This window comes from Sphingobacterium arenae (genome assembly GCF_014692505.1).
Taxonomy (GTDB): domain Bacteria; phylum Bacteroidota; class Bacteroidia; order Sphingobacteriales; family Sphingobacteriaceae; genus Sphingobacterium; species Sphingobacterium arenae.
Genome location: NZ_JACNYK010000008.1, coordinates 1 through 57,671, shown reverse-complemented (window position 1 = coordinate 57,671; position 57,671 = coordinate 1). Strand labels below are relative to the sequence as shown.

Annotated in this window: 51 protein-coding genes (1 of these 51 running past the window's edge); 48 read left to right on the top strand and 3 right to left on the bottom strand. The window is 40.5% G+C overall.

Features of this window, described 5'->3' with window-relative positions:
• From H8B17_RS19565 to H8B17_RS19450, 24 genes are all read left to right on the top strand, one after another.
• On the top strand, positions 1-1,784 hold the 3' portion of the coding sequence (locus tag H8B17_RS19565) for a GumC family protein (protein ID WP_190310929.1). 604 nt of this gene lie to the left of the window's left edge; only the last 1,784 of its 2,388 coding nucleotides appear in the window; its start codon lies off the left edge, out of view; it ends in the stop codon at positions 1,782-1,784.
• Between the two features lie 11 nt (positions 1,785-1,795).
• Positions 1,796-3,325 carry an MATE family efflux transporter gene (locus H8B17_RS19560; protein ID WP_190310928.1) on the top strand — a complete coding sequence of 510 codons (1,530 nt, stop codon included), beginning with the start codon at positions 1,796-1,798 and terminating at the stop codon, positions 3,323-3,325.
• Positions 3,322-4,446, top strand: coding sequence for a polysaccharide pyruvyl transferase family protein (locus H8B17_RS19555; protein ID WP_190310927.1), 1,125 nt, complete (start codon positions 3,322-3,324; stop codon positions 4,444-4,446). Before H8B17_RS19560 ends, H8B17_RS19555 begins: the two co-directional genes overlap by 4 nt.
• 12 nt (positions 4,447-4,458) lie before the next feature.
• Positions 4,459-5,688 carry an O-antigen ligase family protein gene (locus tag H8B17_RS19550; RefSeq protein WP_190310926.1) on the top strand — a complete coding sequence of 410 codons (1,230 nt, stop codon included), beginning with the start codon at positions 4,459-4,461 and terminating at the stop codon, positions 5,686-5,688.
• Positions 5,685-6,497: a glycosyltransferase family 2 protein gene (locus tag H8B17_RS19545; protein ID WP_190310925.1), complete on the top strand. Its 813-nt coding sequence runs from the start codon at positions 5,685-5,687 to the stop codon at positions 6,495-6,497. The genes H8B17_RS19550 and H8B17_RS19545 overlap by 4 nt, the downstream gene beginning before the upstream one ends.
• 2 nt (positions 6,498-6,499) lie before the next feature.
• Positions 6,500-7,354 carry a beta-1,6-N-acetylglucosaminyltransferase gene (locus H8B17_RS19540; protein WP_190310924.1) on the top strand — a complete coding sequence of 285 codons (855 nt, stop codon included), beginning with the start codon at positions 6,500-6,502 and terminating at the stop codon, positions 7,352-7,354.
• A gap of 169 nt (positions 7,355-7,523) precedes the next feature.
• A complete protein-coding gene (locus H8B17_RS19535) occupies positions 7,524-8,474 on the top strand; it encodes an LVIVD repeat-containing protein (protein WP_190310923.1) in 951 nt (316 codons plus the stop codon).
• 19 nt (positions 8,475-8,493) lie between these two features.
• Complete coding sequence (locus H8B17_RS19530; protein ID WP_223816692.1) at positions 8,494-9,663, top strand: polysaccharide pyruvyl transferase family protein; 1,170 nt, start codon at positions 8,494-8,496, stop codon at positions 9,661-9,663.
• A gap of 20 nt (positions 9,664-9,683) precedes the next feature.
• Complete coding sequence (locus H8B17_RS19525) at positions 9,684-10,772, top strand: glycosyltransferase family 4 protein (RefSeq protein WP_190310922.1); 1,089 nt, start codon at positions 9,684-9,686, stop codon at positions 10,770-10,772.
• Positions 10,769-11,545, top strand: coding sequence for a WecB/TagA/CpsF family glycosyltransferase (locus H8B17_RS19520; RefSeq protein WP_190310921.1), 777 nt, complete (start codon positions 10,769-10,771; stop codon positions 11,543-11,545). Before H8B17_RS19525 ends, H8B17_RS19520 begins: the two co-directional genes overlap by 4 nt.
• Positions 11,542-12,540, top strand: coding sequence for a mannose-1-phosphate guanylyltransferase (locus H8B17_RS19515; protein WP_190310920.1), 999 nt, complete (start codon positions 11,542-11,544; stop codon positions 12,538-12,540). Before H8B17_RS19520 ends, H8B17_RS19515 begins: the two co-directional genes overlap by 4 nt.
• Positions 12,541-12,575: 35 nt before the next feature.
• Positions 12,576-14,135: a capsule assembly Wzi family protein gene (locus H8B17_RS19510; protein ID WP_190310919.1), complete on the top strand. Its 1,560-nt coding sequence runs from the start codon at positions 12,576-12,578 to the stop codon at positions 14,133-14,135.
• Positions 14,136-14,239: 104 nt separating this feature from the next.
• On the top strand, positions 14,240-14,728 hold the full coding sequence (locus H8B17_RS19505) for an adenylyltransferase/cytidyltransferase family protein (RefSeq protein ID WP_190310918.1): 489 nt from the start codon (positions 14,240-14,242) through the stop codon (positions 14,726-14,728).
• On the top strand, positions 14,725-17,661 hold the full coding sequence (locus H8B17_RS20850; RefSeq protein WP_190310917.1) for a sensor histidine kinase: 2,937 nt from the start codon (positions 14,725-14,727) through the stop codon (positions 17,659-17,661). Before H8B17_RS19505 ends, H8B17_RS20850 begins: the two co-directional genes overlap by 4 nt.
• The gene (locus tag H8B17_RS19495) at positions 17,658-18,464 is read left to right on the top strand and encodes a hypothetical protein (RefSeq protein ID WP_190310916.1); all 807 of its coding nucleotides are present in this window, start codon (positions 17,658-17,660) and stop codon (positions 18,462-18,464) included. Before H8B17_RS20850 ends, H8B17_RS19495 begins: the two co-directional genes overlap by 4 nt.
• The gene (locus tag H8B17_RS19490; RefSeq protein WP_190310915.1) at positions 18,454-19,113 is read left to right on the top strand and encodes a response regulator; all 660 of its coding nucleotides are present in this window, start codon (positions 18,454-18,456) and stop codon (positions 19,111-19,113) included. The genes H8B17_RS19495 and H8B17_RS19490 overlap by 11 nt, the downstream gene beginning before the upstream one ends.
• A 29-nt stretch (positions 19,114-19,142) precedes the next feature.
• Positions 19,143-19,967, top strand: a complete 825-nt coding sequence (locus H8B17_RS19485; RefSeq protein WP_190310914.1) for a tyrosine-protein phosphatase — start codon at positions 19,143-19,145, stop codon at positions 19,965-19,967.
• An 11-nt stretch (positions 19,968-19,978) separates the two neighbouring features.
• Positions 19,979-20,404: a hypothetical protein gene (locus H8B17_RS19480; RefSeq protein WP_190310913.1), complete on the top strand. Its 426-nt coding sequence runs from the start codon at positions 19,979-19,981 to the stop codon at positions 20,402-20,404.
• 1,211 nt (positions 20,405-21,615) lie between these two features.
• A complete protein-coding gene (locus tag H8B17_RS19475; protein ID WP_190310912.1) occupies positions 21,616-22,239 on the top strand; it encodes a fibronectin type III domain-containing protein in 624 nt (207 codons plus the stop codon).
• Positions 22,240-22,246: 7 nt separating this feature from the next.
• Complete coding sequence (locus tag H8B17_RS19470; protein WP_190310911.1) at positions 22,247-22,450, top strand: hypothetical protein; 204 nt, start codon at positions 22,247-22,249, stop codon at positions 22,448-22,450.
• Positions 22,451-22,753: 303 nt separating this feature from the next.
• Entirely contained in the window at positions 22,754-24,934 is a 2,181-nt protein-coding gene (locus tag H8B17_RS19465) for a TonB-dependent receptor (RefSeq protein ID WP_190310910.1), read from the top strand.
• Positions 24,935-24,969: 35 nt separating this feature from the next.
• Positions 24,970-26,229: a DUF4374 domain-containing protein gene (locus H8B17_RS19460; RefSeq protein ID WP_190310909.1), complete on the top strand. Its 1,260-nt coding sequence runs from the start codon at positions 24,970-24,972 to the stop codon at positions 26,227-26,229.
• A gap of 358 nt (positions 26,230-26,587) precedes the next feature.
• Complete coding sequence (locus tag H8B17_RS19455; RefSeq protein ID WP_190310908.1) at positions 26,588-29,074, top strand: TonB-dependent receptor; 2,487 nt, start codon at positions 26,588-26,590, stop codon at positions 29,072-29,074.
• 34 nt (positions 29,075-29,108) lie between these two features.
• Positions 29,109-30,311: a hypothetical protein gene (locus H8B17_RS19450; protein WP_190310907.1), complete on the top strand. Its 1,203-nt coding sequence runs from the start codon at positions 29,109-29,111 to the stop codon at positions 30,309-30,311.
• Between the two features lie 64 nt (positions 30,312-30,375).
• Here the strand turns inward: H8B17_RS19450 and H8B17_RS19445 are convergent, their stop codons facing one another.
• From H8B17_RS19445 to H8B17_RS19435, 3 genes are read right to left on the bottom strand one after another with little or no spacing between them, the layout of a single operon-like run.
• Positions 30,376-32,070, bottom strand: coding sequence for a PepSY-associated TM helix domain-containing protein (locus H8B17_RS19445; protein WP_190310906.1), 1,695 nt, complete (start codon positions 32,068-32,070; stop codon positions 30,376-30,378).
• A gap of 5 nt (positions 32,071-32,075) precedes the next feature.
• Positions 32,076-32,357, bottom strand: a complete 282-nt coding sequence (locus tag H8B17_RS19440) for a hypothetical protein (RefSeq protein WP_190310905.1) — start codon at positions 32,355-32,357, stop codon at positions 32,076-32,078.
• 11 nt (positions 32,358-32,368) lie between these two features.
• Positions 32,369-32,701, bottom strand: a complete 333-nt coding sequence (locus H8B17_RS19435) for a hypothetical protein (RefSeq protein ID WP_190310904.1) — start codon at positions 32,699-32,701, stop codon at positions 32,369-32,371.
• A gap of 180 nt (positions 32,702-32,881) precedes the next feature.
• Between H8B17_RS19435 and H8B17_RS19430 the strand changes: the two genes are divergently transcribed.
• From H8B17_RS19430 to H8B17_RS19315, 24 genes are all read left to right on the top strand, one after another.
• Positions 32,882-33,379: a hypothetical protein gene (locus H8B17_RS19430; RefSeq protein ID WP_190310903.1), complete on the top strand. Its 498-nt coding sequence runs from the start codon at positions 32,882-32,884 to the stop codon at positions 33,377-33,379.
• Between the two features lie 57 nt (positions 33,380-33,436).
• Complete coding sequence (locus tag H8B17_RS19425; RefSeq protein WP_190310902.1) at positions 33,437-33,952, top strand: winged helix-turn-helix domain-containing protein; 516 nt, start codon at positions 33,437-33,439, stop codon at positions 33,950-33,952.
• A 9-nt stretch (positions 33,953-33,961) separates the two neighbouring features.
• Positions 33,962-35,344 carry a nucleotide sugar dehydrogenase gene (locus H8B17_RS19420; protein ID WP_190310901.1) on the top strand — a complete coding sequence of 461 codons (1,383 nt, stop codon included), beginning with the start codon at positions 33,962-33,964 and terminating at the stop codon, positions 35,342-35,344.
• Between the two features lie 16 nt (positions 35,345-35,360).
• Positions 35,361-36,389, top strand: a complete 1,029-nt coding sequence (locus tag H8B17_RS19415; RefSeq protein ID WP_190310900.1) for an NAD-dependent epimerase/dehydratase family protein — start codon at positions 35,361-35,363, stop codon at positions 36,387-36,389.
• A gap of 76 nt (positions 36,390-36,465) precedes the next feature.
• Entirely contained in the window at positions 36,466-36,969 is a 504-nt protein-coding gene (locus H8B17_RS19410; RefSeq protein WP_190310899.1) for an adenylyltransferase/cytidyltransferase family protein, read from the top strand.
• A 25-nt stretch (positions 36,970-36,994) separates the two neighbouring features.
• Entirely contained in the window at positions 36,995-38,314 is a 1,320-nt protein-coding gene (locus H8B17_RS19405; protein WP_223816691.1) for a nucleotide sugar dehydrogenase, read from the top strand.
• Between the two features lie 12 nt (positions 38,315-38,326).
• A complete protein-coding gene (gene wecB / locus H8B17_RS19400; RefSeq protein ID WP_190310897.1) occupies positions 38,327-39,445 on the top strand; it encodes a non-hydrolyzing UDP-N-acetylglucosamine 2-epimerase in 1,119 nt (372 codons plus the stop codon).
• Positions 39,446-39,454: 9 nt separating this feature from the next.
• On the top strand, positions 39,455-40,666 hold the full coding sequence (gene wecC / locus H8B17_RS19395; protein ID WP_190310896.1) for a UDP-N-acetyl-D-mannosamine dehydrogenase: 1,212 nt from the start codon (positions 39,455-39,457) through the stop codon (positions 40,664-40,666).
• The gene (gene rfbB, locus H8B17_RS19390; RefSeq protein WP_190310895.1) at positions 40,667-41,716 is read left to right on the top strand and encodes a dTDP-glucose 4,6-dehydratase; all 1,050 of its coding nucleotides are present in this window, start codon (positions 40,667-40,669) and stop codon (positions 41,714-41,716) included.
• A 14-nt stretch (positions 41,717-41,730) separates the two neighbouring features.
• Complete coding sequence (gene rfbA, locus H8B17_RS19385; RefSeq protein ID WP_190310894.1) at positions 41,731-42,600, top strand: glucose-1-phosphate thymidylyltransferase RfbA; 870 nt, start codon at positions 41,731-41,733, stop codon at positions 42,598-42,600.
• A 2-nt stretch (positions 42,601-42,602) separates the two neighbouring features.
• On the top strand, positions 42,603-43,310 hold the full coding sequence (locus H8B17_RS19380) for a GNAT family N-acetyltransferase (protein WP_190310893.1): 708 nt from the start codon (positions 42,603-42,605) through the stop codon (positions 43,308-43,310).
• Positions 43,297-44,427: a dTDP-4-amino-4,6-dideoxygalactose transaminase gene (gene rffA, locus H8B17_RS19375; RefSeq protein ID WP_190310892.1), complete on the top strand. Its 1,131-nt coding sequence runs from the start codon at positions 43,297-43,299 to the stop codon at positions 44,425-44,427. Before H8B17_RS19380 ends, rffA begins: the two co-directional genes overlap by 14 nt.
• Positions 44,427-45,869: an MOP flippase family protein gene (locus tag H8B17_RS19370; protein ID WP_190310891.1), complete on the top strand. Its 1,443-nt coding sequence runs from the start codon at positions 44,427-44,429 to the stop codon at positions 45,867-45,869. Before rffA ends, H8B17_RS19370 begins: the two co-directional genes overlap by 1 nt.
• On the top strand, positions 45,866-46,978 hold the full coding sequence (locus tag H8B17_RS19365) for a TDP-N-acetylfucosamine:lipid II N-acetylfucosaminyltransferase (protein ID WP_190310890.1): 1,113 nt from the start codon (positions 45,866-45,868) through the stop codon (positions 46,976-46,978). The genes H8B17_RS19370 and H8B17_RS19365 overlap by 4 nt, the downstream gene beginning before the upstream one ends.
• Entirely contained in the window at positions 46,975-48,240 is a 1,266-nt protein-coding gene (locus H8B17_RS19360; protein WP_190310889.1) for an O-antigen ligase family protein, read from the top strand. Before H8B17_RS19365 ends, H8B17_RS19360 begins: the two co-directional genes overlap by 4 nt.
• Complete coding sequence (locus H8B17_RS19355; RefSeq protein ID WP_190310888.1) at positions 48,218-49,321, top strand: hypothetical protein; 1,104 nt, start codon at positions 48,218-48,220, stop codon at positions 49,319-49,321. Before H8B17_RS19360 ends, H8B17_RS19355 begins: the two co-directional genes overlap by 23 nt.
• Before the next feature lie 2 nt (positions 49,322-49,323).
• Positions 49,324-50,466, top strand: coding sequence for a glycosyltransferase family protein (locus H8B17_RS19350; RefSeq protein WP_190310887.1), 1,143 nt, complete (start codon positions 49,324-49,326; stop codon positions 50,464-50,466).
• Positions 50,467-50,552: 86 nt separating this feature from the next.
• Entirely contained in the window at positions 50,553-51,779 is a 1,227-nt protein-coding gene (locus H8B17_RS19345) for a glycosyltransferase family 4 protein (RefSeq protein WP_190310886.1), read from the top strand.
• Between the two features lie 158 nt (positions 51,780-51,937).
• Positions 51,938-53,212: an ATP-grasp domain-containing protein gene (locus tag H8B17_RS19340; protein ID WP_190310885.1), complete on the top strand. Its 1,275-nt coding sequence runs from the start codon at positions 51,938-51,940 to the stop codon at positions 53,210-53,212.
• A gap of 1 nt (position 53,213) precedes the next feature.
• Positions 53,214-54,338, top strand: coding sequence for a polysaccharide pyruvyl transferase family protein (locus H8B17_RS19335; protein ID WP_190310884.1), 1,125 nt, complete (start codon positions 53,214-53,216; stop codon positions 54,336-54,338).
• The gene (locus H8B17_RS19330; protein ID WP_190310883.1) at positions 54,338-54,988 is read left to right on the top strand and encodes a sugar transferase; all 651 of its coding nucleotides are present in this window, start codon (positions 54,338-54,340) and stop codon (positions 54,986-54,988) included. The genes H8B17_RS19335 and H8B17_RS19330 overlap by 1 nt, the downstream gene beginning before the upstream one ends.
• A complete protein-coding gene (locus tag H8B17_RS19325; RefSeq protein WP_190310882.1) occupies positions 54,978-56,009 on the top strand; it encodes a hypothetical protein in 1,032 nt (343 codons plus the stop codon). The genes H8B17_RS19330 and H8B17_RS19325 overlap by 11 nt, the downstream gene beginning before the upstream one ends.
• Positions 56,002-57,027, top strand: a complete 1,026-nt coding sequence (locus tag H8B17_RS19320) for a lipid II:glycine glycyltransferase FemX (RefSeq protein ID WP_190310881.1) — start codon at positions 56,002-56,004, stop codon at positions 57,025-57,027. The genes H8B17_RS19325 and H8B17_RS19320 overlap by 8 nt, the downstream gene beginning before the upstream one ends.
• Before the next feature lie 31 nt (positions 57,028-57,058).
• The coding region (locus H8B17_RS19315; protein WP_262891646.1) for an alanine--tRNA ligase-related protein at positions 57,059-57,671 on the top strand (613 nt) is incomplete at its 3' end.

Here is a 57,671-nt window from a genome sequence, read left to right as displayed (position 1 = left end):
AGAATAACTACGGCTTCACTCTTGTTCCTGTACGTAAAGCCGTCACGGGCTTACGGAACGCTTTCTCTGCGGATGTTACCAATAAATTAGTTTCTACTATTGATTTAACGTTGGAAAGTAAATTGCCAAAGCGCGGCGAACAGTTATTAAATACCTTTATTGAGAAGTACGTCGAATTAAATCTACATGACAAAAATGTGATAGCCGATTCAACATTGGCATTTATCAATGCCCGACTCAAGACAATTACGGATGAGTTGGCAGGAGTAGAGGATCGGATTTCGGGATACAAGAAACGAAATCAATTAGCAGATATATCGCAACAAGGGAGGGTCCTTATTGAGAGTTCGGCGGATTTCACCCAAAAGTTAGCTGAAGTTGAAACGCAGTTAGCCGCGGTAGATGCCGTGGCGAGTTATTTAAAAGATACGCAGCATCCTCGCGTGGTGCCGTCAGCCGTGATTCCACAGGATGTCGGTTTTAATGCGCTTATCCAACGTTATAATGAATTGGTGTTACAGCGGGAACGTCTGTTGCTAGCCAATACGGAAGACAATCCACTGGTGCAGAATATTACTTCTCAGATCGCCCGCGTGCGGCAAGACATGATCGCCAATGTGGCATCTACTAGGCGTCAATTAGTATTGGCGAAGCAGAGCCAGCAAGAATTGGCAAACTCCGTTTCCTCACAGATTACTCAAGTGCCAACCATAGAGCGCGGTTACATTGACTTGGCACGTTTGCAACAGATCAAACAAGCACAATATATTTTCTTGCAAGAAAAATGGGAAGAAACTGCGATTGGGCGTACTGCGAATGTCTCGAATTCCAAAGTTATTGACTCACCGAAGGCAGAAACCATTCCATTTTCACCTAAGCGCAAGTTAATCTATGCGCTAGGCTTAGTGCTGGGTTTGAGTTTTCCCTTAGCCGTTTTTTATCTACGCGATTTATTAAATGTTCGTATTCAATCTGTAGACGATATCGAGAGTCGAAATAGTCTGCCGATACTGGGTATGATTGCGCATTCCGAGGAGCAAGAGCAGGTGGTCGTTAGTAAGACGTCTCGGTCACCGATAGCAGAACAATTTCGTGCGATGCGGACGAACCTGGAGTTTGTCATAAGCGGAGGCAAGCGTATTCTGTTTACTTCCTCGATGTCTGGTGAAGGAAAGTCGTATGTTGCGTTAAACCTCGCGGTATCTTTGGCATTGCTGGATAAGAAGGTTTTGTTGATGGAATTGGATTTGCGGAAGCCGTCTGTAACGGCTAAACTAGGACTTCCTGCCGGGAAAGGGTTCTCTCATTATATTGTCAAGAATGAGTTACAACCAGACGAAATCATCATGCCTTCGGGCGTGCATGAGCTTGTCGATTTGATTCAAGCAGGTGCGATTCCGCCGAATCCAGCGGAATTACTTATCCACCCGCGGGCTGCAGAGCTGATGGAGGCTTTGTCGGCTCGTTATGACTATATCTTGATGGATGCACCGCCGGTAGGTATGGTGACCGATGCGCAGCTTTTGTCGCGTTATGCTGACTGCTGTTTATACTTGGTGCGTCAGGGATATACCTATAAGGAGCAGTTGCGTATACCAAATGATTTAGTGGCGAGCAATAAGATCAAACCTATTCAGTTAATCATCAATGATATCAAGGCAAAAGGAGGCTACTATAGCAATTATGGTTATGGCTACGGCTATGGCTACGGCTATGGAGGTTATGATGATTCAAAAACTAAACGTAAGTGGTGGCAATTGAGTTCTTCTCGAAATAAATCATAATTTGAAAATTAATGGGAGATCGTACTGCTGCGTCAGAGAGAGTAGCAATAAATACTGTTATTCTATACTTAAAAATGCTTCTAACGATCTGTGTGTCGTTATACTCTACACGGATAGTTTTGAGTTCTTTAGGAGTCTCGGATTATGGTATTTTTAATTTGATCGCAGGGGTTATAACCATGTTGTCGTTTTTGAATGCTGCAATGGCATCAGCGACTCAGCGATTTTTGTCTTTTTATCATGGGAGAGAAAATTTTTCTGTTCGTAAAAAGGTTTTTATCAACAGTTGGATTTTACACCTTGTACTCGGAGTATTCGTGGTCTTTTTCCTTCTTATATTGTCTCAGTTTCTATTTGACGGGTTTTTAAATATACCGTCGGAACGCGTACCAATGGCAAAGACAGTTTATCTTTATATGGCAGTTTCTGTATTTTTTACGATAGTTTCCGTACCATTTACTGCCTTATTAAATGCGCATGAGAATATGTTGTGGATCGCTATAGTTAATATTCTCGAAGCGATAATGAAATTGATAATTGCCCTTTCTCTTAACTATTTTATTGCAAGCGAAAGATTAGCTCACTATGGACTGTTTATGGCAGGTGTTACTTTTATCTCATTTCTGTTATACGCTCTGTACACACTTAAAAAGTATGAAGAGTGTACGATATTAAACTACAAATATGATAAATTGTTAATGAAAAACCTCGGTGGTTTCGCAGGGTGGAATCTCTTTGGATCTGCTTGCGTTGTTGGTAGAAATCAGGGTATCGCAATTGTTTTAAATGTTTTTTTTGGAACGATAGTGAGCGCAGCTTATGGTATTGCAAATCAAGTTGCTGGACAACTTGTTTTTTTTTCAGCGACGCTTCTTAAGGCTATCAATCCCCAAATTATGAAAAGTGAGGGTGTGAGTGACCGAAAACGAATGCTAAAGCTTTCAATGATGGCTAGTAAATTAGGTTTTTTCTTAGTGTCATTCATTGCCATTCCAGCTATTTTTGAAATGCCTTCCATTCTTAGGTTATGGCTTAAAGATGTGCCAGAATACACTGTTGCTTTCTGTTCTTTATATCTAATTACAACGCTGATCAATCAAACTACTATAGGTTTACAATCTGCTATTCAAGCCACTGGAAGAATCCGGGCTTATCAACTGGTTATTGGCGGAGTTGTGCTCATGAATGTCCCGGTTTCGTATATTTTATTGAAGCAGGGATTGCCCCCTCATTCTGTTTTGGTTTGTGCAGTATTTATTGAGTCAATTGCTTGTGCTTTTAGAATTTATTTTTTAAAAGTTCAAGCGAATTTGTCCATAAGATTATATGTAGATCGCGTTTTTTCGAAAGAGATCATTCCGGCAATTGTTATTTTATCAGTTTGTTTGATAATCACAACTTTATTCGACTTTGAACTTAGGTTATTAATTACATTTCCTGTTTCAATTATCGCTTTTTTTATAAGTGTTTATTATACAGGGTTTTGTGACGACGAAAAGCAATTGGTTACTAATATGATACATAAGATACTGAAAAAATGAATAATAAAATGGTAGGAATCATGACTTTTCACGCTTCGCATAATAATGGATCTATGTTGCAAGCGTATGCCTTTCAAAAAGTATTGAAAGATAAATTCAATTTGCCTAATGAAATTATAGATTTTTCAAATCATAATCAGCAAAGGATGTACTCCATACTGTATTTCCCTCGTACCATCAAACAAGTGGCTAGAATAGCTCTAAACTTATTGTATTATCAAAAGCTGAAGAAAAGATACAACGATTATGAAGAGTTTTCAAATAAGTATTTAGTTCTTTCATCAAACCGAATTAAAACCAGTGAGGGTTTATTCGAGTGTGATAATCGGTATGACGTGGTTGTATGCGGTAGTGATCAGATTTGGAATACAAAGGCTCAAGATGCCGACAAAGCTTATTTTCTCCCATTTGTAAAGTCTAGTAAGAAAGTAGCATATGCTGTAAGCTTCGGTGCAACAAATATTAATACGATTAGTGATGTAGATGAGTATGCTAGATTCATTAACAATTTCTCAGCACTTTCTGTTCGTGAATACAATGCTAAAAAATGGCTAGAAGAATTGACTACTATCCCGGTCGAAATTACGGCAGATCCCACACTTCTGTTGAATACAGAGGACTATCTGCCGTTATGTTCAGAAACCGGAATTAAGGAAAAATACATATTTTGGTACACTATAACTTACACAAAAAAGTCAATAGAATATATATTGGAGGTGTCCAAAAAATTACGCTTACCTATTTATATAATTGATGCAAAGGAGTGGTCAAGAAGAAATTTAGCGAAATATGGAATTAAATTAGCTCCAAAGGGCGGTCCAAGCTCTTATCTTTCTTGTATAAAGGATGCTGAATTGGTGTTCACATCATCATTTCACGGTACGATATTCTCGGTTATGTTCAGAAAAAACTTTTGGTATTTGAAGAAGATAAACTTTGATAGCAAAGACGACAGAGCTTCTTTCCTTTTGACACAATTGGGGTTGATGGATAGGTTTGTTAATTTGGTAGACGTTGTGAATCTAAATTTATCAGATGAACCCAATTACGCAGAGGTCAGCAGCAAAATTGATGAGTTGAGAGAACGCTCAATGAAATTCATTAGGAAATTTATTGCATAAAATAAGTTGACTATGACAAGATCAGCAGCGATAAGAAAATTATTAGCTAGACGACCAAATAAAAGTGATATGCTAGGCATATTCTTATTGCTATTTCCGTTTATCGCCTTACTTACACCATTGACGCAAGTGACGACTGACTATCAATCTCCTTTTTATCAATTGCTTTTTTATTATAAAATGATCAGTCTCGTAGTTATCCTTTTCTTGTATGTTAATCAGGGTTCTTTGAGTTCTTTTGATAAAAGTGTCTTAGTATTTCTAGGTGTTTGGGCAATAGCAGTTTTCATAAATTCAAACGATATTTCTTCGGTCGTAAACGAAATGGGTGCAATAATATTTTATTGTTGCATGTTTGGCTATTATGTCAGAAAAAGTCCTGCTGGTTTTCTGTTTGTCTACTTCATTTGCCTAGGATTCATGTTGTTTCTTAATCTGTTTTATCTAATAGTATATCCGGATGGATTGTTCCAAACTGATTCAATTTGGAATTCCTCAAGGATTAATTTTTTGGGATTAGATAACCAAATAAGTCCCTTGTTGTTTATTTGGTTTATCCTGTTTTATCTAGCCAGACGAATCGGTTATTATAGAAAAGTGATCAATGTTTTTGGAGTCTTAGTGATCTGCGGTAACATTATAATGTTAAACGTCGGAACACTATATACCGCTGCTCTATTATTTATGTTGAGTATGTTTCTTTATCGAAGAGTTCCAAAGTTGTTTCAAATGAAAGCAGCTTTACTAATCATTTTTATTGTGTTTCTAAGTATTGTCTTATTGAGATTACAATACTTATTTGAATTTTTCATTGTGGATATTCTCAATAAAGATATCACTTTAACGGGAAGACTAGTAATTTGGGATGAGGCGATTATGCTATTTTCCAATCAACCTTTTTTTGGCTACGGCCTATCTTCCATAGGATGGCTAGTTCAAGGGAATAGACATGCGCACAATACTATATTACAAATATTATTACAATGCGGCTTAATTGGTTTCTTAGCTTTTTTTACAGTTATATGGAGATCGTTAAGAACATTTTTCATTAAGAAGTATCAACATAAACCTTATTATGTTTTTTTCACGATAATGTTTATAGCCTATAATTTTGCCTGTTTAACAGAAGTGTACTTGCTAACTTACTATATAATTATATTACTTTTTTTGTTTTATGCGAGATTCTTTGATTTGGCGGTGGAAAAGCGATATAGAACATTAATTAAAAAAATGAATATATGAAAAGCACACCGTTGATAAGTATTGTTGTTCCAATTTATAATTCAGAAGAATTTCTTGATAGATGTTTGAAAAGCCTTGTTAGTCAATCATTTAAGGCGATAGAAATTATATTGGTTAATGATGGATCTTCTGACTCTTCTGGTAATATTTGTAGTACGTGGTCAAAGAAAGATTCTAGGATAAAGGTTATTCATAAAGAAAATGAAGGGGTGACGATTGCTCGAAAAGTCGGTTTGGAGAATTGTACTGGCGAATGGGTTTCCTTCGTAGACTCGGACGACGAGCTGTTTGAGCGATCGATAGAACTGTTGTTTAATCATGTTGATGAGGATACTGATATGGTGTGTGGTAGTTTGAAATATACAGGTCCGTTTAAGTTTAAAAGAGAATATACTTATGCAAAGTTGAATGGTGTCCAATATTCAAAAAAATTACTCAGAAAATATGTTACGTGGGGGCCATTTGGTCGATTGACTAGAATATCACTATTTGACCTAAACTCGTTTAATATTTCCTCAAAAATCACGCATGGAGAAGATTTTATAATGAACCTCCGTTTAGGATATAATGCGAAACAAATTACACTAATTCCTGATCATGTTTACCATTATATGTGGAGACCGAGTTCAGCTATTTCAAAAAATCCAATGCTTAGTAGATCGTACAGAAAACGATACAAAAATGAAATCAACTCATCTATACCGACGAAGTATAGAAGAGAATTGGCTTTTGAGATCACTAATTTTTGGATATCAAGATATTGGGAAATTTCAAAAGGTTTAATTAAGAAAGTTTTATCGGCGGAGTAAATATGATAAAAATTGCTATAATAATGTTGATTCACCGAAAAGATGAACAAACCGTTCGGTTAATCCGGTATTTATCTAGAGACTTTCATGTTTTTGTTCATATTGATAAGAAAAGTAGTGTGCGTCCAGAAGACATCATTGCTCAAAATGTTTATGCGTATAAAGAATTAAAAGTATACTGGGGAGGCTATTCGCAGATTTTAGCCGTACAGTTTCTGTTAGAAAAAGCATTTGAGAAGCGGTATGATAGATATTTGCTCATATCCGGGCAAGATCTTCCTATTAAATCTAATGAAGAGATTATTCGTTTCTTTTATGATAACGACAAAGAGTATATTTCTATCGAGGAAAAAGTAAAGAAGGGCACTAGACAGAAAGGTGGCTTAGATCGCGTGACAAAGTATTGGCCAAATTGGTTTCATAGAGGTGGTAGCTTATGGGATAAATATTTGTTTGGTCTCCAATATTTCTTATTTGCGGTTTTTTCAAAAGTATCACCTCGATCTACGAAATATGATTTTTATAAAGGACCCAATTGGCTGAACATAACACATGGATGTGTTGAGAAAATAATGAAATTTTTGGATGATCATCCAGAATATAGTAGTCGATTTAAATGGACCAATTGTGCTGATGAATTTTTTTATCAAACAATTGTCATGCAACTAGAAAACCTACAAATAGAAAATGATAGTCTGCGGTATATTGATTGGAATGATGTTGAGTATCCAAAGGTTTTTAGAGATGAAGATTATCAAAAATTAATCGAAAGTCATTGCCTTTTCGCCCGTAAATTCGATGCTAATATTGATAGAGAAATTATTGATAGAGTATACAGATTTCTAACTACTTCATGATATGATAAGCGCAAGGAAGAAAATATCATTCTGGTTAATATGTGTGCTGTGCGTTTTTGGTGTAGCCATGATCTATACTCGCTTAAATCCTCACTATAAAACGGATATATTTCGATCTTTCGCCAAAGGCAATTGGTATCTTTTTTCTGAACAAGATACACTATACTCTATGGGATATTATGGTGTAAGAAAGTATCTCGCTTCTGATCCTAAGAATTTAATTCTCTTGGCCGAAAATAATGCGTTCACCTCAGCTAGAGTCATCGCTAGAGGAGGCTGTGTTCACGGTCGGTATCTATACATGACGACAAGAAGTTTTACTAATAATTCTTCAGAGATTGGAAGCTTAGTCGTTTTGCAGAAGGACAACCTTGAATCTGTGCGGAAAATTGATTCGGATATGAAGTTGGTAGAGGTTCAACAGTATTTGGACAGATATTTACTTGTTTCCGGGATTGGGGGGTTTATAATTTTCGATGCAATAAATCCTAGCAACCCCAAGGAAATATTTTCTTACAAACACCATAAACATAGAGAGTATCAAGGATTCGATTTCTTTGAAAATGACAATAAACTATATGTCGCATTTGCTCATTTCGCCGAAGGAATCGGGATATGGGAACTAGATCACAGCGGTAAAGCAACTGCCGTAACGGAGATCTCCTTGAATGATTCCTTTTTAGTTAACCAGATGCCCTTTTATCAAACGATGGACGTGATTGTCGATTATCCGCATCTCTATGCGACTTACGCCACACAGACTGAAAAGGTTAGTCTAAAGTCGGATAGAAGGGGGTTGTTAGTCGCGGATTTGTCTGATCTTGACAATATAGCAAATAAAATAGTACTCATTCCAGCTAGTGACTGGTACCATAAAACGACAGGAGATAGGCAACCTAGTTACCTGAAAAAGTTCGAAAATAATGTTTATCTAAATTTTGCCGAAAAGGGGGTTGCGATATTTGACGTTTCTAACCCAGATAATCCTTATTACAGCGGCACTAACGATTTGTCTAATGATAGGGCATTGATTCAACCAATATATGTTACTGATGACGGCAAGTTGTTTACAGGAAGCTACTATTGGAAGACAATATATGGTATGACATTAGGAAAATGAAACTATAAAAGATATATCGATGGAAAAGAAAATAGGATGTGTAATAGCCTATAACGAGGGGCACAACAACTACGGAACAGCGCTGGTTGGATATTCGTTAGTTAAGAAAATAAGCGATCTGGGATACGATTGCGAGATAATTAATTACAAGAAAAAGTTATCTATTAAGCAGAAAATAGCGTTTGTGATTAATGCTATTCGGGTAGGTGAAGCTAAAGAGATCTACCATAGATTTACTGCCAAAAAGATTGAACAAAAGTATCCGCATTATGCTAAAGGCATTGCCGAGCGGACAAAAGCCGTTAACGAATATAAGTCAAAAAAATTGATTCCGCTTTTTCGCGAACATATCGGATACCAAAATTTGAACGAAGGTTCCAAAAAATATAAAGCTGTTGTAGTCGGTAGCGACCAAGTTTGGACCCCAATGAGTTTGCCAAATAAATTTTTTAATTTGCTCTTTGTCGATGATAATATACCAAAAATAGCTTATGCCGCTAGTTTCGGTGTTTCAGAGATACCTGCCTTTCAACACAAAGCGACGGGAAAATACCTAGATCGTTTTTCGTCTATTGGAGTCCGTGAGCAACAAGGAAAGATTATTGTTGATACATTATCCAACAAGGTTGCTAGAGTGGTTGCTGATCCGACACTGTTGCTCTCTCGCGAAGAATGGGAAACAGAGATAGCCGATGCTCGGCCTAAAGAGAAAGATCCCTATATTTTTTGCTACTTCTTAGGTGATAACCAAGAATCTCGAAGCGCCGTCAATTCGTTAAAACAAAAAACAGGTTACAAAATAATAACAATTCGCCATATGGACGAATATGTGGCAGAAGACGAGTCTTTCGGGAATGAAGCACCATATTTCGTGGATCCTAACGACTTCGTGAAATATATCAGTAACGCAACATATGTTTGTACAGATTCATTTCATTGTACTATATTTTCCATTATTTTCCATCGTCAGTTTATGACTTTTTACCGATTTGCAAATGCGAGTAAAACATCCCGTAACTCACGGATTGATAGTCTTTTCGACGTTTTAAAGATTGAAAGGGAGCGTATTTTTAATGGCGATATATGTAGCGTGATAGATAATAAGATTGACTATTACGCAGTCGAAATCAAATTGAATGAAATAAGGAATGATTCCCTAAACTATTTGTCTAATGCTTTGCGGGTTTAAAGTACTTTAACGAATTGGACATGACGGATCGATTAATTATACCTAAGAAAATTGCAAATAAGATATTAATGATAGGCGTGTCGAAATCCACCTATGGCGGAATGACCGCCGTATTGGTTTCGTACGAAAAATATTTTGAGAAAAGCCGTTTCATACCTACGTGGAGATTGGGCAATAAATTCGTAAAGGCATTTTATGCCCTCCAAGCGGTGATGCGTTGTTTTCTCTTGTTATTAGTCGATCAACGTATCAAGATACTGCATATTCACGGCGCTGCAAATGCTTCCTTCTATCGAAAGAGAATTTTCATAAAAATGGGAAAGTTTTTTAGAAAAAAAGTCATCATGCACCAACATGCTGCTGACTTTAAGGAATTCTTTGAAAACAGCCACGATAAACGGAATATTGTCCGTACACTTAATTTGTGTGATACGTTGATTGTTTTATCTCAATCGTGGAAAAAATATTTTGCGAGCATTGGCGTGAGTGAAGCTAACATCCGTGTGCTAAATAACATGGTCACGCCCCCCACAGCAGCTCCCGAGCAGCGATCCGATGATAAATTACATTTACTGTTTCTTGGAGAAATAAGTAACCGGAAGGGAATTTATGATTTACTAACGATGCTGAAAGATAATAAAGAGTTTTTCCAGAACAAACTTCTTTTACGTATCGGCGGAAACGCAGTTGATGGCGATATCCACACGTTTATCAATGAAAATGGATTGTCTCGATTCGTCAAATATGAGGGGTGGGTTTCAGGAGAAAAGAAAGCGGACTGCTTCGCTTGGGCAGATGTCTATATTCTTCCCTCTTACAACGAGGGGTTGCCCGTTGCTATCCTGGAAGCCATGAGTTATGCGCGACCTGTTATTTCCACAAATGTTGGAGGCATTCCTGAAATTGTCTATTCTTATGAAAACGGGATTTTGATAGAAGCAGGTAATTTGGAACAGATAAAAGAAGCTGTCCAATTTTTTATTGATCATCCCGCTTTACTACCTGAATACGGGAAAAAATGTTTTGAAACGGTACGTCCATTTTTTCCTGAGAGCGTGTGCAAACAATTAACGTCTATTTACGAGGATTTGCTAGAAGATAAAACATGAAAGACGAAAAAATAGCTTCCAAAATATCCTTGTTTAATATTCATTTAAACAATATCAAACAGGACGATTTATTACGCCAGCTTACTGATGGGATCTTTATTACCCCGAATGTGGATCATATTATCAAACTCCAAAAAGACAGGTTATTTTATGATATTTATCAAAACGCAGATTGGATCGTATGTGATAGCAAGATCGTACAATTAGGATTAAAGTTTCTTGGAAAGCCGGTAAAGGAAGTGATACCAGGTTCTTCTTTTTTTTCGGCTTATTGCCGACATCATAAAGATAATGACCAAATACGAATATTTCTGCTAGGTGCTGCAGAAGGGATAGCGCGAAAAGCACAAGAAGAAATTAATAAAAAAGTCGGACGTAGTATGGTAGTTGCTTCACATTCTCCCAGTTTTGGCTTTGAAAAAGATGAACAGGAATGCGAAGAAATTTTGAGTTTAATCAATACCTCTGACGCAACCGTGTTGGTCGTAGGAGTTGGTGCTCCTAAGCAAGAAAAATGGATTTATAAGTATAAAGACAGGCTTTCAAGTATCAAGTTGTTTATGGCACTGGGCGCCACAATCGACTTTGAAGCCGGGACATTAAAACGTGCTCCGGTCTGGATGCAGAAAATGTCATTAGAGTGGGCTTATCGGTTGTTTAAAGAGCCTAAACGTCTTTGGAAACGCTATATGATCGATGATTTACCTTTCCTCGGTCTCATATTAAGGGAAAAGTTGAAGATTTATAGAAACCCTTTCGAAGAAAACAAATGAGCAGCATTATACACGTACTTTTATCAGGAGGCGTAGGAAGCCGGTTGTGGCCCTTATCGCGTAAGAGCAATCCAAAACAATACCTAAACCTATTCAAAGAAGGTTCACTCTTTGGAATGACCGTACTACGGAACAAGACGCTCTGCGACCACGTAATGGTGGTCGGTAATCGGGAGAATTATCAGCTGAGCAAAGAAGTATTGGATAGCCAAGGGATAGCTTATACCGATATTGTAGAGGCAACACCACGTAATACCGCTGCGGCCATTGCTTTTGCCGCGTTTGCAGCAGAACCGGACGACATTTTGGTGGTTACTCCCTCCGATCATGTTATTGTAGGAGAGCAAGCTTATCAAGAGGCTATACAAACGGGCATTGAAAAAGCAAAAGAAGGATATATCGTGACGTTTGGTATTCAACCGACACGACCAGAGACCGGATACGGGTATATCGAATATGATGATGACCGTGTACTATCTTTCCGCGAAAAACCAAACCAAGATACCGCCGAGGATTTTATTGAACAGGGTAATTTTTTGTGGAACTCCGGTATGTTCTGTTTTCGCGCCGATACACTATTGGAAGAATTGCAGCAGTTTGAGCCCAAAGTGTATGCAACGGCCCTCGCGGCGTGGCAACATCAAAAAGATGGGAAACTAGACGAGAACCTTTCTAAAAAAATTCCGTCAATTAGCATTGACTATGCGGTGATGGAACGCTCTAAAAAGATTCGGGTGGTCGCTACACAATTCGAGTGGTCTGACCTCGGATCATTTGAAGCATTATATGATTACCTATTGTCTACCGGTTACGCCGTGGACGAGCAAGGCAATATGGTCATCGGATTAGACCTCTATACGGCCTTTGTCGGCTTAAAAAATACGATTGTCGTATATACAGATGACGCGCTGCTATTTGTACAAAAGGAGAAATCACAGGATGTGAAGAAGATTTATAATACATTGGATAAGCATCAGTCGAAACTAATTGACTAAAATTCGGCGATGCATTCCGCATTAACCTGACCGCTATGAAAAGATTAAACATTCTTTTTTTGAGCCTTACGTTTTACTGTGGTATTTTGCTTTTAAGTACAAAGGTAAAAGCGCAGACAGACACGACCCGACAATATGTAGATGTCAGCCTACTTGCCGGATATACCAGCAATGACATAGTGCCGTTTTGGATGCGTTCCAATCAATATGGTTCTATCCCCCTAGCCGGTGCTTCTGGTGGATTGTTGGTCCGTGCAGCAAAGAATTATGCGATACAAGGGGAGTGGACCGAACGTAGCGATACGACAGCTTCCAAATGGGACTGGGGCTATGGATTGGAAGCGCGTACAAATGTTGGCTCTACAACACAGGTGCAACTAATTGATGCGCATGTAAAAGTTCGTTATGCGATGTTTGAGGCTAAACTCGGCCGGACCAAAGATGTAATGGGCTTAAACGGAGATACGTTGTTAAGCTCGGGAAATTTTGCGGTGTCGGGGAATGCATTGGGTATACCGATGCTCGATATACGTATACCAGAATATTACCGCTTGCCATGGTTGGGTGGCCTGTTCTCGTTTAAAGGAAATTTTGCCAATGGTTTGGTGGGGGAAATACCCATCGCGGCAAATCAGTTTTTGGTGCCTACCGATAAATATGCGCATCCTACACTCCTACACCAAAAATCCTTATATGGGCGTATCGGGAGACCCCATTGGCGGCTGAACCTGTATGGAGGAATTAATCATCAGGCACAGTGGGGCAGTGAAAAGAAAGTATATGGAGACAGTTATACGCTGAATAATGTCGAAACATTATGGTATGTATTTTGGGGAAAAGCTTATGGTGGCGGCAACATACCCATCCCTCGATCAAAGCTAGGGAATCAGTTAGGCTCTATTGATTTAGGTCTTTCCTACGATTGGGATGATGTTCAGCTGATGGCTTATCGACAGAATATCTATGAAGTCGGCGCAATATCCAAATTAGCGAATATAGCCGATGGCCTTAATGGTATCGCCTTAACCAACAAAACATATAATAAAACAGCAAAAAATTGGGACTGGCAAAAGCTTCTTTTCGAATTTTTCTATTCAAAAGATCAGGCCGGATATCCTTGGTCAAAGCCTACAGCGTCTGGTGACGAGGACTATTATAACAATTACTATTATACGGAAGGCTGGTCGTACAAAGCGCAAGGTGTCGGCTCGCCATTAATCGCGCCGGCGCATTCAGTGAGAGCAGGGCAGGCGCATGATCCTATGGATTATTTTATCAGTAACCGCGTGGTAGCGGGACACATAGGAATGCGGGGTCGGCTGTACCAGTGGAATGTAACAGGTAAACTTACCTTTGCCAAACACTATGGAACTTTTACGACAAGCGCTCACGGGAAATCTACGGGTGGACGATGGCATGAACCTCATGAAGAAAAGTTTGTGCCTGTTTCTCAGTTTTCTGGATTCGTTCGGGCCGAGCGTGAATTACCAAATGATTTCTTTTTTGGAATATGTTTAGCCGTAGATCAAGGGTCTTTATTTAACAATAGCGTCGGCGGACAAGTCTCATTGCGGAAGTTCTTTGGGAAAAAGTAAAAATATTATCGCATATCTGTCAAAACGACGCGCACCCTGGAGGGTTTAATAATGCAAAATGAGCTTGCGAGATCAATGAAATATTCACAAAACAACAACATACCATGAAAAACAAAGAAAAAGCCACGAAAAAAAGAGAAGACTACAACCCCGGTCCCCGCGTCGGGATTACTTTCTCCACATTCGACCTTTTGCACGCGGGTCACATCATGATGCTCGCCGAGGCTAAGCGCCAGTGTGATTACCTGATCTGCGGATTGCAGATGGATCCCACACTTGATCGCCCCGAAAAAAATGCACCGACCCAAACCGTCGTGGAGCGCTATATCCAACTGCGCGGATGCGAATATGTGGATGAAATCGTACCCTACTCCACCGAACAAGATTTGGAAGACATTCTCCGTTCCTTTAAACTGGATGTTCGTATTGTGGGTGATGAATATGCTAATAAAGATTTTACAGGACGGAAATACTGTGAAGAGAAGGGCATCGAACTGTATTTCAACAGCCGAGACCACCGCTTCTCGAGCTCTGGACTTCGGAAAATAGTTTACGATAAAGAAGTTGCTAAAAACGGAAAGAAGGTGGGGTGAAATATATCATCTTATATCTCTGCCTTCTGGTGTTTGGCATTGCTGACCTCCATGCAGAGCACCCCTACCGGCATGTGCAGGTACTGAAGGGCATAGACGATCAGCACGTGATGTTCACCGTGGCGGAAAAAGATCGCTTTGGATCGATATGGCTGGTGTCGGGTGGAGAGCTGTACCGCTACGATGGCGTGCATGTCATTCCTTTTTCGAAACTGTATGCGGAAAAGCTACCCTTTGATGAAATACAGACCTTAGCCATTGATCCCTGGGGGCGCCTTTGGTTGAACACCAGAAATAGCCTGCTGATCTTTGATCTGCGTACCTGGCGTTTTTGTTTCAACGAACCTTTCGCAGAGAGGCTTACCGAGCGAAAAGCGCAGGCATTCTGCCAAACGGACAAAGACTTTTTGGTGGCCACAGAGAATGGCGAGGTATGGCAGATCGGTCGGGATCGAAAAACCTTTTTATTCTCCTTTGTTGCAGATAAACACAAAGGGCGCCAGACGGTAGGCAATTTGTTTGCGGCAGATGCTCATCGCATTTGGTTAGCCGTTAGCGGCACCTTATATGCATACGACCGGCGTACGGGGGCTTGTCGCACAGCCGCTATTCCACCTAGAATCGACGATTGTATCGAGGATCTATTACCGCTGAAAGATGGTCTGCTTATCCGTAATTACCGGGATGGCTACTACTTATATGATGGGAACTTCCGGCTGACGGCCATCCGGAGTACACAGGAAAACGACTTCACCAACTGGAACCATTGGGGCTTCGTTGATGGTGATCGCGTGATGCTGTTCAATAATCACGGGGAGTATCTGGAGCTATCTCGAGATACATCACTCACGATACAGAAAAGAGGTTTCCACCGCTTGGCGGAACATGTGCTGTACAAACGAGTGAATGCCTGGAGACGGTTTAGTGACGAGTGGCTATTGGCTACGGATGACGGTTTGTACGCTGTCTTTCCCTCGTCGTTTTCGTTTGAATACGTAGAATGTGGAAGTGCCAGAGGAATGTTTCGACAAAACAATTGCTATTATTTTGGAGGTTACGGCTTCCTGCATCACATGCCGTTACAGGGAAGTGTGATGGAATATAAAAAGGCACCAGAGAAAAACTACTATGCCATGCATATGCAAGATCGGGATACCACCTATATCGCGTTGGAATCTGGTTTTCTGGGGCGGATGGTGGCTGGCCGGTTGACAACGTTTGAACCGACGGTGCCTTCGCGATATGCACATAAGTTTTCCGATTTAGGTTACTGTTTAACGCCCTATAAAGGTTCTACACTGCTGGTCGGTACGTCGAACGGGATATGGCAATATGATATACGGACAAACCAAGCCGTGCCATTGCTGGATACGACGGGGATGTTTTTTACAGATGGGAAACGTATTCTCTCCCTCCGTTATAAAAATGGAAAATTAAGCTTTTCGACAGAAGGGGGATATTTTGTATTCGATGGGCATCGCCATCGCAAACGGTATCCGGAGGGGCAACAACAGTTAATGATTTACGATCATGTTATTGATGGCGGAAAGGAATACCTCGCGACGAAAGGACGGGGTGTTGTCCTGTTGACGGATTCGGGTAGTCGCAGCATCAATGTACAGCAGGGACTGGGCAGTAATGTCGTGTATCAGCTGTTTGCGATCGATGGAACACTATTTGCCGGAACGCACCGGGGACTATCGATCATAACCGACAACCGTGTTTTTAATTACCGGACGAACGACGGACTTCCTTTTGAGGAGTTTAACCATCAGGCAATCTTCTATGATACCGCCGAGCGACGTTTGTTCATGGGGGGGATAGGGGGCTATGTTTTCTTTGATCCCAGCGATCTGCTGAAAGCCGCCAAGCAGGATATTGCGGTTCCGGAACCGCGAATTGCGGCCCTGCACATTGGGTTGACAGGGAACCGGTATAAGCATTATTATGCGGCGGATGCTTTGCGCGATACCATGCGCTTACCGGAAGATGCATTGACGTTTAATATGGATTTCGCTCGGCCGGATGTGTATAGGCAGGGTTATCAGATGCAGTATAAAATTGATCCGGTCATGGACGGATTCCAGGACATGGCTGCCTCCGGCCAGATTACACTGGTAGGTCTACGTCCCGGAGAATATCCTGTACATGTGCGTATTTGGTCTGCGAATGGTGGTTTTGAAAAAACGTGGACGTGGCTGTTAATCAAACAGCCGGCGTTTGTTGAAACGCAGGCATTTTATGCCTTGGTATTACTGAGTATCACGGGACTCGCAACGTATATTATTATCCAGCGCGCGAAAAGAGTAAAAGATGAGAAAGCTTTGCGCAAGCAGATTTCCCGGGATCTTCACGACGAAGTAGGCGGGCTCTTAACGGGCATATCCATGCAGGCCGATCTGCTGTCGATGGGAGCCTCGCGTGACAAACAATCGAGTGCAGCATCGATCGGACAATACAGCCGAGAAGCCGTGCAAATGATGGACGATATTATTTGGGCGATAGACGTGCGTAACAACTATGAAGGGAGCCTGCAGGAACGTATGGAATACTTCGCATTCCAAACGCTGGAACCCAAGGGAATTCGCGTGCTTTTTGACGGAGAAACCAAGACGGACCGTAAGATTCCGCAGATTGTGCGGCAGAACACGTATTTATTATTTAAGGAAGTATTGCATAATATCATCAAGCATGCGCAGGCGGAATGGGTTTCCGTTACGGTACGTGTCGACAGCAAATGGCTACTCATGGAGGTGCAGAATAATGGTGCGCAAAGTCCTGCCCCTGAAAAGACGCTTAGAAAAGGACAAGGAACACGTAATATGGAAACCAGAGCACGGCAAATGAATGCAGCTATAGTGGTTACACAGGATAATGGGTTGTTTACCGTGCTGTTAAAGGTAAACCTACGGAACATTAAATGGACAATATGAGGGATTTTATAACGAAATTCTGGATCCGACAGGAAGCGTGGAACAGCTGGGGCATGTCCTTTGCCCTGCTAGGGTTCTCGATGTCGGTCATTGCCATCATAGGACTTGTCTATTTGACCATTCGCCGGAAAGACCGTCGCTTCCTGTTGATAGCCCTGGTCGCTACGGCATCGTTTTGGCACGCATTCATCTATGCGCTCATTTTTAACGGTTTTATTCGGGCGGTACCGGAGTTTTACAACAAGGGTATTCCCCTCTATTATCTCATCGCCCCCTGTGCCTATTTTTTTGTTTTATTCTCGCTCTTTCCGCGGATTAAATGGCCCCGGCATATGTGGTTGCACCTGTTGCCGGTTGTCTTTGGTTTAATTGATGCTATCCCGTATGCCCTGGCTTCCATAGAAGAAAAAAGGGCATTGCTGGAACAAGTAGTATACGATATGCAGGTGGGCGTACGGCATCCATATGGTTATATCGATCAAAAATGGCATTATATCGTTAAATTTTTCATGGCATTTATCTACCTTATCGCACAGTGGCGGCTGCTTTATCTGCACGATATGGAGTTGTCGCCTATTTCCGTTGCTAGCCGGCGCAATGCGGAATATTTTAGTATAATCTATTCGGGGCAGCTTTTGTTGCAAGGAGGGATGGTGCTGAGTTTATTGTCTAATTCGACGCAAACCAGCTTCTTGATGCAAGATTTGGATCAATTGACCACGATTAGCTTCTTTTATCTGATGCTTAGCTGTTGGCTGTTACAATACCTGTTTCGAAATTTAATGGTAAAAAATGGAACGTAATCCGAATGCAAATAATGGCGATAAAACATATCGCTTAGCCGTAGTGGAAGACCGCGAGCCCGTGCTGGCATCGTTAAAGCTTTTTTTCGAGTCTAGTGCGTCTTTCGATTTACGCATTGCGGCACACTCCTTCGAAGAGTTTATCGAGACCTGGAAGAACGAAACATTGGATATTGTGCTCAGCGATATTGGCCTGCCCGGCAAATCGGGCATCGAAACAACTTGGTATATCAAAAGACGCATGCCGGAAGTACAGGTCGTGATGTTTACCGTATTCGAAAACAAGGATGCGGTATTTCAGGCGCTGCGTGCGGGCGCTTCGGGATACCTATTGAAAAGTACGCCGCTACCGCAAATGGAGGAGCATTTGCTGGAAGTACTCTCAGGCGGATCGGTGATGAGTCCGCAGGTGGCCCGACTGGTGTTTGACCATTTTAATCCCGTGCTGGGCAAAAGCCAGTATGAGAAAACTGCCCAGTTGACCCCACGTGAAATCGAAATTATGGCGATGCTACAGCAAGGAACCTCCTACAAGGAAGTCGCTGCGCAACTTTTTGTCAGTGTAGACACCGTAAAATACCACATCCGGAATATTTATCAAAAATTGCAGGTGTCAAGCCGTGCGGAGCTCATTTTAAAGTATAAATAGCATAAGTTTTCTGAAAACCGCCCTTTTGGGTGGGAAAGAGCGAAGTAGGTTTGCCTATGTTTGTGCCATCTACTTATGAAGAACTTTTTATGCTTTCTATCTTTAGTCGTAAACGAAAATACAACGATCTAAGCTGGCTGCAGGTTGATGTACACAACCACCTGCTGCCACGCGTAGACGATGGTAGTGCGTCGGTATCGCAAAGTTTGGAACTTCTGGCCATGTTGACCAATCAGGGAATACAACAGTTTATTGCCACGCCGCATATCTGGGATGGTATGTATCCCAATAACAAAGCCAGTATACAACGGTCTTGGGAAGAGACGCTACGCGATACGGATCTGCCGAAAAACCAGCTGCGTTATGCGGCCGAATATATGGTAAGCGAGCAGCTATTGGAAGACCTCGACAATCCCTTGGTGCCGTTGCTCTGTTTGGCAGGTGGGTATCTTTTAATTGAAATGCCGCTGACCAACGAAAGCCCGCTCGTCCAAGAAGTTATCCAAAAATTGATTGATCGCGGTATAACGCCGATTTTGGCCCATCCCGAACGGTATATATACTATCAGCATGCACCCAGTATGTTGAAAGCTTATAAAGATAGGGGTTGCCTGCTGCAGATCAACTTACTGTCCTGCTACGGGTATTATGGACCTAGAGAAAAGAATGTGGTGAAATACTTGACCGGAAAAGGCATGATAGACCTCATTGGCACGAATGTGCATGATCAGCGCCATGTAAAAGCTATCGAACATTACGTTCGGAAAGAGGATATTTCGACATTATTCTTGGAGAAATTGCGTAATGCGGAGTTTCTGCTTGAGCAAGGTACAGCACGTAAATACGGTAACTAATGTATAGATCTATGCAAACCCAGATACTGCCCTATGTGAGAACCTCGCTCATGTTGACGGATGCTATATGCTCGAATATGGCTTTCGTCGGGGCATTCTTCTGGGTGAAGTCCTATGGCGTGATGACGGAAGAGGCCATCTGGACAAATTTTTATTCTTTGTGGGCGTTGTTCAATCTGGTGAACACCGTTGCTGCCTTGCATCTACGACTATATGCAAGGAGTACGATAAAACGATTGAAAAAGCTCGTATACACCACCTGGAAATCCGTCGTTATTCTACTCGCCCTTTTTACGGGATGTACCCTGATCGAATACTGGTTTCGGGGAGTGGGCTATTTCTTACTTGTCTTGGCCGCCCTGCTCATCGTATACGTGGTCTTATCTCGTCTTCTCCTTGCTTATCTGTATACGAACCACTTGTGTGTGCAGTCTTAAGGGCGTGCTAAAAAATAAGTTTGCCAATTACCTGTTTTAATCTAATAATCCTTATATTGATACTATCATTTGATAATATCAACATAAGGAAACCACCATATATTATTACCAATGAGATTTTAAATTAGTTTATGGGAACAAGAGAATATTTATTGGACAAGGCGAAGAGGCAGGGCTTCGAGCCATTACCACCAGCTGCTCTAAAGAGACATTTTGCCGTGCGTTACCTTTTTTATTAGGATTGGCTTCTCGCCGTTCCTTGACACTTAATTTTATAGCTATTGAGTCCGGCTTGGCTTTTAATTGCGGCGAATTGCCATAATTAAATCAGGGTTATATACGCTTTACCAGATTCCCAAATACTCCACCGTATTTCGGTTGCGGAGCCAATCCGAAATAAAGAAATCGCCGTCCTTGGCTTTCCGTGGATATAAAAGGAAAGAGATGAAAATTTGAAGGCGTTGATAGAATTAAATATCGCTAAATAACAACAGTCTTATTTTTCCGACAGTTAGGGGGTATAAGTCTTATGCGTGTTTTCATTTCTTCTATATCAAGCGCTGGCGTTTATAAGCCAGTGTCTGATATAAAAGTATGGCACCGAAGGACAGAACTACTGATAGGAAATGATATCCCGAACTGATAGGGAGGAACGCGGTATTATCTAAACGGACACCGTCCTTTACTGTAACGTAAGGTATTATGGGCTTGACCCTTTGTTTTTCTTAAAGAAATGAAAAAGCCTGTTGTCAAAAACCAATAGGGCTTTGCGCATGTTCAAGAATATGTGCGCAAGTAACAAGTAGCCTCTGCGCCTTGTCGAGACCCTGTTGTCCCTTGTGTTGTTCGCTTTGTCACGGTACAAAATGCGCTTGTACCGTGACAAAGCGGACATGTACAGTGTCCTGGCAATGCCTGCACGCGACATATCGGTTTTGCAGCGTGACGGGTCGGTTCTGAAGCTTGCTTAGTACGTTTTGTTACTTGTCGAATTCATTTTGCAGCTTGACTTGTCCATTTTGTACAGTGTCGAAGTCGTCATTTACATGTCCTACGGCACGATGTACATGGACAAAATGGGGCTTTTTTCGGTTAAATTTTATCAAATCTTATCAATTTCTATCAAATCCTATCAAAAGTTCATTTGAGGCGGGGTTGCTTTTTACGTTTGTACTGTTCGATCTCGCGAGGAGAACATAAAACGCAAAAAAATGGCTATAAAATTTAAAGCGCTTATCGGCTTTACACGAATGAAAGACGATGAGCTCATGGTAACCGCTGCAACGATTATCGGTGCCATGACAGACAATGTACATTTCGAACAACCGACGCTTGCATTGGCAACGGTACAGGAACTGTTGGATGATTTCTCGGCGAAGCTGTCCGCCGCAAGGCGTCGCGGCTCACCTGAAGAAACCGCCCTCAAGAATGAAAGCCGCCTGCCGCTGGAGGCTGCCTTACGGCAACTGGCATATTACGTGAACAGTGTGGCAGAGGGGCATTTATCGACCCTTTTGAGTTCGGGTTTTCCAACGAATGGAGCCGGCGGCTCAGTACAGGTGCCGTTGAAAGTGGTAGGCGTAAAGCTAGGTGACGGGAGGCAATCCAGGCAGGTGCGGCTGGACTTTGAGAGTCAGCGAAATGTATTGCTATACGAATATCAATACCGCTTACAGGGCGAAAATGAGTGGAGTGAACGCTTTGCGACGAGCTCATCGCGTGCCAATATCATCGCACCGCTGATGGTAGCCGAACGCTACGAAGTGCGGGTACGTGCGCTAAATACGCAAGGAACTGGGGATTGGAGTGATAACGCAACGATAGTGGTAAGATAGTATGGCATTGAAAAGCACCTCTGCCACACCATCGAGTTGCCGGATCGGAACAACATTCCAAGAATCGGCTGCATCTCCGAAGGACGCTACAAGCTGGAACAGCTTCGACTGGAGCAACCTCTTGGATACCGTTTTGGTGGCCATCGTGGGCGCTGCGGTGAGTTATCTCACCAGCCGCTTACTGGAAGGAAGGCGACGACGTAATTGGTAAGTTTCTTTTTTGGGGTTTATGTTGTTGCGAACTCCCGGGGCGTTGCCTCGGGAGTTTTTTGTAGAGATCTAGAACAAGCATCCGAAGCCATCCTAATCGGTGTTCTTTTTTCGAAAAAGAAGCGCAGAATATTTGGAAATGTGATCTTAATATTTAACTTTGCCTCGTTATTTGTATTTAATCTAAATAACAAACAGGAAATAAAGGATACGAACAACAGTTAAATAAAGAAAGAGGTCTGGTTGCACCCAGACCTCCCGGCGGTAGATACATCTACCATACTTTAATCGTCAAACTAAAGTGATGCAATATAATAAATTTTATACAGCCATACTGTTGGCTATAGGGATTTCTATGGGATCCCCGAAGGCGCAGGTGGTGCAACGCGATACAACCCGTGCCGACTCACTCCAAGACCAGCGGCTGATCGACAGTGTGGTCGTTATGGGCCGCACCCGCGTACATGAAATTAACCGGCAGGCCTACAACGTAACGGCCATCGATGCTACCAAACTCCACAATTCCACATTAGATATCGGGCATGCCATTGACCGCGTGTCAGGGGTTCGTGTCCGTGAATCGGGTGGTGTGGGCTCGGATATGAATATCTCCATCAACGGGTTCACCGGCAAGCAGATCAAAATTTTTATCGATGGTGTTCCGATGGAGGGATTCGGTTCATCGTTTCAGTTGAACAATATTCCCGTTAATCTCGCCGAGCGTGTCGAGATATACCGTGGCGTTGTACCCGTTTGGCTGGGGTCCGATGCGATGGGCGGAGCAATCAATATTGTGACAAAAACCCGAAACCGAAGCTATCTGGACGCGTCCTATTCTTACGGTTCTTTCAATACCCACCGAACGAACATCAACGCAGGCTGGACAGCCAAATCGGGCTTCACCGTGCAGGTCAATGCCTATCAGAACTATTCCGACAACAATTACCGCATGTGGATGGAACCGTCGAATATCAATACTTGGAAGCGGGAACCAGCCCAATACATTCGACGTTTCCACGACACTTATCACAACGAAGTGGTTATGGCCAATGTCGGTGTGGTGGATAAAAAATATGCCGATCGGCTAATGATAGGCGTACAATTAGGAAAGACCTACCAGGAGATACAGACCGGAGCACAGATCGAAAGCGTATTCGGAAGTGCACATCGTCGAGGAAATATCGTTATGCCGACCTTACGCTACTATGAGAAGGATCTTTTTATAAAGGGGCTGACCGCTACGCTGAATGCCAATATCAATGTCGGGAAAGAACAGAATATCGATACGGTGAATGTGCGCTACGATTGGTTACAAAATACCAAATACCAAGATGCGCCAGGGGGCGAACGGAGTTATACGCTCTATAAATACAGCGATAATACCGGGCTTGCTACCGCTACATTGAGTTACGACATCAATAAGCGGCATGCTATTGTTGTCAATAATGTTTTTACCACTTTTGACCGCCGCGGCTCGGACGAACTCTTTCCTGAGAATGAAGCCTATGAGATGCCTTCCCGCACGCGGAAGAACATGACGGGGATTGATTATCGTTACAATCATGATGGAAAATGGGTGGCGAGCGCATTCTTTAAAAATTACAATCAGCGGTTAACTTCTACTTCTTCCTATAATCCATCAGGAAACTGGGGGGATGTGGCCTACGAAACACAGAAAATGAACTACAATAAAGTGGGTTATGGAGTTGCTGCTTCCTATTTTGTGAATCCCGATCTGCAGATTAAAGCTTCTTATGAAAACGCCAAGCGAATGCCAGAAGCCTTTGAGATTTTCGGCGATATGGTAAACCGCGTAAGTAATCTAGAACTGAAACCCGAATCCAGTGATAATGTTAACGTAGGTGTTGGCTATTTTTTCAACGTCACCCCGGATCACCGCTTTGCACTAAATGCGGGTTGGCTTTACCGGGACGCGCATGATTTTATACGTGAGCGGTTACAGACCAATCAGACGCGTTATATCATGGAGAACTTGGCCCGTGCCACCAATATGGGCGTGGATGGTGAGGTCCGTTATTCTTATCACAACCTGATTTCTGCGGGAGCAAGCCTTTCCTACCATAACTTTCGGAACATGACGATGTACGATAATCCAGAAGCAACTGAAATAAGTCTGGTCTACAAAGATCGTATGCCGAATATTCCATATCTCTATGGTAATGCAGATGCATCTGTTTTCCTGACGGATTTGGGTGGAAAAGGCAATAACCTATCCATCGGATATAATTTGCTCTACGTCCATAATATGTATCTGTTTTGGCCAAGCCAAGGATCGGAAGGAAAGCATATCATACCGACACAGTTCGCGCATGATGTCAATATCGTATATGCGCTGTCCAACGGGAAATACAATGTCGGTTTGGAATGCAAGAATCTCACCGATGCGCGGCTGTACGATAATTTCAGTCTGCCGAAACCCAGCCGCGGTTTCTTCTTGAAATTGCGCTATTTCATTTCTCAATAAAGCTTATTTATTCACAAACATAAAATTTAAATATCATGAAGAAAAGAATAAACGTTCTGGCTGCGCTTGGGTTAGCCTGCGCATTTGTTGCCATCTCCTGTTCGGATGATCCGGTTAATCCGCAACCAGGTCCCGGTGAGGATGATGGAGATTTAACCAACACGAAATACATCGTTGCTGCACACCCCAACAGTGCCGAAGCCGGTACGGCAGATTATCTGCTGACTGTGGACGATCTCACCAAGGGGTCGATCAGTACATCGGGAAATGGCTTAGAACAACGGGGTACCTATCGGTATTATATGACCAACCAAAACCGATTTTTCAGTATGCTGTACGGACAAGGTAATCCCGGAGCGGTGACCTCCTACGTGTTAAATGGGGAAGGAAAGCTGACGGAGGCGAGTGATTTTGTGGCCGAAACAGTACAGGTATTCACACCGGTAAATGATGAGGTATTGCTGATCAAAGTCCCGCGTTCAGGCAATGAGAATGCCGGCTTTTTCCGGGTAAATGCAAAAGATCCACAGTTAGTAGGAGAAGCATCGGTGAATGTTGTGAAACTTGCTGGAAATGGTGAACGTGCACACTTTACTTGGGCTACACAAGTGGAGGATAAAGTTTATGCTCCTTATATGAGTATCAAGGGATGTTGTAATGCAACGTTTGATACCGAATATCCGGACAGCACCTGGGTGGCGGTGTTCTCGTATCCAGAGCTGAAACTGGAAAAGGTAATCAAAGACAACCGTACCGGCGTCTTGGGTGAATACTTTAAGAATGGGATTTTTGTGGATGAAAGGGGCGATGCTTATGGTTTCTCTGGAGCTTCCAAAACCAGATCCGTGAATGGTGAAGATGTATTGATCAGCAAAAATCCATCAGCTATTGTCAGAATCAATAAAGGGACAACAGAATTTGATCAGGATTACTTTTTCAGTTTTGAGGAAAAAACAGGTGGTTACAAAATCAATGCTGCCCGTTATTTCGGTAATGGTAAGTTCTTAGTCCAGACCTATGGAGCAGCAAAATCGCTAGCAGGGGTTAAATTTGCTGTTGTAGATGTTTATGAGCAAACTGTTAAGATGGTTTCGGGACTTCCTGATAATATAAAGAGTGCCACCACGACCAACTACGGTGCGATTTCCGAAGATAAAACAAAAGCATATGTAGGACTAACGCTGGAAAGCGGAAGTAGCTATGTATACGAGTTTGATGCGACGACGGCTACCGCCAAGCAAGGCTTAAAAGTGGTGGGCGGTACCATTACAGGTATTCACCAATTGAAGTATTAATGGTATTGCTTTAGTGCAATCTATTGTTTGTTTTATGTAGAAGGGGTTGTACGCGTACAACCCTTTTTCTTTCATTTAGCTTCCGTGTTGCATCAGCTCCGCAAATCCCGTATTAGACCCAGGTGCCTGCTTCGCAGTCGGCCAACATCAATGAAACCCTCCCAAATTCAAAAAATTCTTTTTGGAAATATCCCATTAATATTTACCTTTGCCTCATTATTTGTATTTAATCTAAATAATACAACATGAGATAAAGGTTACTAACAGCAGTTAAATAAAGAAAAGAAAGAGGTCTGGTTGCACCCAGACCTCCCGGCGGTAGATACATCTACCATACTTTAATCGTCAAACTAAAGTGATGCAATATAATAAATTTTATACAGCCATGCTGTTGGCTGTGGGGATTTTTGCCTATAATCCTGCAGGAATCTTGGCTTCGACAGCAAGCCATTCGAGCGAAACTATTTTTCCACAGCAAGGGAGTATGCACGGTATCGTGCAGTCTTTCATCTCGGGGTATGTGAAGGACTCCTTTGGAAAAGCTATCGAAAATGCAACCGTTAGCATCGTGGGTACGAACCTCCAAACAAGCACCGATATAGATGGGTTTTACAAATTGGAAATTGGCCAAAAACAGCAGGTTTCCGTTGAGGTGACTGTCGTTGGCTACATTACGGAACGCGCGCTACTGAAAGAAAGTGAAAGGTATAAAGACTTTCAGCTAAAGATAGATGATCGTGTCATTGAAGCGATTAGCGTGAAAGGCCAAACCGAAAACCAAAGACGCGTTCACGAAATAAAAAGATCCGGGTTCAATGTGAGCGTTATTGATATGAACCAATATGCGAACCAAACCGCGAATGTCAATCAAATCCTCCGTACCGCACCCGGCGTTACTTTTAGGGAAGATGGCGGCTTGGGTTCAAATTTTGTTTTTCGCATCAATGGATTGGCGGCTAAAATCTATATCGATGGCGTTCCGATGGATGATTTTGGCTCGGCTATGTCGTTAAATAATATCCCGGTAAATTTAGTGGACCGAATCGAGATATATAAAGGTGTCGTCCCGGCATTTTTAGGTTCGGATGCGCTTGGGGGAGCCGTCAATATCATTACCAAGAAGAGGAATAGGCACTTTCTCGATTTTAGTTATAGCTACGGATCTTTCAATACACACCAATCGTCTTTGGTAGGAATGTACACGAACCCTAAAAACAACCTCTCGGTTCGGGCAAACGCCTTCTATAATTATTCGGACAACAATTACAAAATGTACACCGAAAAAGAATACGGTGTTGTCTTTGAAAAAGTGGTCAATAATAAATTCGTCCCTATCGACGAAGTCCGACGGTTCAAAGACCGCTACTATTCCGCCATGGGTCAGGTCGAAGTCGGCTTGCGGGATAAAAGTTGGGCAGATCAATTCTTTGTTGGATTGACCTATTCGGCAAACAACAAAGAAAATCAGCTTGGCGCGACAATCAATACGGTTTATGGCGGTAATTGGAGGGAATCAACCTATATCATGCCTACGATTAGTTATAAAAAGCAAAATTTTATCGTTGATCGGTTATTTGCCGATATTTATGCGAACTATGGCTATGATGTGTCGCATGTCCGGGATACGGCGCGATACAACTACGAATGGGGCGGCGCGCCCATACCTAATACGACCGGACAAGCCGAAAATGACCCGATTCACGATAGGTATAATACCAACAGTGTGCTGGGTAGGATGAATTTCAACTATGATTTTGATGAAAGCCGGAACCATAGTCTAAATCTCAACTATAATGTCAATACCAATAGCCGTCAATCTTACGATATTATTTTAAACAATAACACCTCCGGATTACCAAGCAATATGGTCAGGAATATCGTGGGATTGGCGTGGCAAAACCAATGGTTGGACAAGCGACTGGTAAACAACATTGCTGTAAAATACTATGGTTTAGATACGTACAAGCAAGAAGATCAACGCATATTTGGAGATTACAATGAGGTATTGGATGGTTCCATTATTTCGCAGTCAAGATATTTTGGATACCAAGGCTATAGTTTAGCTTCCCGTTATCGGATTTTCAAAGATGGCGGTGTAAAGTTCTCGGCGGAGAGGGCCTATAATATGCCTACGATGAACGCATTATATGGCGATGGACAAAACTATCTTGCCAATTGGGACATCAAGCCAGAACGTAGCGACAACGTCAATGGCGGATTTTATTACAATACATTTTTTAATGACGATCATTTTATAAATTTTGATATCTCTGGTTTCTACCGGTTGGCACAGGATTATATCAACGTCAGGATCGTTGCCGATGACGAGCGGGATAAATATCAATACTATAATATTCCGGGCGTGAAATTGTACGGTGGAGATATCGAGTTGCGTTACGGTTATAAAGATATTTTTACAGCCTCCCTCAACGGCAGCTATGACAACGCCATAGACAATCAAAAATTTACCGACGACACCAACCAGGAAGTGAGCCTTACGTATGGCTATCAGATTCCGAACCGACCTTGGACATATGGTAATCTTGATCTAAGCTTTGCACAAAACGATTGGTTTAGCAAAGGTAGCCGTACGCAGATATCCTGGAATACGCAGTACACCAAATGGTTTTATCTCAGCGATAGCCATCTTGGTTCGCTGGCTTCCAAAAATTATATCCCTACACAATTAGTCCATTCGTTGATCGTAAGCTATTCGTGGAATCGGAACCGGTATAATATTTCCGGAGAGGTCAGAAACTTATCCGATGAACGTGCCTATGACAACTTTCGCCTCCAAAAGCCAGGGCGAGCATTTTACATGAAATTTAGAATATCATTACTATAATTTATACATCATCATCAAAAAAAGCAATATACAGATGAAAAAAAACAGATTAATTGGTTATTGTGCCATTGCAGCAACCTTATTCTCCGCGTGCGAAGATAGCCCGAATGTCCCAGACGTCCCCGGCGCCGAAAACTCCGAATATTCGGTGTGGGTAGCCACCGAAAACGGATCGTATTTACTGACGACCGACGAGATCATGAAAGACACGTTGTTGTCTCCGCAGAATAATAAAGGAATCGATATCTCCGGTTACCTTCCGCAGGCGCGCTACGCGGGATACGCCTATTTCTTTAATGGCTACTATTACATGTCCAACGATGGTACACGTTTCAGTAAGCTTCAAATCAATGAAAAAGGAGACGAACTCGTAGAGGTGGATAATTATGCTTTTCCAGGGGCCTTCTATCTTGGAAAGGTAGCCAGCGAATTGAGCACAACAGACGAGATTGTTTTCACTTCAACGAACGGTAGCGACGCTAACGCGGAAAAGAAAGTATTCGAATATAGCATATTCTTTATGAATACAAAGGACATGACGATTAATAAGACGTTGAAAGCCCAGATTCCAACCTTGGATTACACGGTGTACAAACCAGATGGGACGGTGGATCCAACCATTCTCAATGTTACCAGTGCACGCATTAGCGACGGAAAAGCGTATTTCGGATTGTACTATTATACGTTCGATTACAAGCCGGTGAACCAAAACGCCTATGTATATATATGTGATTATCCGAGTATGGAAAACGGACATATCATGAGCGATGATCGGGCAAGCATTGTAGCCGGACACTGGCAACGCGAAAACTATTCGTTTTTGGACGACGATAATAACCTGTATGTCCTGACAACAGGTAAAACTGAAGATACCTACGCGCTACTCCGTGTCAATAAGGACGAAACGGAATTTGATCAGGATTACCTGTTCGACCTGAAAGAGTATGCTGTAAAAGGTGGTGATCTCTCTTGGTTAGGTGAAGGAAAGGCGTATATAAGACCGTATGTCATTGATGTAGCCAGCAAAAAAATCGTTGCAAACCTAGACGAAATGACCGGAGGCGAAGCCACAACCACAATCAATCTGATACAAGATGGCAACCTATACACGGCTGTTAAAACACCTGAATCGAAATGGTTTATCTATGAATACAACATGGCCACAAACACCGTTAAGAAAGGTGCTGAAATCGACCCTGGTGTGACGCGAGTATACCATATCAACAAATTAAAATAATCTATTTTTGGTTTCATGTGAAAGGGGGCTGTACACGTACAGCCCCCTTTTCTGTTTTACAATTTTATTCCGTAACAGGTTTCTTAATTATTTTCCGGCCACGTACAGGTGGTGCTGAAACCTTACCGACATTTTTTTTGGCGTCGTCCTGTTTCCCGCCATCCCGTTGTATCTTAACAAATGCTATCAGTGCCACAACCGAAATAGCAATCCACAATAGATCAAAAAACAGAATATCAGTTTCGCCGGCAGCAAAGGTCTTCCAAATCCAGTTGCCACCATATAGCCCGTTCACAACGGGGATACAAAAACCCAACAATGCACCCAGTAGAAGCGTCTCTTTATTGGTCGCCCGGAGATTTCTTCGTATGATATAAAAGACGGAGAACACCAGCCAGCTGTAAAAATAAACGTTATAGATAAAGGACTGGTTTACTTCCGGATAAACCTTAACGGCGATAAAGGTCAAGGCGGTCACGGGAAACATCGTCAAACAGATGGCCACGAAGACATTACTTGCCCAAAAGTTGAACACGCGTTTGTGCTTCGGTATATTCTTTTTGTCTCGGGCTACCAGCCAGATCAAGATGCCGGAGATGATGACAATACAGCCCATGATACCTAAGATGAAAAAGGTAATCTTCACCGGATACCCGCCAAAATCACCAAAATGCAGGTGATAAATAATGCTGGATACCTTATCCTTATAAGAAGAGTTGCTGTGTGGATCCTTCTCATAGACTAGACTTTTATCGTGGATTCGGTAGATCGCCTTTCCTTCTCCCGAGAAATTGAGCTTTGGATTTGGCTTGGCATGAACGATAAGGTGCATGCTTTCATCGCCGTAATTTTTGATAAAAATGCGACTGAATTCGGCACCGCTCCATTTTTGATTCAGTTCTGCCAGATAATGCTCCATGTTGAAGTCCTGATCGATAGGCTGGTATAGGTATTCGTAGGTCTGGCTATCCGAAAAGCCTAAATCCTGATAGAGCGCTTCTTGTTTGCCCTCGTATAGATAGTTTGTCAGGGGCTTCACGAGTACCCAATTGACGATCAGGATGATACCGGTCAACGCAAAAATAAATTGAAACGGGAAGCCAATGACACCCAGCGCGGTATGCATATCTGTCCATACCGTTTTCCATTTGCTCCAGGGCCGGAAGATAAAGAAATTGGACACGATTTTATCCCAATGTAGCAATAAACCCGTAATCAATGCGAAGAGAAATAGAAAGGATACGAGTCCAGCCACCGTATAGCCAAACGGCATGCCTATATTTATGGGTACTTGATTCAGTTGGGCTAGGAAATGTAAACGGTAGAGAAATTCGCCCATATCGTAACTTTCTGCATAGGTACTCGCTTTTTCCTGATGGAAATCATAATAAAAGAACGCGTTGTCTCCGCCACCTCGGCGGCCGCGCCTTTGCCCTTCTGGCGCTTGCTGCGGTTTACTGACCGTCGTATCTTTCGATACGCTCATGTTTACCGAAGCCCCGAGGGAATGGGGCTGTAGGTAGAAGGTAATGTCCCTACCTTGTAGATTATGGGTTTGCCGGAGCGAATCCAACAAGAAATCAAAGTCTTTTCCAGTCTCCTTATTCGCCTCGTACGAGGCGCCATGTTGCCAAGCTTGTATTTCGTGCTTGAAAAAGGAAAAGGAGCCGGCAAAAAAGATAACATACAGCAGGGCACAGATAATGATCCCGCTGATGGTGTGCGTATTGAAATAGATATTGTAGTTACGTATGTTCATTTGTTTTAACCGTGTAGGAAGTGAAAGAGAAGATAAAAAACCACGGCCATAACCGTATAGATAAGCCAAACCCACCAGCCGTTCTTCGCGAGAAAAGCATACAGCAGGAGAACCGCCCAAAGCACATAGCCCGATAAATAGGCGGTAATGACGACATCCTTTTCCTGGAAAACGCAGGTCATCATCAAGTGGAAACTGAGCATAACGACATACCCTCCCAAAAAACCACCGGTAATTTTTAGAAAGCGCTGGAAAGGGTTACTCAAGTATTTCTTATTTGCAGGCATAACGGACGGAATTAGAAGATAAAGGTTTCGATGAGCATCGCAAAAACAAATAGACCCAGTAGATGTGTCCATCGGATATACTGCAGGGGATTAAGCAGTACAACGACACTTAATGCGGTCATGATATAACCGCCAAAGGCAAAGGTGCCCGATCCGAACCCCTGATCGATGATAATGACAGCCCAAGATAAAAGAAAAAGCACGGCAGCCGCTATTTTTGCGTTTTTAGTAGATTGTACCAATCGCAGGAATCGCGGCGGCACCTTACCTAGTTTTGCCTTCTTGGAGGTGGTATACAGTAGATAACAGCCACTGAAGAGGATAAGGAAAAGTAAACTATACATTCTTTATTTAGATTTGATTTAAATAAAGGCAAACCTACATAAATTCATTTTTATATGCAATATAATTTCAAATTTGCTGCAATAGGGTTGATGTCCCCCATTTGTCCCCCGTGTTTTTTTGTTGTTTTTCGATCGTTTGTAGTTCTTTGCACCTTTAATCTACAATCTACGAATTACATTATGGAAGCATTAACCTATTCTGTGTTTGCAGGGCTCGCTCTGCTGCCTATTTCTCTGATCGTTATCAACGAAATACGGAAATATCGACGTTTCGAAAGCGTGATGGATATGAACGTCGAAGTCCAGTTTCAAGAACCTGGCGATCCTTACGATCATATGCGCCGGGGAAGTGTGATGCTGCATCTCGACGGGTGCGAAGAGCATATCAAGGCTATCGTGATCAAGCGGTTGTCGTTTAACCACTCGGCCTTTTACGTACCTTCCCTTGATAAGCTTTATTTTAAGGGAAGAGGAGATGGTCCTCAGTTGTTATCGGCCAGTTTCCGGATCCGTCGTCACGCGCTTCGTCGATTGGAAGGAAAAAAACTGTATATCCATTTATCGGGTTGGATAAGTGACAACGAAGGGAATGCAAAGGCGTTTAAAGCCCATGTGCCCTATATTGTACAAGAAACTACGGCTAGTACCTCTATGAATATGCCGAACTTAACAATATAATAACTTGCATTTTTAAAACTCATCGAGTACCTTTGTTGCTCAATAGAGGAAAACAATATGCTAGGTGCATTGATCACTTCCAAAACAAGATTAAAGCTACTGATCAAATTTTTTGTATCGGCGGGTAACACCGGTTACCTCCGTGGTATTGCCGAAGAATTTGATGAATCGACCAATGCCATCCGCAAAGAGCTGAATCAATTAACAGAAGCTGGATTTTTAGAGCGTAAACAAGAGCAGAAGAAGGTGTTGTACCGGGCGAATATTGATCATCCGTTGTTTAATCCTGTACAGCGTTTAGTACATTCTTTTTTGGGCGTAGACAAGGTGGTTGATCAGGTGATGGAGCGTGCCGGCGATGTGCAGGAAGTGATGTTGGTGGGGGCATATGCCAAGGGGCAGGAGTCCGATCAGGTGGAGGTTGTGGTGTCCGGTGAAAACCTCGACAAAGACTATCTACAGCACCTCGCCGAGAAAACCGGCAAATTAATCAACAAGGAAATCAGGATAAACTTCGAAAAACCCAGTAGCGGTGCTTATATTGTGGTTTATCAGAAAGAATTTAGCAACTAATCCAGTAACATGAAGCAAATCAAAAAGATTACGTGTATTGGAGCGGGTTACGTCGGAGGGCCGACGATGTCGGTTATTGCCCAGAAAAACCCGGATATTCAGATTACGGTAGTTGATGTCAATAAGGCGCGTATTGCAGCTTGGAACGATGACGACTTATCGCAGCTTCCGATTTACGAAAAAGGATTGGATGCAGTCGTGGCGGAAACACGTGGACGTAATTTATTCTTTGACACCGATGTAGATAAAGCCATTGATGAAGCAGATATGATTTTCATTTCGGTAAATACCCCGACCAAGACCTACGGAAAAGGAAAGGGGCAAGCAGCCGATTTAAAATTTATCGAACTCTGTGCCCGTCAGATTGCGGCCGTTGCCAAAGATGATAAAATTGTTGTCGAAAAATCGACCCTTCCGGTGCGTACGGCCGACGCGCTAAAAAGTATTTTAGACAATACCAGTAATGGCATTAATTTTCATATTCTTTCCAATCCAGAGTTTTTAGCCGAAGGAACGGCTATTGAAGATTTATACAATCCCGATCGCGTACTGATCGGTGGTGAAAATATAGAGGCCATAGAAGCGTTAGTGCAACTCTATGCCCAGTGGGTTCCCCGGGAGCGGATTATAACCACCAACCTCTGGTCGTCGGAGTTATCGAAGTTGGTGGCCAACGCCTTCTTGGCGCAACGTGTTTCCTCGATCAACGCCGTATCGGAGCTTTGTGAGGTTACCGGTGCCAACGTGGAGGAAGTTGCGAAAGCAGTAGGTATGGATTCCCGCATCGGGTCGAAATTTCTAAAAGCCTCGGTCGGATTCGGAGGCTCCTGTTTCCAGAAGGATATTTTGAACCTTGTTTATATAGCGCGATCCTACAAGTTGGATGCCGTAGCCGATTATTGGGAACAGGTCATTATCATGAACGACCATCAGAAGACACGTTTTGCCGAAAAGATTGTCCAAACGATGTATAATACGGTAAACGGGAAGCATATTGCTTTCCTTGGATGGGCGTTTAAAAAAGACACCAACGATACTCGGGAATCTGCGGCGATCTATGTTGCCGACCATTTGCTTGACGAAGAAGCCCAAATCGTGGTCTACGACCCCAAGGTTTCCCCCGAGCAGGTGTATCGCGATTTAGATTTCCTAGGGACGCGTACGCCAGAGGCAAACCGCCGATTGGTAAAAGTGGTCGATGATCCCTATACAGCATTGGACGGCGCACATGCCGCGGCTGTCCTGACCGAATGGGATGTGTTTAAAACATACGACTGGAAACAAATTAAAGCGGGAATGAAAAAACCTGCATTTGTTTTTGATGGTCGGAAGCTATTAGATCGATCCCAATTAGAAACTTTAGGCTTTAAATATTACGCTATTGGCGAGTAAAGAACAAAAAAGCAGTATGCTATACAAAAAGATATTAGTAACAGGCGCAGCCGGCTTTATCGGTTTCCATCTCTGCAAGACCCTGCTGGAGCAAGGGTTAACGGTGGTGGGCCTGGATAATATCAACGATTATTACGACGTCAACCTGAAATACGCGCGATTGCAGGAGCTGGGTATACAGCGCGCAGAAGCCGAGCAATGGGGTCAGTCGACAGTATCCGAGAAATACCCTGATTTTCGATTTGTCCGTTTATCTGTGGAAGATCGGGGTGCTTTACCGCAACTTTTTGAAAAAGAGGCTTTCGATGCAGTCGTTCATTTAGCGGCACAAGCGGGCGTACGCTATAGTTTGGAAAATCCGATGGCCTATGTTGATAGTAATCTCGTAGGCTTTGCGAATATCCTCGAAAGTTGTAGACAGTATCATATAAAACATCTGGTGTATGCCTCCAGCTCTTCGGTGTATGGAGAAAGCGATCAAGTGCCCTTCGTAGAAGATGCATCTGTCGATTACCCGATCAGTCTGTATGCCGCCACCAAGAAAGCCAACGAACTGATGGCGCATAGCTACAGTCATTTATATCAGATTCCGACTACTGGCCTACGCTTATTTACCGTTTACGGACCTTGGGGACGCCCAGACATGGCACCCGTACTGTTTGCATCCGCTATCTTGGAAGATCGCTCTATTAACGTGTTTAATAACGGCGATTTGAGCCGCGATTTTACGTACATAGACGATATTATAAAGGGAATCATCCTAACCTTGAACCATCCACCTGTACAGGAAAAAGCACAACCTTGGTATCAAGTAATGAATGTTGGGAACGGTGCACCGGTTTTGTTGATGGAATTTATCGAAACATTGGAAACAAATCTTGGCAAAGAGGCAAAGAAAAATAATTTACCGATGCAGCCGGGCGATGTATCATGTACCTGGGCAGACACCACAAAACTCCACCTACTCGGCTATAAAAGTAGGACACCGCTTCAGGCAGGGGTTGGGAAATTTGTAGAATGGTATAAAATGTATTTAAATATATAAATTTAATATGCACTTGGCACTTTTATTGTATATAGCGGAGCAACTTATGTCTCTTGATTAACAAGAAAGTGACAGAATGAATCACAATAAAGAAACTATGGAACAAAAAGTAGTAAAGAAAAGAGAAGACTATAACCCGGGGCCACGTGTCGGGATTACCTTCTCCACTTTCGATTTATTGCATGCGGGGCATATCATGATGCTGGCAGAAGCAAAGCGCCAATGCGACTACTTGATCTGTGGTCTGCAGATGGATCCTACGTTGGATCGTCCGGAGAAAAACAAACCAACCCAAACCGTCGTCGAACGTTATATCCAATTGCGTGGATGTCAATATGTGGACGAGATCGTGCCCTACTCTACCGAACAAGACTTAGAAGACATTCTGCGTTCCTTTAAACTGGACGTACGCATTGTGGGGGATGAATATAAAGATAAAGATTTTACCGGACGTAAATATTGTGAAGAGAAAGGGATAGACCTGTATTTTAACAGTCGGGATCACCGCTTTTCGAGTTCGGGTTTGCGTAGAATCGTAGCGGAGAAGGAAGCGGAGAAAAATGGGAATGGGAAGAAGTAAGTATTTGCAAGAACGGTTATAAAACATGCGGGAAGCAAGTAGAAGAATGAAGCAAATTGCCATCGTCGGTCAAGGTTATGTTGGGTTGCCATTGGCAATTGAATTAGCGCTCCATTTTCCTGTTGTCGGTTTTGATATTGACGAGGAACGTATAGCCGAGTTGGCCCAAGGAATGGACCATACTCAAGAAGCAGACTTGGAGAAGCTTAACAGAGGTATCCAACTGGCAAAGGAAACAAAATTTGAAAAAGGCTACAAGGCTTCCTGCTCGCTTGACGATTTAAATACGGCACAAATATACATCGTTACGGTTCCAACCCCAATCGATCGTTATAATGCTCCAAATCTAAGTCCGTTGATGATGGCTTCCGAAATGCTCGGACGGGTCATTAAAAAAGGCGATATCGTTATTTATGAATCCACCGTTTATCCCGGATGTACAGAAGAGGAATGTGTACCCATATTGGAACGTATTTCGGGGTTATGTTTTAACCGCGATTTCTTTGTTGGTTATTCACCGGAGCGGATTAATCCGGGAGATAAGGTTAATACCCTAACAACGATCAAAAAAGTGACTTCGGGTTCTACCCCGGAAATCGCAGAAGAGATCGATCAGCTGTATAAAACTATCGTTACGGCTGGTACTCATAAAGCCCCCAGTATAAAGGTTGCAGAAGCTTCGAAGGCAATTGAAAATGCGCAGCGTGATGTGAATATTTCGTTTGTAAACGAGCTGGCACTTATTTTTGACCGGATCGGCATTGATACCAATGATGTGCTGGAAGCTGCGGGCACAAAATTTAATTTTTTGAAGTATAAACCTGGTCTTGTTGGAGGGCACTGTATCTCGGTGGATCCCTATTATCTCACCCATAAGGCGACGCAATTAGGCTATCATCCAGATGTGATTTTATCTGGGCGGCGGGTTAACAATTCCATACCGGCATTTATTGCTTCTAAGGTGATCAAATTGATGGTAGCGAAAGATGTTGTCGTTAGAGGAGCGAAGGCACTTATTTTGGGTGTCACGTTTAAGGAAAATTGTCCAGACGTTCGGAACACCAAGGTGGCGGACATATTTAGGGAACTCAAAGAATACGGTGTAGAGGTCAACGTATACGACCCTTGGGCAAATCCGGAGGAAGTGTATAAAGAATATGGAATTGTGCTTCGTACTGGAGCGATATCGAGAGATTGCGATGATGAGAAATATGATGCTATTATTCTAGCGACAGCGCATGATGAATTTTTAACAATAGATATTAATCAAATAAAAAAAGAACGAAGTGTTATTTTCGACACGAAGGGCGTTTTACCCCGAACTTGGGTAGATGCAAGACTTTAAAACAAACAAAAAATGATCAAGAACCTTATCGTATTCGGAACTCGACCCGAGGCCATTAAAATGGCTCCATTAGTCAAGGCTTTTCAGCAGGATGATGCGTTTGACACCAAAGTTTGTGTGACCGCACAACATCGTGAGATGCTGGATCAAGTGTTAGAGTTTTTTGAGATAACGCCCGATTATGACCTCAACCTCATGAAACCAGGGCAAAACCTTTATGGACTAACGGCAGATATCTTGACCGGATTGAAAGACGTTTTAGAAAGCTTTAAGCCCGATTACGTATATGTTCATGGTGACACGACTACCTCGATGGCAGCAGCGATAGCTGGTTTTTATGCAGGAGCAAAAGTCGTACACGTAGAGGCGGGGTTGCGTACGCACAACAAACTATCTCCTTTTCCTGAGGAAGCCAATAGACAGATTACCGGTCGAATTACCGATGTGCATTTAGCTCCAACTCCCGCGTCAAAAGCGAATTTGTTGAAAGAGAATATAGACGAAAGCACCATTACCGTAACGGGTAATACGGTTATTGACGCCCTATTATTTAGCTCGGAAAAAGTAGAAAACTACGAAAACGAAGAAATAGCATCGTTAAAGACTTTAGTTGATTCCAGTAAGAAGTTAATTCTGGTTACGGGTCACCGCAGAGAGAATCACGGTCAAGGCTTTATTAATATCTGTGAAGCACTAAAGGAAATTGCGGTATCGAATCCGGATGTACAAATTATCTACCCGGTACATTTAAACCCCAATGTAAAAGGCCCCGTTTATGAAATACTGAGCGGTATTGATAATATTCACTTAATCGATCCACTTTCATATCCGTCTTTTGTGTGGTTGATGAATCAATCTTATTTAATCATAACAGATTCTGGAGGTGTACAAGAAGAGGCACCTAGCTTAGGAAAGCCCGTTTTGGTGATGCGGGACACAACGGAGAGACCGGAGGCTGTAGATGCCGGTACGGTCATTCTAGTAGGTACCGATAAAAATAAAATTGTTTCCGAAGCACAAGATTTGTTGAATAATACAAACCGCTATCAAGAAATGAGTGCCTTGCACAATCCTTACGGAGACGGTAAAGCCTGTGAACGAATTGTTGAATTTATAAAAAACTTAAAATAAGAAAGACCTATGCAAGCTAAAGTTGTAACCGTTGGTTTAGGATATATTGGATTGCCAACATCGGCATTAATCGCTAATAGTGGTATTCCGGTGCACGGTGTAGATGTGTCTCAGCATGTTGTTGATACGATTAACGCGGGTAAAATACATATCGTAGAACCTGAATTAGATAAGGCTGTTGCAGAAGCCGTTTCAAAGGGTTTCTTAAAAGCAGGAACGAAAGCGGTAGAGGCGGATACCTATTTAGTTGTCGTTCCTACGCCGTTCAAAGGTGATCATCAACCCGACATCTCTTATGTACAGGCTGCTACGGAAGGTATCATCCCGTTATTAAAAGAAGGTGATTTATACATTATTGAATCTACATCTCCTGTTGGGACAACCGAGAAGATGATGGATTTAATTTTTGCGAAGCGTCCTGAATTGGAAGGTAAAATTTATTTAGCCTATTGTCCGGAGCGTGTATTGCCTGGGAATGTAATGCATGAGTTGGTACATAATGACCGGGTGATTGGTGGTGTTAACGAGGCTTCTACAGAAAAAGCGTTAGCATTTTATGGCCAATTCGTAAAAGGAGAATTACACCCAACGAATGCACGTACAGCCGAGATGTGTAAATTGACTGAAAATGCATCTCGCGATTCGCAAATTGCTTTTGCGAATGAGCTCTCTTTGATTTGTGATAAGGCGGGTATCAACGTATGGGAATTGATTCGTTTGGCAAATAAGCACCCGCGTGTCAATATTTTGCAACCGGGTTGTGGTGTAGGCGGACACTGTATTGCTGTGGATCCTTACTTTATTACGGCCGATTTCCCGATGGAATCGCGTATGATTGCTCAAGCACGTGCAACAAACAATTACAAGCCTTTCTGGTGTGCGGAGAAGGTAAAAACAGCACGTCTAGAATTTGAGTTGGCTAAGGGACGCCAACCGTCTATAGCCATTATGGGCTTGGCTTTCAAGCCGAATATCGACGACCTACGCGAGTCTCCTGCCATTCATATTGCAGAGCGTGTGCTACAAGATTCTGGTGATGCGGATATGTACATTGTAGAACCTAATGTTCATGAACATAAAGTTTTTAAGTTAACAGATTACAAAGACGCCGTAGAAAAAGCCGATATTGTGGTTTTGTTGGTTGCTCATAATGAATTTAAACAATTAACATTTAGAGAGGAACAAGTCGTACTTGACTTTTGTGGCGTAACAAACAAGTAAATGAAAACAGTATTAATAACAGGGGGTGCCGGCTTTATAGGTTCGCATGTGGTTCGGGAGTTCGTTAAAAAGTATCCGGATTATCAGATTATTAATTTGGATGCACTTACATATGCAGGAAATTTGGCGAATTTGAAAGATATCGCGGGCTTGCCAAATTATACCTTCGTCAAGGCAGATATCACGGATGCAGAGACTATTCTTGATGTGTTCAAGCAATATCAGCCAGATGGTGTTATCCACCTTGCCGCGGAGTCTCATGTAGACCGTTCGATCACGAACCCTACTGCTTTTGTTATGACGAATGTAATCGGAACGGTGAATTTATTAAATGCGGCAAAAGAAATTTGGAAGGATAATTACGAAGGCAAGCGTTTTCATCATGTCTCAACGGATGAGGTATATGGTACATTGGGCGACACGGGATTATTTCGTGAAGATACTCCATATGATCCGCATTCTCCATATTCTGCTTCCAAAGCCTCATCTGATCATTTTGTAAGGGCATATCAAGACACGTACGGATTGCCTATTGTGATTACAAATTGTTCTAATAACTATGGCCCGAATCACTTCCCTGAGAAGTTGATACCGCTCTGTATCCATAATATATTAAACAATAAACCATTACCGATATATGGTGATGGTAAGTTTACGAGAGACTGGCTGTATGTAATTGATCACGCACGAGCTATTGATTTGGTCTTCCATGAGGGAAGGAACGGTGAGGCGTATAACGTAGGTGGATTTAACGAATGGCAGAATATCGACTTGGTAAAGGAACTGTGCAAGCAGATGGATGAGAAGTTAGATAGACCCGCGGGAACTTCGTCTCAACTCATTACTTTTGTGAAAGACAGACCTGGACACGATTTACGTTACGCGATTGATGCCACAAAGATTAATCAAGAACTTGGATATCAACCATCCGTTACGTTTGAAGAAGGTTTATCAAAAACGATAGATTGGTATTTATCGAATCAGGAATGGCTAGATGAGGTTACATCAGGAGAATACCAACATTATTACGAAAAACAGTATCAGGAATAAGAAAGGATGAATCGATGAAAGGTATTATTTTAGCAGGAGGATCAGGAACACGTCTGCATCCGTTGACAATTGCAGTATCGAAGCAGTTGCTTCCGGTGTACGACAAGCCAATGATTTATTATCCCTTGTCCGTTTTAATGTTGGCAGGTATTCGCGAGATATTGATTATTTCGACTCCGCACGACCTGCCGAATTTTCAAAAATTATTAGGAGACGGTTTGCAGTTTGGAATACAGCTGAGCTATGCCGAGCAGCCTAGTCCAGATGGCTTAGCGCAGGCATTTCTGATTGGAGAAGAGTTTATTGGTAGCGATGATGTGTGCTTAGTGCTTGGTGATAATATTTTTTATGGAGCAGGCTTCCAGAAATTGCTTGCCGAATCTGTCAAGGATGTAGAGGAAGAGACTAAAGCAGTCGTTTTCGGTTATTACGTAGATGATCCCGAGCGCTATGGCGTAGCAGAATTTGACAAAGAAGGCAATGTGCTTAGTATTGAAGAGAAACCGAGCGAACCCAAATCAAATCATGCCGTCGTTGGATTGTACTTTTATCCGAATTCAGTTGTAGAAGCTGCAAAGAATGTTAAACCTTCAGCTCGTGGTGAATTGGAAATTACGTCGATTAATCAACATTATTTAGTGAAAGGGCAATTGAAACTGCAAACAATGAGCCGCGGCTTTGCTTGGCTAGATACAGGTACGCATGAATCGCTTACGGAGGCTACGGAATTTGTCAAAGCTTTGGAAAAGAGAACAGGTCTTAAAATAGGTTGCCTTGAGGAAATCGCTTCTCGATATGGTTGGATCGATAAAAGAATTTTAGAAGAACAGGTTAAAAGTATGAAGGGAGACTACTACGATTATATTAAGAAAAAAGTCTTATAGAAGTGGATAGTACGCAATTAACACCTTTGGATTGGGATAGTGAATTTTTTGGTTATCGTGTCGCAAAATTAGAAGCAAAAGAGCCAATCGATTTTTCCAGTTCGTTTGATCCATTTTTTCGATTAGTTTATGTATTCAGTCAACGGCCTATTAATGAACTTGAATCTAAACTGATGGACAAAAAAGCCTGTTTTCATATGGAAACTATTAATGTTAATAAAAATATAATCAATCAATGTCTATTAATAGAACCTTTTGATGAACGTAACCATTCTTACAACAGATTAAAGAATCTTACATTGGAAAGTGGTGTTTTTTCACGCTTTTTTGTTGATAAGAATTTCGCTAATGATGAGTATTCGAAGTTGTATACAAAATGGATTGAAAACTCTGTGAATAAAACTTCTGCGATTGAAGTTTTTGTGGCATTGGAGGATAATGAACTTTTAGGTTTTATTACGTTGACAAAGAAAACACAGGATTTAGCAGATATTGGGTTGTTGGCTGTAAGTCCTGGAGCAAGAGGAAGAAAAGTAGCTTCTTCGTTAATTGAACATGTGAAAGATTATGCCGTAAATATTGGCTTTAGACAAATGCAGGTAGTAACGCAACTTGATAATTCACCCGCTGTAAAATTATATGAATCCGTTGGATTTGAATTAAAAGAATTAACATACATTTACCATATTTGGAACTATGATACCATTTAATAAGCCCTATTTGACAGGCAAAGAAGCCCACTATATGTATGACGCAGTTTATACGGGAAAGTTGTCAGGCAATGGCAAGTTCACCAAGAAATGTCAACATTTTTTTGAATCCAATTACGGGTTTAGAAAGTGCCTTTTAACAACGTCTTGTACAGATGCCTTGGAAATGGCAGCGATTCTTGCTGATATTCAACCAGGCGATGAGGTCATTATGCCTTCCTATACTTTTGTTTCTACTTCGAACGCCTTTGTTTTAAGGGGGGCACATATACGTTTTGCTGATAGTCGAAAAGATCATCCAGGAATTGATGAAGATAGTATTGAAAGCCTTATTACTCAGAAAACAAAAGCTATAGTTCCGGTACATTATGCGGGAGTCGGATGTGATATGGAAAAGATAATGTCTATTGCTAATAAACATAATTTACTGGTAATAGAAGATGCGGCTCAGGCGATTGATAGTTATTTTACTTTTAGCGATGGTACAAAAAAAGCTTTAGGTTCTATTGGCCATTTAGCTGCCTTTTCTTTTCATGAAACCAAAAATATTATTTCTGGAGAAGGAGGATTGTTAGCGATTAATGACGATCGATTCTCAAAAAGAGCGGAGATTATTTGGGAGAAAGGAACGAATAGATCTGCGTTTTTTAGGGGAGAGGTAGATAAATATGGATGGGTTGATATAGGATCATCATTTCTTCCTTCTGAAACTATTGCTGCATTCTTATGGGCACAATTAGAAAACTTGGAGAATATTCAAGAAAAAAGGATAGCAATTTGGGATCAATATTATAGTGGTTTAAAGGAGTGGGCAGAGAACCGAAATGTGCGATTGCCATTTGTCCCACATTTCGCGACTAATAATGCACATATGTTTTATCTCGTTTGTGAGTCAGTCGAACAAAGAACTGAGATTATTGAAAGACTAAAGTCAAAAAGTGTTTCAGCAGTGTTTCATTATTTGAGTTTACATAAAAGTCCTTTTTACCAATCAAAACATGACGGACGAGAATTGTCTATGTCGGATTTTTATTCAGAATGTTTAGTGAGACTTCCTATGTATTATGAATTAACCGAAGATAATATTGACCTGATCATCGGTAATATAACTAGATAATGTCTTTCAATAAAAAAGCTGTTTCAGGGGTAAAATGGACAACGGCATCGTCGTTGTATGTGTCAATAACACAGGTATTACAGATAATAATTCTCTCAAAAATATTGAGTCCAAAAGATTTTGGATTAATGGCTATCTTAGTTTTTTTAATAAATTTTTCTAACATATTTATTGATTTAGGGCTAGCAAATGCGGTGATTTACAAAAAGGAAGTTTCTAGAATTCAGCTATCAACGCTTTTTTATACCAATATTCTAGTTGGTGTATTCATATTTTTGATAATGTATTTTTCAAGCGCGTTGATTTCTTCTTTTTATGACGAACATGCATTAGAATATTTAGTGAAATTCATTTCTGTAGTTTTTCTCATAATACCGTTGGGACAGCAGTATCAGGCACTGTTACGAAAGAATCTAGATTTTAAAAGTCTTGCGCTAAGAGATATTATAAGTAGAACAGCCAGTTTTGTTGTTGTTATTGCATTAGCGTATCAAGGCAAAGGTATTATGTCTTTAGTTTGGGGGACTATAGTATATAATCTTTTAAGTACAGTCCTTCTGATTAATGCAGGGAAAAAACTTTTTGCTCCTTCTTTTCTATTTGCATTTTCTTCTATTAGCGAATTGCTTAGATTTGGATTTTTTCAGATGGGAGAAAAGATTGTAAACTATCTTAATAAAGAAGTCGACACTCTGATTATTGGGAAACTCGTTGGGCTAGAGGCTTTGGGGTTATACAATATAGCGAAAGATTTTATAAGTAAACCGTATCAAATAATAAATCCAATCTTAACTAAAGTTAGTTTTCCCCTGATGGCGAAAGTCCAAGATAACTTAATTGCAGTAAAAGATATTTACATGAGATTAATAAAATATCTTTCGGTGATTAACTCCATTGTCTTTATGTTTTGTTTAGCGTTTGCACAGGATGTAATCCTGCTGTTTTTTGGAGAGAAGTGGATAAATGCAACCCCAATTTTACAAATTCTGTCGGTTTATATGCTTATACGTTCTATTAGTAATCCTGTTGGATCGCTACAACTGGCGTTAGGAAAACCGGATTTAGGATTTTATTGGAACTTAGCGCTATTATTTATTGTGCCAGTATTTGTATATGTAGGTAGTTTTTGGGGAATAATAGGAGTTTCAATCGCTCTCCTAGCCTGCCAAATAGCTCTATATTATCCATCTTGGAAGTATATGGTCAACAATTTGATTACCGTTTCTTTCGTGGAATTTAATAAAATCCAAGTATCGAGTTGGATTTCTGCGGGTGTTGCATGCCTAGCAGCTCATTTAGGAATGAGTCTGTTTGAGATTAGCAATGTAATTATTCGGTTTTTTTCTGCGGGAGTATTTTCTGTAATACTTTTTTTAATATTGCTGCAGGTAACAGACAGGAAGATAATAAAAGAGTTGAAAATTTTTTTGGTTAAGAAATGAAAAACTTACATTTAATAAATAACGAAAAAATCACCAAAGATATGATTAAGCTCTTCGATGAAGCTGCGAATGACGGTGATATAAATATATATGTGATATTTGATCGCAAGATAAACTATGGTAATGATTACAGTGTGTATCCGCACGTTTTATTTACTGAAGACTTGGGAGACCTTTTTCATCAATATGTTTATGACAATGTAATAATACATTCTTTAGATATCAAGAAGGTATCCTTTTTTGAAACCCATATAAAATATAAAACAAATATTATTTGGCTTTTATGGGGTGGGGAGATTTATAATAGGCCGGAATATGGATATAATAAGTTGTATGGGCGTGAAACTCTGCGACTTTTGTTAGCGTCTGCTCCTTTAAAAGAAATCTCTAAATTTGTTTTAAATAGATTTCGAGCAAATATTGGGAGAATGGGAAAAATAAAGTCGTTTGCAAAAAAGGTAAACGTAATCGGAACAACGTTGCATGAAGATTATTTAACTGCCAAGAAGATATTTAAAATCGATCCTGAATTTAAGGAATTTAACTTCTATACCCTTAATAGTGTCGGCCATGAAGTAGAGCCTAATATAATGTCGATTAAACCCATGCAGATTATTTTGGGAAACTCTGGTGATCCCAGTAACAATCACTGCGAAATAATGAGTTTGATTAGTAATTCGACCGAGGAGCTGTCGGTTATATCTCCATTGTCGTACGGACAATTTTCATATATTAGCAAGATTATTAAAAAGGGGAAATCAATACTTAATCACCGTTTTAAACCTCTTACTTCCTTTATGGATTATCGTGATTATGTTGAATTATTACATTCTGTGCAAGTCGGCGTATTTGGTTTTAGACGACAGCAAGGTTTGGGAAATGTCGTGTATCTAATTTATCTAGGAAAAACAGTCTACTTAGATCCGATAAATCCTATGTATAATTTTTTTATAGAAAACGGAATAGCTGTGAGAAGCCTAGACTCTTTAAAAAAAAGGAAATCAATCTTTTTAATAAATGAAGAGGAAGCAAAACAGAATAGAATTGAAGTTTTTAATTTATTTGCTCGGGAGCGATGTATATTACTAACAAGTAAACTGTTCATATGAGAACCAAACAGTTAAATTTTTCAATTAGAATCTTTGTTTTTTTAATTGTATTATCTTTTCTCTTCCCAGCTATCCAACTTTTTGGATTTGGGATGAAACCAGATTTGCTTTTTCTCTATCCGTTGTTTATAACTATTTGTATAGTTGATGTTGAGGTCAAAAGTATTAAGATGATGAAAGAAGTTTTTGTAATCGCTTTATTTATTTTTCTGAGTATGCTTTTGTCAAATACATTGGGAGAGTATCATTTTTTTTCAACGTTCTCTATCAAATTTCCTACTGAATTTCTTCAAATATTGAATCGTGTTTTAATTTTCTACTGCTTTTTTGTTATAGGCTATAATAATATTATTAAGGAACGGGATTTTAAATTGTTAACCTCTATTATATTTATAATATCATTAACTTTCGGGTTACTTCAGGCTTTGGCTTTTCAACCTGTTATTCAAATCTCGTCTATATTTGCGCTGTCAGATAACCAAGTAAAAGGTTTTGAAAGTCTGAACTCTAGAATCTACGGAACTTCGGGGAATATTTTAACCTGGGCGGGACTATGTGGTTTTTTCTTTTTGTACTACTTTTTCTTGTTGAAAGACTATAAATGGTTAAGAATACTGGGGATGGCATTGTCTTTGATTAACATTTTATATTCCATGAGTAGAGGGGCTATAATTGCTTTATTCGTCACCATGGTTTTTAGTTTCATGTTAAGAAGTTTATATGAAAAAAGAATTTCAAAATTCGTATTACGAATGATACAAGTATTGATAGTAGGTTATTTGTCCGCTACAATTCTTTATAATATATTTCCCGAACGTATTGACGTGTTTCTCACACGAATGACAAATTTGGATTCGGAAGTCAGTGAAGTCGGAAGAGCGGCACAGCTTGCGTCCGTTAAACAATTTTTTGATCGAGATATGTGGAATTATCTTTTTGGAGTCGGAAAGGCAAAATTAGATAGTATTGGATTAATGGAGGTTGAGTTCCTGTTTATATTGTTTGCTTACGGAGTCTTGGGCATAGCTTTAACCTACTTAATGATATTCAAAGTAATGTCAAAATCAAAGTTATTGATGTCTTACAACAGGGATGTTTCGTTTTTCGTTATTTGTTCTTTTGTATTCTATTTAATCTTTTCCTTTGGCTATTTTTTTGTTAAGGAAATTTATTCTGGGCTCATATTTTGGTATGTCATAGCATTTTATTTCGGATGTACTCACAAGAAAATTATAAAAAATGAACAAGTTCAACCACATTAGTTTAATATTGTTGATAGTACTAAGTGCATTTATGGCACAATGTCAACCAAAAATAGATTATAACACCTTATTTAGAAGTTCTATTACTTCTCCTCAATCGGATTATTATTACGGCAAGATGTATAGGAATGCAGAATCAGGAAATGCAATGCGTTTTTTAGAAATGGGCTATTTTGTGAATGCGATCAACGAATATTATTATCGAACTAGTGATAAACAATACTTTGTTCATAATGCGGAATTAATAGAAAAGCTTAAAAGTAGTTCCGAAAGATTAGATGTAGGTAACAAGTGGATTGTTAATTTTAGTAGAAAATCTGACACCAACTATGAGATGCTGAATAAAGAGTTCATTCTCTACGAAGGGTATTTGTTCAGATATTTGGCACAATACATTTATATTACCGACCAGATTGGTCAACTAAATTCCGAAAATTTTCTTTTTGTTAAAGAAAATTTTGATAAATGGGCAAACCGGAACGAAGCCAAATATGGGGATATGGGGGAGATGTACGGCCTGAGATTACATATGGGATCCCACTGGGCCACCGTTGCCTTGTATCTATATATGATAAGTAAAGAATCCAAATATAAAGATTTCTATGATAGTTTTAATAGTGAATTAAAAAGAGCACTAAAGGTTAATACCGTTAAAGGTAATGCTTGTTATATTTGGGATAGTACGTATCCGATAAGATTTAACGCCCTACTCAAACAAAAAAACAGGAAGTATTCTGTAGTAAAACAAGATGTGAGCCATGGCAACCATATCGTTCAGTTTATATTGGATTCATATAGATGTAAGCAAGGAGGGTGGACTCGAGAAGATATTGATAGGTTGTGTAATACTTTAAAGTTTATCATTTGGGTAAATCCTAAAGTTCCGACTGATAATGTGGATGGTTCTGTTAATAATGCGAAATTGTTACATAAAACAGGATGGAAACAGACAGATGGTTGGATGAAGTTAATTCAATATGACGGTAGCTTGAAAACCATTTATGACAATTATTATCGTCACAATAAATCTCAGATCAACAAATTTAATCCGTTTCCACAGTTTTATGTTAATATGTTTTAATTATGAGTTTTCTACATATTATTAAGTCTGCCTCTTATAATACAGATGGTCGATTACTGAAATGGCTAAAATCGTTATCAGAGAACAAAATACCCACTGAAGTATTTATTTTAGAGGATAATAACATCAAAGGAGTGTTTAAAGATAATGATATCAATATTATAAGCATTTCTCTTCGATTTAGGAGATGCTTTAAGAAAGGAAAAGGATATGTTTTTAAAGTCCCAGAATTGACAATTAAGACTTTATCATACATTTTTAGGAGAAAACCGGACGTTATTTTATTTCATGATTTACAACACTATCTTAGTATTCTTACAGTTTTATTATTTATTAAGCCGTTTACTAAGACTAAGGTATTGTGGGATTTGCATGAACTACCTCATAACGGGTTAACGAGCAACTTCATTACTAAGAAAATTCTAAGATTCATGCTGTCTCATTGCGATTTTTTAATATACACGAATAAAGAAAGACGAGCCTATATTTTAGAGAAAATCAACCACCGCGAGAAGGACTATTATATTTTAAATAACTATCCAAGCAGAGATTATGTAAATGTAAAGAAAGCGGATTTACCTGATGGATCTATAAATACCCTGGGTGATACACCATATATATTGTGGCTTGGAGCTGCCGCTGAAGGTAGAAATTTCAATACTTTTCTGACGACCTATAAAAACTATAAAGGAAAATATAAACTTGTTATATTAGGGAAAGTGGATGATAAATTTAAGGAAGAGATTGACGGTTTAAAAAGGGAAGGTCATGTGTTTACTGATTTCGTTCCACAAATAGATATGATTAAATATATTGATAATGCATATTTTTCGGTCGTACTTTACAGAGATACTTCGCCGAATAATAGGTTTTGCGAACCGAACAGGTTATATCAATTGTTGACTAGAAATATTCCAATTATTTGTGGGAATAACCCTACTATGAAAAGTATTATTGAAGAAAACGGCGGTGGGATCGTTCTGCCAGATGATGGCAGTTCGTTAGAGACTATGGAGATGGCAATGATGGAGATGGTGGATAATTATAATGTGTATAAAGAAAGCGAATATACTTATAAAAATACGAAACTTATGACATGGGACTCGCAGTTTGATGGTGTATATAAAAAATTGTTAGAACTCTAGTTGTTATATCACTTATAGATGACGGACACTCCTACTGAATCTCAATGATTTTTTTAGTAGAATAAGATAATGATTTAATTACAATTATGAAAGTTTTATATTACCACCAATATTTTACTACTCCTTCAAACGGGGGAGGAACTCGTTCGTATGAATTTGCTCAAGCTTTAATCGCAAAGGGGCATCAAGTCACCGTGGTGTGTGGGGGTGCGGATGATAAGTTCAATTTACCCATTATTTCAAAATATCTTAGTAGAGGAGACGTAGATGGCATCGATGTAATTCAAATTAGGGTAAATACGCAGAATACTGATTCTATTTCAAAACGTGCCGTTGATTTTCTAAAGTATGGGATATTAGGTGTCCGATTAGCGTTAAAAGAACGGTGTGATTTGTTATTTGCAACATCGACTCCCTTGACTGCGGCTATACCGGGAATATTTACGAAATTGTTTCGTAAAAAGAACAAATTTGTGTTTGAAGTTCGTGATTTGTGGCCTGAGTTACCCAAGGCTTTAGGTATGAAAAACGGCTTTTTGTTGGGAGGGATGAGCATCTTGGAAAAATATGGCTATAAAAGTGCAGATGCTTGTATAGGCCTTTCTCCAGGAATATGCAAGGGAATAAAGGAAAAAAGCTCAAAAGACAAGTTGGTTAAGATGATTCCCAATGGCTGTGATTTAGAGCTCTTCAAGAGAGACGAAGAAATTAGACGCTCATTTTCAGTTTCTGGAATCAATCCAAGTGACGTCGTAACTGTTTTTACCGGTGCCCACGGAGTTGCGAATGGAATTGACGCTTTGTTGGATACAGCGGTTGTGCTAAAGAAAAGAAATGTCAGAGACATCAAGTTTTTATTTGTTGGTAATGGAAAGGAAAAGCAACGACTAATAGAGCGTGCTAGGGAGCAACAGCTCAACAATTGTATATTCTTGGATAGAATGTCGAAATATGAATTAAACATCATCATGAATAGAGCCGATATCGGCCTAATGGTACTTCAGAACGTGCCTGCGTTCTACTACGGGACTTCCCCTAACAAGTTTTTCGACTATCTTTCCGCCGGGCTGCCTGTTGTCAACAATTACCCGGGTTGGCTTGCCGATATAATAGGGCAGAACAAATGTGGTATGGTGGTTAAACCGGGAAATGCGGAAGAGTTTGCGGATGCGCTTATGTATTTGGGAAATAATCCTGAGGTACGTCTAAAAATGGGGGAGAATGCGAGGCAATTGGCAGAAAGCGAATTTTCACGGAATGATTTAGCAAACGAGTTCGTCACCTTCTTAGAAGGGGTTAATATAAAATCATAGAGTAAAATCCCTGTAAATAAAAAAAGTTATGTCTTACCATGAATGTCAGGAGTTGAAAAAGGAGTGCATGTGTGACACATATAGAGAAAGTTGTGCTATCAAATCTCTAGTTGTTGACGGTATTTTATATTGAAAATTGATGAATACAATAATTAAAAATGAGAAATAAAGTATTAGTCTTTCCATCGGGTGCAGAGAATGCACTAGAAATTAACGAAGCAATCAAGCATTCGGTTCATGTTGAAGTAATTCCAGGTTCTGGAAGAAATGATTATAGCGAATTGCTTTATGAGAATGATGTAAAGAAGTTACCGTTTTTGAACAAACCTACTTTTATTGAGGAGTTAAATCACTTGATTTTAAAAGAAGGCATAAAACTGATATTTCCTACAGATGACACAGCTGCTTTAGTGTTGAGCGAAAAGGCCTCTGAAATTAATGCGATCATAGTTTCTGCAGATTACTATACAAATGATATCTGTAGATATAAACTAAAAACGTATGATTTATTTAAAAATGAGGATTTCTGTCCAGAGGTTTATGAAGACGTATTACTTGTGGATAAGTATCCGATTTTTTCAAAGCCAAATGTGGGGCAGGGTGCTCAAGGTGTTAAGGTTATTGAAAATATAGAAGAACATCAGAAGCTATTTGATAGAGAAGACACCATTTTTGTCGAATTATTACCGGGGAAAGAATATACTGTAGACTGTTTTACGAACAAAGATGGGAAGTTATTGTTTTCAGGAGCTAGAGAAAGGGCGGAAATTAAAATGGGAATATCCTTTAAATCTTTTGAATACGACTTGACTGAAGAAATAAAGTTAATTGCAGAAAAAATTAATGCTAAGCTTAACTTCAGAGGTTTGTGGTTTTTCCAACTTAAAGAAGATAGAGAGGGTAAACTGAAGTTGTTAGAAATTTCTACTAGAACTGCTGGTACGATGGGGTACTTTCGTCATAAAGGGGTTAATCTTCCTTTGTTCAGTATTTTTGACGCATTAGGTATGGATGTCGAGATCACAAAGCAGGAATTTGATGTAACACTTTTTCGAACGACAGTAAACAAATATAAATACGGATTTACCTATTCGCATGTATATCTTGATTATGATGATACGGTGATAGTTAATGGAAAGGTAAACAGGGACGTAATTAGTTTTGTCTATCAATGCCAAAATAACGATATCAAAGTGCATCTGATATCTAAACACGGGCATCACATACACCACGACTTAAGAAAGTTTTGTATCGACCCCGCATTGTTTGAGGAAATAATTTGTTTACCGCTCGATGCAAAGAAATCCGACTTTATTATAGAGCTGGACTCAATTTTTATCGATAACTGGTATAAAGAAAGAAAAGAAGTCGCAGAGAGGCATGGTATTCCCTGTTTTGATGTCGATTTTGTTGAAAGCTTAATAGTGAATTAATATGAAAAATAACCTGCGCCTTGCGATGATGTCCTTTGCGGATATTAATAACTACGGAGATATCCTTTTTTCCCATGTGTTTGATATGGAGTTAAGAAATCGCATTCCCGATGTAGAGATAGATTTTTTCACGCCATCCACAATAGATTTAGAAGGTTATCACTATGAAGGATATAATAGATTAAAGGTTGATGGAAAATATGATGGTATTTTCTTAGCCGGCGGAGAGGTGGTACATTTATTTGATGAACGAACATGGCAACCCATTTATGAAAAGCAACAGAAGCAGGTTGTAAGTAAGTATGCTTCTGATACCGTATGGGATTGGGTAGATTGCCAATCCGCATTTAAGGCTTGGTTATCCGTTGGGGTCAGACCATTTGGAGATAAGTGGGATGAATTAAAGATAAATAATACGATTAGTTCTTTGGACTATATTTCTTGTCGCGGTATTTTGTCGAAAAAAATTCTAGAGGGCTCAAACTTTGAAAGTTTTAATAAAAAAATTGAAATAACGCCGGATTTAGGGTGGATATTTCCTCAATATCTAGATAGTCAAAACCAAAGGGGTAAGCATTACCGAGAATTTATTCCTACTGATACCGAATACCTACTTTTTCAAGTTCACAATATCACAGAGGAAGAGGCGAAAATCGTCGCCAATGATTTGCGGGAAGCAAAACAGAAGTATGGGTACCAAATTGTGATGATGCCGGTAATACACTTATGGAAAGACGAAGTGTACCTAGAACAAATAAATAAAGTTGCTGGAGAAGAGTTCATCGTTCTTCCAAACAATCTATCCGTTGTCCAGATGTTAGATGTTATCGTACATGCCTCTCTTACCGTAACTTCAAGTCTGCATGTTGCGATTACCGCACTGGCGGATGGTGTACCAGCGAGTGTTTTCAATAAATGGCAAGGGAGTAAACTGCAGGATCTATACGGTTTACAATTTAGGACAGACTTTTTGGTAAGCGAGGTTACTGAGTTCGCGAATATTTTTGAAAAACTAGAGTTCGAACGACAGCATTCTAAATCTCTTTCTCTCTATGCACAGTTTATGCGAGAAAAGCTGAAAGAAACTTTTGATGGTATTGTAAATAGAATGACAAACTCAAGGTAATGTACAAAAGGATTTTTAAAAGATGTGTTGATTTTCTAACGGCTTTCATTGCCGTTGTCATCTTCTCTCCGCTGATTTTGATCTTAATCATTTTGTTGAGTATACAGAATAATTTTAAACCCTTTTTCGTCCAAAAGAGGGTAGGGAAAGACAACAAAATCTTCAATGTCATAAAATTTAAAACGATGAATGACAAGAAAGATAAAGATGGGAATCTTCTAAAAGATAAGGACAGGTTGACCACATTGGGGAAACTGGTTCGAAAAACATCTTTGGACGAAATTCCTCAACTATTTAATGTGATAAGAGGAGATATGAGTTTGGTGGGGCCTAGACCTTTGTTGATCGAATATCTAGATTATTACAATGATTATCATATTCGGAGGCACGAGGTTCTCCCGGGTATAACTGGTCTTGCTCAGGTGAATGGTCGTAATTTTTTAAAATTCAGTGAACGTTTTAACTTGGATGTAGAATACGTTGATACACTCAGCTTTCGATTAGATCTTTTAATTATCTTTAAGACCTTTTTGAAGATTTTCAAATCTAGTGAGATTAGTATGGGAAGAAAGATGTCTGAGGTAGACGATATAGGTATTACAAGAGGATTGAGCAAACATTATTTTAACGTGGAAGAGGATGATAAGTAAAGAATTCGGTTCAGATTTTCATTATGTTCATGATGACGTTGCATTGAAATCAGTGCCCCACTTTATGAATATAGGGATCGAATATTTTTTTTCGGGGAGAGTAGCATTATATAATTTGCTTCAGTGTGGCTACGAGAAATATGGCTGGAAAAAGGTAGGCTTTCCAAGTTATTATTGTCACGAGGTGGTTGATTATTGTAAGGGTCTACCGTTAGATATTGTGTACTATGATTACCAGCCGTTTGATCAGGATAAGGCTATAGACTGGGAAGATACAAAAGAAAATGTATTCATAAACGTTGATTTTTTTGGAGTTAGTAAACTTGACTGCTCATTTCTGAAATATTCCGTCGTTATTGAAGATCTCACGCATAATTTGCTGAGTTTTAGTCAATCCAATGCGGATTACTGTTTCGGTTCATTAAGAAAGCAACTGCCAGTGGCAGTTGGTGGATTTGGGTGGAGTAAGCGGGGGGATTTTGAAATTGACACACACGAAAACACTTTTTCGACAAAGGTTGCGCTTCAGAAACTAACAGCGATGTATCTTAAAGGCGAATACTTGGCAAATGGATTTCCGGATAAGAATGTTTTCAGGACGTTATATGTCGATGCAGAAGAACAATTTGCCAATCATTTGACCAACGTTAGCTTACCGAAAGTGGTTAAGGCACAGCTGGATGATTTGAACCCTGAAAAATTGATTTCTAAAACAAGAGATAATATCACCTATGCGAAAAACCTATTGATACCTTCTGCAGGGATAAGTTTGATGGGCAGGAGCCGTTTAACGGAAATGGGTTTAATGTTTTTGTGCGGAAATCAGGAGCTTAGAGATCGCTTCCGTAAGCATTTGATTGAGCATAGTATTTACCCTGCTATCCTATGGCCGGATCAGGTACACGAGAAAGATATGGAATTCCAAAAACGAGTCTTGTTCGTCCATTCCGACTTTAGATACAGCCAAAATGACATTGACCATATAGTAAGTATAATCAATAAATTTATCAAACATGTATAGTTTCGAAATATTGGATGTAGGCAATCCAAGGTGGGAGGAGCTAATAAACGCAAGTTATATTTACGACTTTCACCATACACCGTTTTATCATAGAATAGACAATTCTTATAAATCATTACTTTTTGTAGGGCAGGACAAGACAGATTTTGTGGCGATTCCGTTAGTACTAAGACCAATTGAGGGGACAGAATTGTTTGACTTAACTTCTGTGTATGGGTATTGCGGACCTATATCTAATAGACTGGACTTTTCTTTCTCGGATGGTTTCTTAGCCTTTTTTAAAGACAAATTTGACGCTTACTGTTTAAAAAATAACATAGTAAGTGCTTTTTCAAGATTGCATGCCTTGATAGATCAACACACGGTTTTTGCAGGCTTTGGAGATGTCCAGCTTTTAAACAAGACGATATCGATAGACTTGACGTTAAGTCTTGAAGAACAGAGAAAGCAATATCGAAAATCAAATAAATCTGAGATTAATCAATTGAGGAAAAAAGGGTTTGTCGTTGAGGAGGCTAAAAGTTCAGGTGATATTGAACAATTTGTCGATATTTATTATGAAACTATGCGCCGAGTAGACGCCTCGCCGTATTACTATTTTACAAAAGAATACTTTAATGAATTTTTGGATAATTCTCAGTTTAAGAGTAAACTCCTAGTTGCAAAATATGACGGGCAGATCGTCGCAGGCGCTATCTTTACCATGACAGATAAGATTATGCAATATCACTTAGCGGGCACAACAGAGGATTTTATTAGGTTAACACCAATGAAGCTTGTACTTGATGAAGCTCGACTGTTAGGAAACGAATTAGGCCTAGAATATCTACATTTAGGAGGAGGTGTTGGGGGTAGCGATGAGGACTCCCTATTTAGATTTAAATCGGGGTTTTCTAAAGATTTTAAACAGTTCGCTGTTTGGAAATATATTGTTGACCCAGTTAAATATGGCATGTTGGTCGAACAAAATAATGTCAAGGATAAGGAGAGTTGTTTTTTTCCTCTATATAGATCTTAAGGAAAGTGAGTTGGTAACGATGTAAATATTTATGACCAGTAAAGAGATACGCGAGGTTTTTTTAAGTTTTTTTAGGGACAAATCCCACCATATTGTGCCATCTGCACCGGTTGTTGTCAAAGACGATCCGACTTTGATGTTTACCAATGCAGGGATGAACCAGTTTAAAGAGGTTTTTTTGGGAGAGGTGGCCGCAAAATATTCCCGTGTGACCGATACCCAGCGCTGTCTCCGGGTTTCGGGGAAACACAACGATCTGGAAGAAGTAGGTATCGATACCTATCACCATACGCTTTTTGAGATGTTGGGCAACTGGTCTTTCGGCGATTATTTTAAGAAAGAAGCGATTTCCTGGGCCTGGGAATTGCTGACGGAAGTATACAAGCTGGACAAAGACCGTTTGTATGTGACGATTTTTGAGGGCGATGGTCAGGAAGGGTTGGAGCGGGACACAGAGGCCTATGGCTTATGGAAGAGCCATGTGCCGGAGGACCGGATCTTATTAGGGAACAAAAAAGATAATTTTTGGGAAATGGGCGAGACAGGGCCGTGTGGTCCGTGTTCTGAAATCCATTATGATATGCGGACGGCTGAAGAGCGGTCGGCCGTACGGGGCCAGGATCTTGTCAATGCGGACGATCCCC

Coding starts and splice junctions, on each gene's coding strand:
- H8B17_RS19560 (WP_190310928.1), top strand. CDS start 1,796: ATGGGAGATCGTACTGCTGCGTCAGAGAGAGTAGCAATAAATACTGTT.
- H8B17_RS19555 (WP_190310927.1), top strand. CDS start 3,322: ATGAATAATAAAATGGTAGGAATCATGACTTTTCACGCTTCGCATAAT.
- H8B17_RS19550 (WP_190310926.1), top strand. CDS start 4,459: ATGACAAGATCAGCAGCGATAAGAAAATTATTAGCTAGACGACCAAAT.
- H8B17_RS19545 (WP_190310925.1), top strand. CDS start 5,685: ATGAAAAGCACACCGTTGATAAGTATTGTTGTTCCAATTTATAATTCA.
- H8B17_RS19540 (WP_190310924.1), top strand. CDS start 6,500: ATGATAAAAATTGCTATAATAATGTTGATTCACCGAAAAGATGAACAA.
- H8B17_RS19535 (WP_190310923.1), top strand. CDS start 7,524: ATGGGATATTATGGTGTAAGAAAGTATCTCGCTTCTGATCCTAAGAAT.
- H8B17_RS19530 (WP_223816692.1), top strand. CDS start 8,494: ATGGAAAAGAAAATAGGATGTGTAATAGCCTATAACGAGGGGCACAAC.
- H8B17_RS19525 (WP_190310922.1), top strand. CDS start 9,684: ATGACGGATCGATTAATTATACCTAAGAAAATTGCAAATAAGATATTA.
- H8B17_RS19520 (WP_190310921.1), top strand. CDS start 10,769: ATGAAAGACGAAAAAATAGCTTCCAAAATATCCTTGTTTAATATTCAT.
- H8B17_RS19515 (WP_190310920.1), top strand. CDS start 11,542: ATGAGCAGCATTATACACGTACTTTTATCAGGAGGCGTAGGAAGCCGG.
- H8B17_RS19510 (WP_190310919.1), top strand. CDS start 12,576: ATGAAAAGATTAAACATTCTTTTTTTGAGCCTTACGTTTTACTGTGGT.
- H8B17_RS19505 (WP_190310918.1), top strand. CDS start 14,240: ATGAAAAACAAAGAAAAAGCCACGAAAAAAAGAGAAGACTACAACCCC.
- H8B17_RS19495 (WP_190310916.1), top strand. CDS start 17,658: ATGAGGGATTTTATAACGAAATTCTGGATCCGACAGGAAGCGTGGAAC.
- H8B17_RS19490 (WP_190310915.1), top strand. CDS start 18,454: ATGGAACGTAATCCGAATGCAAATAATGGCGATAAAACATATCGCTTA.
- H8B17_RS19480 (WP_190310913.1), top strand. CDS start 19,979: ATGCAAACCCAGATACTGCCCTATGTGAGAACCTCGCTCATGTTGACG.
- H8B17_RS19475 (WP_190310912.1), top strand. CDS start 21,616: ATGGCTATAAAATTTAAAGCGCTTATCGGCTTTACACGAATGAAAGAC.
- H8B17_RS19465 (WP_190310910.1), top strand. CDS start 22,754: ATGCAATATAATAAATTTTATACAGCCATACTGTTGGCTATAGGGATT.
- H8B17_RS19460 (WP_190310909.1), top strand. CDS start 24,970: ATGAAGAAAAGAATAAACGTTCTGGCTGCGCTTGGGTTAGCCTGCGCA.
- H8B17_RS19455 (WP_190310908.1), top strand. CDS start 26,588: ATGCAATATAATAAATTTTATACAGCCATGCTGTTGGCTGTGGGGATT.
- H8B17_RS19450 (WP_190310907.1), top strand. CDS start 29,109: ATGAAAAAAAACAGATTAATTGGTTATTGTGCCATTGCAGCAACCTTA.
- H8B17_RS19445 (WP_190310906.1), bottom strand. CDS start 32,070: ATGAACATACGTAACTACAATATCTATTTCAATACGCACACCATCAGC.
- H8B17_RS19440 (WP_190310905.1), bottom strand. CDS start 32,357: ATGCCTGCAAATAAGAAATACTTGAGTAACCCTTTCCAGCGCTTTCTA.
- H8B17_RS19435 (WP_190310904.1), bottom strand. CDS start 32,701: ATGTATAGTTTACTTTTCCTTATCCTCTTCAGTGGCTGTTATCTACTG.
- H8B17_RS19430 (WP_190310903.1), top strand. CDS start 32,882: ATGGAAGCATTAACCTATTCTGTGTTTGCAGGGCTCGCTCTGCTGCCT.
- H8B17_RS19425 (WP_190310902.1), top strand. CDS start 33,437: ATGCTAGGTGCATTGATCACTTCCAAAACAAGATTAAAGCTACTGATC.
- H8B17_RS19420 (WP_190310901.1), top strand. CDS start 33,962: ATGAAGCAAATCAAAAAGATTACGTGTATTGGAGCGGGTTACGTCGGA.
- H8B17_RS19415 (WP_190310900.1), top strand. CDS start 35,361: ATGCTATACAAAAAGATATTAGTAACAGGCGCAGCCGGCTTTATCGGT.
- H8B17_RS19410 (WP_190310899.1), top strand. CDS start 36,466: ATGAATCACAATAAAGAAACTATGGAACAAAAAGTAGTAAAGAAAAGA.
- H8B17_RS19405 (WP_223816691.1), top strand. CDS start 36,995: ATGCGGGAAGCAAGTAGAAGAATGAAGCAAATTGCCATCGTCGGTCAA.
- wecB (WP_190310897.1), top strand. CDS start 38,327: ATGATCAAGAACCTTATCGTATTCGGAACTCGACCCGAGGCCATTAAA.
- wecC (WP_190310896.1), top strand. CDS start 39,455: ATGCAAGCTAAAGTTGTAACCGTTGGTTTAGGATATATTGGATTGCCA.
- rfbB (WP_190310895.1), top strand. CDS start 40,667: ATGAAAACAGTATTAATAACAGGGGGTGCCGGCTTTATAGGTTCGCAT.
- rfbA (WP_190310894.1), top strand. CDS start 41,731: ATGAAAGGTATTATTTTAGCAGGAGGATCAGGAACACGTCTGCATCCG.
- rffA (WP_190310892.1), top strand. CDS start 43,297: ATGATACCATTTAATAAGCCCTATTTGACAGGCAAAGAAGCCCACTAT.
- H8B17_RS19370 (WP_190310891.1), top strand. CDS start 44,427: ATGTCTTTCAATAAAAAAGCTGTTTCAGGGGTAAAATGGACAACGGCA.
- H8B17_RS19365 (WP_190310890.1), top strand. CDS start 45,866: ATGAAAAACTTACATTTAATAAATAACGAAAAAATCACCAAAGATATG.
- H8B17_RS19360 (WP_190310889.1), top strand. CDS start 46,975: ATGAGAACCAAACAGTTAAATTTTTCAATTAGAATCTTTGTTTTTTTA.
- H8B17_RS19355 (WP_190310888.1), top strand. CDS start 48,218: ATGAACAAGTTCAACCACATTAGTTTAATATTGTTGATAGTACTAAGT.
- H8B17_RS19350 (WP_190310887.1), top strand. CDS start 49,324: ATGAGTTTTCTACATATTATTAAGTCTGCCTCTTATAATACAGATGGT.
- H8B17_RS19345 (WP_190310886.1), top strand. CDS start 50,553: ATGAAAGTTTTATATTACCACCAATATTTTACTACTCCTTCAAACGGG.
- H8B17_RS19340 (WP_190310885.1), top strand. CDS start 51,938: ATGAGAAATAAAGTATTAGTCTTTCCATCGGGTGCAGAGAATGCACTA.
- H8B17_RS19335 (WP_190310884.1), top strand. CDS start 53,214: ATGAAAAATAACCTGCGCCTTGCGATGATGTCCTTTGCGGATATTAAT.
- H8B17_RS19330 (WP_190310883.1), top strand. CDS start 54,338: ATGTACAAAAGGATTTTTAAAAGATGTGTTGATTTTCTAACGGCTTTC.
- H8B17_RS19325 (WP_190310882.1), top strand. CDS start 54,978: ATGATAAGTAAAGAATTCGGTTCAGATTTTCATTATGTTCATGATGAC.
- H8B17_RS19320 (WP_190310881.1), top strand. CDS start 56,002: ATGTATAGTTTCGAAATATTGGATGTAGGCAATCCAAGGTGGGAGGAG.